This window comes from Kitasatospora sp. NPDC032121, from assembly GCF_055580145.1.
Genome location: NZ_JBVILX010000002.1, coordinates 761,681 through 815,842 on the forward strand (window position 1 = coordinate 761,681; position 54,162 = coordinate 815,842).

The following is a 54,162-nucleotide window of genomic DNA, read 5'->3' on the forward strand; positions in this document are numbered from 1 at the left end:
CCGATGCTGCTGGTGCTCGCCGTCCTGCCGCTGGCCGAGCGCTTCGCCCCGGCGCCGGTTCCGGCCCCCGCCCCCGCCGTCGGGTGACGGCGGGGGCGGTCGACGGGACGTGGGGTCAGCTGATCACGGTCTCCAGTTCGGGCAGTCCTCCTGCCCAGAGGCCGTCCTTGTTGAAGCCCGGGGCGTCCGAGCCGTACTCGGCGTAGACGTACGGGGCCCAGTTCAGCGTGTACGACCCGGTCCAGGTCGGTGTGGAGGTGATCCGCGCGGTGACCGTGACGGTGCGGGTGGCGCCCGGCGGGATCGGCGTCGTGAGGTGGAAGGCGGCGCCGTTGTTGAAGCCGCCGTACGAGCAGTCGACGCTCTCGCCGCCGCAGCCGGTGGTGGTGACCACGTCGGCCCGCTGGTTGGTCGGCCAGGTCGGCTGGACGTACAGGTAGGCGAAGGAGATGGCGTTGGGCTCGGTGTTGGTGAGCGACAGGGTCAAGGTCAGCTGATCGCCCGGCGCCGCCGTCTTCTTGTCGACGGAGAACGCGGTGCCGCCGATCTGGGGGATGGCGGAGGCCGGCTGGGCGGCGAAGATCACGCCAAGTCCCAGTATCGCAGCGAGAATTACCGCAAGGCGTTGCACGCCGAATGGCTTCATGGCGGAGAGGATAGGGATCTGTGAAGGTCTTGTCTGCAACGCCTTCACATCGCCCTCGACTGCCGCCGACACGCCCCGGCCCCCGCCGTCGGGTGACGGCGGGGGCGGTCGACGGGACGTGGGGTCAGCTGATCACGGTCTGGAGCTCGGGCACCCCGTAGGTCCAGCTCTGGTCCTTGGCCGTGGTGGTGCCGCCGACCTGGCCGAACTCGTAGTAGACGTACGGCGCCCAGTTCAGCGTGTACGGCGCGGTGCCCCACGCCGGGGTGTCGGTGATCTTGACGGTGAGCGTGACGCTCTTCGTCGCCCCGGGCGCGATCGGCGCGTTGAAGTGGAAGTTGGCGCTGTTCCCGTTGGTCACGCAGTCGGAGGTGTCGCCGGTGCAACCGGTGACGGTGAACGCTCCGGCCTGGGTGTTGGCCGGCCAGGTCGGCTGGACGGACTCGTAGGCGAAGTAGATGGGGCTGTTCTCACTGTTGGTGAGCGACAGCGTCAGGGTCAGCTGGTCTCCCGCCTTGGCCGCCGACTTGTCGACCGCGAAGGTGGTGCCGCCGACCGCGGCGGAGGCCGGCTGGGCGGCAAAGAAGACGCCAAATCCCAGTATTGCAGCGAGAATTACCCCAAGGCGTTGCACGCTGAATGGCTTCATGGCGGAGAGGATATGGAGTCTCAAAGCTTTTGTCTGTACCGCCTCAACACCCGCCTCCACAGCCGCCCCACAACGTCCGTGGTTTCATCGCGCACCCGCCCCGCTCGGCCGCCCCCCGGGCACCGGCCCGGCGTGCCCTGGCAGCGGTCCGGCCACCGCCACCCGCTACGGTGGAGGCCATGCCCGAAGCCGAGCGTGACACCCCCTGCGGCCTGCACCTCTTCTGGGACGAGGCCGTCACCGCCTACGACTTCGGCCCCGGCCACCCGATGGACCCGACCCGGCTGGCCCTCACCATGCGCCTGGTCGAGGACCTCGGGCTGAGCAGCGGGCCCGGGGTGACCGTCCGGGCCGCACCGCCCGCCGGCGAGTCCACCCTCCGGCTGGTGCACACCCGGGAGTACGTCGAGGCGGTCCGCAACGCCGCCGCCCACCCCGAACGCTCCGACCCGCTGCACGGACTCGGCACCGACGACAACTGGTCCTTCCCGGCGATCCACTCGGCCTCCGCGCTGATCGCCGGCCAGTCCGTGGCCGCCGCCGAGGCGGTCTGGCGCGGCGAGACCCCGCACGCCGTCAACTTCACCGGCGGGCTGCACCACGCGATGCCCGGCAAGGCCTCCGGCTTCTGCGTCTACAACGACCCGGCGCTGGCCATCGCCCGGCTGCTGGAACTCGGCGCCGAGCGGGTCGCCTACGTGGACGTGGACGTGCACCACGGCGACGGCGTCCAGGCGGCCTTCTGGAACGACCCCCGGGTGCTCACCGTCTCGCTGCACGAACACCCCGCCACGCTCTTCCCGCAGACCGGCTGGTCGATCGAGACCGGCGGCGAGGACGCCCCGGGCTCCGCCGCCAACCTCCCGCTGCCCGCCGGCACCGGCGACGCCGGCTGGCTGCGCGCCTTCCACGCCGTGGTGCCCGAACTGCTCGACGCCTTCCGGCCGCAGGTCCTGGTCACCCAGCACGGCGCCGACACCCACCTGGAGGACCCGCTCGCCCACCTCGCCGTCACCGTGGACGCCCAGCGGCTGATCGCCGAGACGCTGCACGACCTCGCCCACCAGTACGCCGGCGGCCGCTGGGTGGCCACCGGCGGGGGCGGCTACGCGGTGGTGGACGTCGTCCCGCGCACCTGGACCCACCTGGTCGCCACCGCCGCCGCCCGGCCCGTCGACCCGGCCACCGAGACCCCGGAGTCCTGGCGCGCCGAGGTCTACCGCCGCACCCGCCGCCCGGCCCCGCTGCGGATGACCGACGGCGCCCGCCCGGTCTGGCGCGACTTCGACTCGGGTTACGATCCGGCCGACCGGCTCGATCAGGCCATCCTCGCCACCCGGCGAGCGGTGTTCCCGCTGCACGGACTGCTGGCCTGAATCCGCCTTCCCGGCCGCGCCCGGACCGCGTCCCGGCGGGGCCGTGCGTACGCCGAGCGGTGCCATCCGCCGGTCGGCTACGTACTGCAACAGTCCTATCTCTCACCGTACGAGGACTGCACTTCCCCTCTTCCCACTGGTACCACCCATAACTACTCTGGGGATACACGTGTGCCGGTGGAGTCACCGGAGGGGAAGCCGGTGCCTTGCACACGGGTAAGGGTCGGGTGATGGTCATGAGTTCCGTCGAGCGCCCCCTTCAGGAAGTCGTCTTCCTGACCGTGGCGGAGGTCGCCGCGGTCATGCGGGTGTCCAAGATGACGGTGTATCGGCTGGTGCACAGCGGAGAGCTGCCGGCCATCCGGGTCGGACGGTCCTTCCGGGTGCCCCAGCAGGCGGTGCACGAGTACCTCAAGGAGTCCTACGTGCGGCTCGAGAGCGCGTAGCGCGGGCGCGCGGGCGCGGGGTCCACACCGGTGGGCCCCGCACCCGTTCGCCGGGGATTTCCCCCGAGTTCTCCGGTTGCCGGGGGCGCGATTTACAGCCCCGGGCAACCGGAAGGTAGGCTAGGCCCTCACGTCAGTCGTATGGACTCCGTCTCTCACGGGCGAGAGTCTCAGTGAGCGAGGGTTGTTCCGTGGGCTCTGTCATCAAGAAGCGTCGCAAGCGTATGGCCAAGAAGAAGCACCGCAAGCTTCTGAAGAGGACTCGCGTTCAGCGTCGCAACAAGAAGTAAGCGCCCCCGGCCGCGCCTGGCGCGCCCAGCGCTTCCACCGCCCGCCCAGCCCGTCACGGCCTGGGCGGGCGGTGTCGTTTCACGGCCCGGTGGGGCGGCGCGGTACGGTGCACGCAGGCCGCCGGGGCCGGGAAATGGGGGCATCACCGTGGGCGTGGTCGTGCTCGTCACCGGCGTGGCACGCCATCTCGGTGCCCGCTTCGCCGCCGAGGTCCGCCGCCGTCCTGGCGTCGACCTGGTGGTCGGCGTGGACGTGCAGCCGCCCCGGCTGCCGCCCGGGGAGCCGGTCGGCCCGGCCGCCCCGTACCGCTTCCACCAGCTCGACCTGCGCCGTCCGGCGCTCTCCCGGGTGCTGGCCGAGCACCGGGTGGACACCGTGGTGCACCTCAGCGTCAGCGCCACCGGCCTGGGCTCCACCAACCGCTCCGCGGTGAAGGAGTCCAACGTGATCGGCACCATGCAGCTGCTCGGCGCCTGCCAGAAGGCCCCCGGGGTGCGCCGGCTGGTGGTGAAGTCCACCACCGGGGTCTACGGCTCCGCGCCCCGCGACCCGGCGGTGTTCAGCGAGCGGATGCAGCCCAAGGACCCGCCCGGCGGCGGCTTCGCCAAGGACGCGTCGGAGGTCGAGGGCTATGTGCGCGGCTTCGCCCGCCGCCGCCCGGACGTCGCGGTGACGGTGCTGCGCTTCGCCAACATCGTCGGCCCCGACGCGGACACCCCGCTCAGCGAGTACTTCGCCCTGCCCGTGCTGCCGACCGTCCTCGGCTACGACCCGCGGCTGCAGTTCGTCCACGAGGACGACGCCGTCGCGGTGCTCTGCCGGGCCGCCGACGACCCCGCGCCGGGCACCGTCAACACCGGGACCTTCAACGTGGCGGGGGAGGGCGTCCTGCTGCTCTCCCAGTGCGCCCGCCGGCTCGGCCGGCCCACTCTGCCGCTGCTGCTGCCCGCGGTCAGCTGGATGGCCGTGCTCGCCCGGCAGAGCCGGCTGGTGGACGTCTCGCCCGAGCAGCTGCGGCTGCTCACCCACGGCCGGGTGGTGGACACCGCGCGGCTGCGCGACACCTTCGGCTACCGTCCGGCGTTCAGCACGCCGGAGGCCTTCGCCGACTTCGCCGCCGCCCGCGGCCCGGGCCTGCTGCCGCCCGAGCGGCTGGCCGCCGTCGCCGACCGGCTGACCGCCCTGCTCGGCCCGGAGCGTGCCACTGGGCCCGCCACCGGACCGGACGCCCTGCCGAACCGCCCCCGCCGACCGAGGAGCTGAACCCGCGATGAGTGCCGCAGCCGAGAACGCGCCGGGCGAGGCCAGGGTCATCCCGATCGAGTCCGCCCCCAGCTGGACCTCACCCGAGGGGCCGAATCCGGCCGACCGGCTCGCCGAGGCCGTCGGCGGGGCGCTGTCCGGGCCGCTCGGCCAGGCCGCCACCCGGCTGTTCGGCAAGGGCTGGGAGGGCCGCGCCGCCGAGGGGCTGGCCTTCCTGCGCCGCCGGGTGACCGGCGACTACGAGGTGGACGAGTTCGGCTTCGACCGGGAGCTCACCGAGGAGGTGCTCCTCTCGCTGCTGCGTCCGCTGGCCGAGAAGTACTTCCGGATCGACGTCCAGGGCGTGGAGAACATCCCGGCCGAGGGCGGTGCGCTGGTCGTCGCCAACCACTCCGGGACGATCCCGCTGGACGCCCTGATGACCCAGGTGGTCATCCACGACCACCACCCCGCCCGGCGGCACCTGCGGATGCTCGCCGCCGATCTGGTCTTCGTACTGCCCGGCATCAACGAGCTGGCCCGCAAGGCCGGCCACACGCTGGCCTGCAACGAGGACGCCCAGGCCCTGCTGGAGCGCGGCGAGGTGGTCGGGGTCTGGCCGGAGGGCTTCAAGGGGATCGGCAAGCCGTTCTCCGAGCGCTACAAGCTCCAGAGGTTCGGCCGCGGCGGTTTCGTCGCCTCCGCGCTGCGGGCGCGGGTGCCGATCGTGCCCTGCTCGATCGTCGGCGCCGAGGAGACCTACCCGATGATCGGCAACGTGAAGACGCTGGCCCGGCTGCTGGGCCTGCCGTACGTGCCGATCACCCCGACCTTCCCCTGGCTGGGCCCGCTCGGGATGCTGCCGCTGCCGACCAAGTGGACGATCCGCTTCGGCGAGCCGATCGCCACCGACGCCTACCCGGCGGAGGCGGCGGACGACCCGATGCTGGTCTTCGACCTGGCCGACAAGGTGCGCGAGACCATCCAGCACAGCCTCTACCAGCTGCTGGTGCAGCGGCGCTCGGTGTTCTTCTGACAGACCCCCGCCGAGCGGCGTCGCCCGGACCGGCCCCGGACCGGCCCCGGACACGGCGAGGGCCCGGCGGATATCGCACTCCGCCGGGCCCCCACCGCCCTGCTGTCAGCCGCCCAGGATCCGCAGACCGGGCAGCAGGTCGGGGAGCAGCGGCGGCACCTCGACGCCCTGCGGCTGGGCCGCGTTCGGGGCGCTGGGCGCGGCCTGCTGCGGCGCCTGCGGCGGGGCCGCGTCGGCGCTCGGTGAGGGCCTGGTGCCGGTGAGGCCGTTGGTGAGGCCGCCGACCAGGCCGTTGACGGCGTCCGGGGCGCTGCTGGGCAGGGTGTCCGGCAGGACGCCGCCCTTGCCGCCGTTGCCGGAGGCGCCGGAGCCGGGGTAGGCCGGGGGGTGCTCGGTGGCGCCGGGGCGGTTGCCGGCGGAGCCGGAGCCCGGGGCCTGGTCGGCGCCGGCCGCGGTGCCGGAGCCGGCCGCCGGGGAGCCGGCCGGGGAACCGCCGGTCGAGTGGGCCGAGCCGTCGCCCGCTCCGGTGCCGGTCGCGCCGCCGCCCTGGGCGGGGGGCAGGACCAGGCGCAGGGGCGCGACGTCCTCGCTTATGTCGTCGAAGAGCCGGTTCACCAGGTCGGCCTGCCGGGTGAGCTGGACGGGCAGCTTGCCCTGCAGCTCGCTCCACCGGCCGTCCTCGTCGTGGGCGAAGCCGGCCAGGGCCCGCATCGGGTCGAGGGAGCCGTTGCTGCGGTAGACCGAGCGCAGCAGCTCGCGGCCCTTGAGGGCGTCGGCGTGCATGTCGTCCAGGGCGCGGCGGACCTGTTCGACGGTGGCCGGGCTGAGGGCGCCGGCCGGGCCGGTGCGGCCGACCAGCGTCTTGGCCTCGCCGAGCCGGGTGGCCGCGTTGTCGAGCAGCAGTTCGCCGCGTTCGGAGTCGGAGCCCGCGAGGTCGAGCCGGAGCCCTTCCAGTCCGCGTTTGAGGCCGTACAGCGTGTCCCCGGGGAGGGCGTTGGAGCTGGCCGCGGCGGCGCCGGCCAGGCTGCCGACGGCGAGCCCGGCGACCAGCCCGCCGATCGCGAACCGTCGGCTCCAGCGGCCGCGCGGCGCCGTCCGGATCGCCCGGTGGCGGCGCTGGCGGGGCACCCCGGTGCCCGTCCCGCCGGCGAAGGCCTGCTCGAACGCGGCCATCAGCTGGGCGCGTTGGACCGTGCGGACCTCCCGGTCCAGCACCGGCCCGGGCAGCGCCCCCAGCGCATCGGTCAGACCGACCAGTTCGGCCATCGCGACCGGACCGGCGCCGGTGACAGCGGCGCTGTCCGATTCGGTGTTGGCCGCAGCGCGTTGCTCCGCCTGGTGGGCCTCCAGCGCCTCGGCGAAGGCCTTCGCCCGCCGGTGCTCAAGCACGTTTGCCGTCACGGGCCACACCTCCCTTCGTCGTTGTCGACACCCCGGCCTGCCGGACGGTTGCCCCGGCTGGCCAAAGCCACTCCATCGGGTGATAGGCCGCAATTCGACTTGACCGTACGCCTGGTGGGGGCTTGCACGCTGGAAAACGAGCGGTGCGGGCGGTCGGTTACGCACGGCTGATCATCGGATCGACCGTTCACCCTGACGTGTCGGCCGGGCGCGAACGATGACGGCCCGGTAGGGCGTATGGCGCCGGTGCCGTCCGGGGCGCGGCTCATCGCGCGTCGGGCGGGAGCAACCGGGCCAGGGTGCGGACGGCGCGGTACTGGAGGGTCTTGATGGCGCCCTCGTTCTTGCCCATGATCCGGGCCGTCTCGGCCACCGAGAGCCCCTGCAGGAAGCGCAGGGTGACGCACTCCTGCTGCTGCGGGTTGAGCCGGCGCACCGCGTCCAGCAGGGCGGCGTTGGAGAGCGACTCCAGCACCGACTCCTCCGGGCTGCGCTCGCACTCGTTGGAGTCGAGCATCTCGCCGGTGGTGACCTCCAGCCGGAAGCGGCTGGACTTGAAGTGGTCGGCGACCAGGTTGCGGGCGATGGTGACCAGCCAGGCGCCGAAGTCCCGGCCCTGCCAGGTGAAGGTGCCGATCCGGCGCAGGGCGCGCAGGAAGGTCTCGCTGGTGAGGTCCTCGGCGGTGGCCCGGCTGCCGACCCGGTAGTAGATGTACCGGTAGACGGTGTCCGCGTAGTGGTCGTAGAGCCGGCCGAAGGCCTCGCTCTCACCGGCCTGGGCCCGCTCGACCAGCTCCATGATCGGGTTGTGCTCGGTCTCGTAGCCGGGGCTGGGCGCGGTCCGGGTGCGCCCCCGGCCGGTGCCCGCGCTGCCGGTGCGGCCGCGTGAGCCGGTGCCGGCCGAGCCGGCGGCGGTGGTGCGCAGCGCCGGGCCGGATGTCGCGGGCTGGCCGAACGATCCTCCGGCGAGCACCGGTTGGGGCGAGGTGGGGAGCTGGGTGCGGAGCAGGGTGCGCAACAGGTCCAGGCCGGTGGAGATCTGCCGCTCGACGGCCGGCCGGCCGCGCAGGCCGGTGCGGGGGCGCAGGGGCGCGGACGACGGGCGGGAGGGTGCAGGCGCGTCGTTCCGGACGGGTGGGTACACGGGACTCCCAGAGGCAGAACTGTGGACGGATCACCTCCGCCTGCGCGGAGAGCACCCCCGCGGCGTCCGTTCGAGCGGGACGCGTGGTGGCGTGCATCCAGGAGAGAATAACGCTTTGTGCAATGACAGCTACGCCGTGTGGTCGAAGTGGTCGTTTGGGATCCATTTGTTGTGCATATTCGGCTGATAGTGACCGGAGCTGTCATCGTTCATCCGGCTCAACGTGATCGAACGGGCGCTCAGGGTGACCAATTTGGCGGCCTGGGGGGCGGTTTCCCAGCCTTGGGGCTCGGCAATCCCCGACTTTCCCGGACTGGCGAACGATCAGAACCGGTCACCCGGCGACAGATTCGCGCAGGCGGCCCGGACTGCCGTGTGGTGCGGGGGAGTTCGCCCGTAAGAGGGGCCAGGTCAGAGGCCCTGTTGACGTCCGCTCACTCGTCAGGGCGAGCCCGCCCGGACAGGCCCCGGGCGGCGTTCGGGCGGCCTCCCGGGCGGTCTCAGCCGCGCCGTCGCCGTCGGTTCAGCGCCACCCCGGCCGCCGTCGCGCCGGCCAGCACCCCGAGCGCGGCCGCCGCCGGCAGCCCCACCCGGGCCGCCTTGCGCCCGGTCCGGAAGTCCCGCACCCGCCACCCCTGGGCGCGGGCGTGGCGCCGCAGCGCGCCGTCCGGGTTCACCACGTACGGGTGGCCGACCAGCGAGAGCATCGGGATGTCGTTGGCCGAGTCGCTGTAGGCGGCGCAGCGGTCGAGGTCGAGGCGCTCGCGCCGGGCCAGCGCGCGGACGGCGGCGGCCTTGGCCGGACCGTGCAGCAGGTCGCCGACCAGCCGGCCGGTGTAGTGCCCGTCCGTGGCCTCGGCGACGGTGCCCAGCGCGCCGGTCATGCCGAGCCGCCGGGCGATGATCCGGGCCACCTCCAGCGGGGCGGCGGTGACCAGCCAGACCCGCTGGCCGGCGTCCAGGTGCATCTGGACCAGGGCGCGGGTGCCAGGCCAAATCTTGTCCGCCACGACGTCCTCGAAGATCTCCTCGCAGATCGCCTCCAGGTCGGCGGTGGGCTTGCCGGCCACGATGCCGAGGGCGGACTGCTTGGCGTCCGAGATGTGCTCCGGGTCCTCGGCGCCGTGCAGCCGGAACCAGGCCTGCTGCCAGGCGAAGCGGGCGATGTCGCGGCGGGTGAGGAAGCCGCGGCGGTAGAGGCCGACGCCGAGGTAGAAGATCGCGGCGCCGCGCAGGATGGTGTTGTCGCAGTCGAAGAAGGCGGCGGCGCGGGGGTCGTCCTGGTCCGGCGTGTGGTTCCCGGCCGGGGCCTTGGGGGCCTTGCCGGACTTGCCCGCGGCCGGCGCTTCCGGCCCGGCGCCGTCCGTTCCGGCGCCGTCCGTTCCGGCATCGCCCCCCGGCCCCGGGGCGGGTGCCGGCCCGGGCTCGGCCCGCAGCGCGGCCTCGGCCGCCTCGGCCGCGGCTTCGCCGGCCAGGGCGCTCCGCTCGCTGCTGGAACGCCTTGCCTGGGTGAGCCTTCTGAGCACGGCCATGTCATCGAGGATAGCCAGCCGGCCGCCTGGCGGCCGTGACGGAGCCGTGCCCGCGAGGTGAACAGCTCCACCGGCTGCCGGCCCCCGGAGCGGGTGGGGGCGATGGCGGAGAATGGGACGGTGAGCCCACTGCTGCGACGTAAGAGCCCCCGGCCCGCGGACCGGACCGTGACCCTGGTCGGCAAGCCCGGCTGCCACCTGTGCGACGAGGCGCGCGAGGTGATCCTCCGGGTGACGGGGGAGCTGGGCGTGTCCTTCGAGGAGCGGGACATCACCCAGGACGAGGAGCTGTTCCGCCGCTACTGGGAGCAGATTCCGGTCACCCTGATCGACGGCCGCCAGCACGACTTCTGGCGCGTCGACGAGCGCCGGCTGCGCACCGCGCTGGGCGCCTGAGCGGGCTTCTGACCCGGCGTTCGTCCGTACACCGACCCCGCCGAACGGCGGGGTCGGTTCGCCGAATCGTTGCCGAAGACACGCCGTTCCGGCCTGGGGCGGGGCGGGTCGGTCGGCTTACGATCGAACGCGTTTGCGCCCGTGGGGGGCTGAGCACACGAGGAGTGCGCCATGCTTCCCGGCCCTGTCCCAGGCACGCCCGGAGTCCCGTCCGGGAGCCCCCGGGGCTTCGCCGTGGTGGACGTGGAGGCGACCGGCCGCAGCCCGTGGCGGCACCGGGTGGTCGAGGTCGCGGTGGTGCTGCTCGACGAGCGGCTGCGCCCCGAGGGGGAGTTCGCCACCCTGCTGGATCCGCTGGGCCCGGTCGGCCCGACCCATGTGCACCGGATACGGCAGTGCGACGTCGAGGGCGCCCCGCGCTTCCGCGAGATCGCCCCGCGGCTGCTGGAGCTGCTGGCCGGCCGGGTGCTGGTCGGCCACCACGTCAGCTGTGACCACGCCTTCCTCGATCGCGAGTTCGCCCGGATCGGGGTGCCGCTGCCGCCCGTCCCGCTGCTGTGCACGATGCGGCTGGCCCGCGCCCACCTGCCCCAGGCCCGCGGCCACGGCCTGGCGGCCTGCGCGGAGGCGGCCGGCCTCGGCTGGTACCCGGCGCACACCGCGCTGGGCGACGCCCGGGTGACCGCCGAGCTGCTGCTGCACTGCCTGGACGCGCCGTCCTGCCCGCCGGACGACTGGACCGGCCCGCTGCGCGAGGCCGCCCGGGTGCCCTGGCCCCGGCTGGGACGGGCCCGCTCCCGCCCGTCCGCGGCCGCCGTCCCGCTGCTGCGCCGGGAGGCTCCGTACGGCCCCTGGCTGCCGGATTCCGAGGCCCCGGAGGTGCTGCTGACCCACTCCGGTGCTATGGGTTCGATGGCGTGATGCGCATCACTGTGCGGGGACAAAACGGACACCATCTTTGTGCACACGTTCACAAACGCATAGCCTGGCTGCCAAAGCCCAGCTTCACCCACAGGAGCACCGTGGCAATCGGCCGATCACCACAGAGCAGTTCGCAGACGCCCGACCAGGGCGCCGCGCGCCGACCCTCGCGTGCCCGGGGCATCCCGGAGGCGACGGTCGCCCGCCTGCCCCTCTATCTGCGGGCCCTCACCGCGCTCTCCGAGCGCTCGGTGCCGACCGTCTCCTCCGAGGAGCTGGCCGCCGCGGCCGGCGTGAACTCGGCCAAGCTGCGCAAGGACTTCTCCTACCTCGGCTCCTACGGCACCCGCGGCGTCGGCTACGACGTCGAGTACCTCGTCTACCAGATCTCCCGCGAGCTCGGCCTGACCCAGGACTGGCCGGTCGTCATCGTCGGCATCGGGAACCTCGGCCACGCGCTCGCCAACTACGGCGGGTTCGCCTCCCGCGGTTTCCGGGTGGCCGCCCTGTTGGACGCCGATCCCCACGTGGTCGGTTCCACCGCGGCCGGACTTCCGGTGCGGCACATGGACGAGCTGGAGTCGATCGTCGAGAGCCAGCACGTCTCCATCGGCGTGATCACCACCCCGCCCGGCGCCGCCCAGCAGGTGTGCGACCGGCTGGTGGAGGCCGGCGTCACCAGCATCCTGAACTTCGCCCCGACCGTGCTGACCGTCCCGGACGGCGTGGACGTGCGCAAGGTGGACCTCTCCATCGAGCTCCAGATCCTCGCCTTCCACGAGCAGCGCAAGGCCGGCGAGGAGCCGGACGACCGCGCCGAGTCGGTGCTGGACCGCGCCCCCGGTCCGGTCCGGGCGGCCGCCGCCAAGCTGCGCCGCGCGGCCGGCGGCAGCGGCAAGGCCCGGGGCGCCGTCGAGTCGACGGCCAAGGACCAGGCCGAGCAGGCCAAGGGAAAGGCCGCCAAGGGCGGCGACGGGGATCTCTCCGCGGTGATGCCCGCATGAACACCGAGAGCTGTGGGGGGCGGGCATGAGCCTTCTCGTCGTAGGGCTGAGCCATCGCACCGCCCCGGTCGGGGTGCTGGAGCGCGCCGCGCTGACGGGTGACGTACCGACCCGGCTGCTGCACGACGCGGCCGCCACCGCGACGGTGGGCGAGGCCGCGCTGCTGAACACCTGCAACCGGATCGAGCTGTACGCGGACGTGGACAAGTTCCACGCCGGCGTCGCCGAGCTGTCGCTGCTGCTGGCCCACCACAGCGGGGTGGACCTGGAGGAGCTGACCTCCCACCTGTACGTCCACTACGAGGACCGCGCCGTCCACCACCTGTTCTCGGTGGCCTGCGGTCTGGACTCGATGGTGGTCGGCGAGGGCCAGATCCTCGGCCAGCTGCGCGACGCGCTGGCCAAGGCCCAGGACGAGCACACCGCCGGGCGCGGCCTGAACGAGCTGTTCCAGCAGGCGCTGCGGGTCGGCAAGCGGGCGCACAGCGAGACCGGTATCGACAAGGCCGGCCAGTCGCTGGTCACCTTCGGCCTGGAGCAGGTCGCGGCGGGCGCGGGCGAGATCGCCGGCAAGCGCGCGCTGGTGGTCGGCGCCGGCTCGATGAGCTCGCTGGCCGCCGCCACCCTGGTCCGCTCCGGCGTGACCGACCTGCTGATCGCCAACCGGACCCCGGCCCGCGCCGAGCGGCTGGTCGAGATCCTCGGCCCGGACGTGGCCCGGGTCCTGGACCTCGCCAAGGTGCCGGAGGCGCTCGCCGACGTGGACCTGGTGATCTCCTGCACCGGCGCGGCCGGTGTGGTGATCAGGGCCGAGGACGTGGCCGCCGCGGTCGCCTCCCGCCGCTCGCCCGAGCCGCTCGCCCTGCTCGACCTGGCCATGCCGCGCGACGTCGACCACACCGTGCACGAGCTGCCCGGCGCCCTGCTGGTCGACCTGGAGAGCCTCTCCCACGCGCACGCCGCCAGCCCCGGCGCCGGCGACGTCGACCAGGTCACCCGGATCGTCTCCGACGAGGTGACCGCCTTCGGCGCCGCCCAGCGGGCCGCCCGGATCGCGCCGACCGTGGTCGCGCTGCGCTCGATGGCCTCCGACGTGGTCGCCGCCGAGCTGGGCCGGCTGGACTCCCGGCTGCCCGACCTGGACGAGCGCTCGCGCGCCGAGATCACCCAGACCGTCCGCCGCGTCGTCGACAAGCTGCTGCACGCCCCGACCGTCCGGGTGAAGCAGCTGGCCGCCGAGCCCGGCGGCGCCTCCTACGCGGAGGCGCTGCGGGAACTGTTCGACCTCGACCCGGCGGCCGTGCACGCCGTGTCGGGCACGCCCGTCGGCGGCGCGCCCCAGCCCTCGGCCGGGGGCACCAGATGAACCGTCAGCCATCCCACGAGTACCACCGGGACGATCACCTCATGAATGGTCAACCGATCACGGAGCAGCCCTCGGCCACCGCGGCCCTGCGGCTCGGCACCCGGCGCAGCGCCCTCGCCATGGCGCAGTCGGGCATGGTGGCCCGCGAGGTGACCAGGGTCACCGGGCGCCCCGTCGAGCTGGTCGAGATCACCACCTACGGCGACACCTCCCGGGAGTCGCTGGCGCAGATCGGCGGCACCGGGGTGTTCGTCTCCGCGCTGCGCGACGCGCTGCTGGAGGGCCGGATCGACTTCGCCGTGCACTCGCTCAAGGACCTGCCCACCGCCGCCCCCGAGGGCCTGGCGCTGGCCGCCGTCCCCGAGCGGGAGGACGTCCGGGACGCCCTGGTCGCGGTCGAGGGCCTGGCCCTGGACGAGCTGGTGGAGAAGCTGGCCGGCGCCGGCCGTCCGGCCCGGATCGGCACCGGCTCGCCCCGCCGGATGGCGCAGCTGAACGCCTGGGCCGCCGCCCGCGGCGTCCAGCTGGAGACCGTCGCGATCCGCGGCAACGTGGACACCCGGATCGGCTTCGTGGCCAACGGCGAGCTGGACGCGGTGGTGCTGGCCACGGCCGGCCTGAACCGGCTCGGCCGCAGCGCCGAGATATCCCAGCACCTCGACACCGAGGTGATGATCCCGGCTCCCGGCCAGGGCGCGCTCGCGATCGAGTGCACCGCCGCCGACACCGCGCTGACCGCCGCGCTCGCGGCGCTGGACCACGCCCCCACCCGGGTCGCCGTGGCCGCCGAGCGCGCCCTGCTGGCCACCCTGGAGGCCGGCTGCTCGGCACCGGTGGCCGCGCTGGCCACCTGGGGCCGGGAGAACGAACTGCGGCTGGACGGCGTGGTCGGCGACCCCGACGGAACCGCCCTGCTGAAGATGTCCGCCAACGGTCCGATCGTCCTCGACGAGAACGCCGAGCAGCAGGCGGCGGCCCTCGGCCGCGCGCTGGCTGACCGGCTGCTCGCCGCGGGCGCGGCCGCCCTGATGGGGGAGCGAGCCCGATGAGCGAGCGAAGCGAGCGAATCATGAAGAGCTGCGCGTTTCGCGAAGAGACCGCCGAGCGCAGCGAGGTGGGCGCATGAGCCCCACCGCCGCCACCGACGCCCTGTTCCCGGCGGGACAGCCCGCCACCGGACGGTGCACCTTCCTGGGCGCGGGCCCCGGGGACCCGGGCCTGCTGACCCTGCGCGCGGTCGAGGTGCTGTCCACCGCCGACGTGCTGGTCGCGGACCCGCTGACCGCCGCCGCCGTGCGCAGCCACTGTCCGGCCGGCGTGCTGGTGCACGCCCCGGTCGCCGAGGGCGCCGACTTCGACCTGGCCAAGCTGGTCGCCGAGGCCGTCCGCTCCGGCAAGCACGTGGTCCGCACCGTCGACGGCGACCCCGGCCTGGACGGCTGCGCCGCCGAGGAGATGCTCAGCTGCGCGGGCGACGGGATCCCGTTCGAGGTGATCCCGGGCGTCGCCCAGTCGGTCGGCGTCCCGGCGTACGCGGGCGTCCCGCTGCGGGCCGGCTCCGGCACCGACGTGCGCTTCGTGGACGGCGCCGCGCTGCTGGCCGGCGGCCCGGTGGACCTGGGGGTGCCGGAGACCACCCTGGTGGTCCGCACCACCCTCGGCCAGCTGCCCGCCACCGCCGCGGCCCTGGTCGCGGGCGGCCGCAAGCCGGAGTCGGCGCTGAGCGCCACGCTCTCCGGCACCACCACCCGCCAGCGGACCTTCACCTCCACGCTGTCCGGCATCGCGGCCGACCTGAAGGCCGCCCGGGTGCTGCCCTCGCCGGTCTCCGCCCCGGTCGACCCGGCCACCTCGGTGATAGCCGTGGTGGGCGAGCAGGTCGCCCACCGGGCCTCGCACTCGTGGTTCGAGACCAAGCCGCTGTTCGGCTGGAACGTCCTCGTGCCGCGCACCAAGGAGCAGGCCACCGGCCTGTCGGAGCAGCTGCGCTCGTACGGCGCGGTGCCGCAGGAGGTGCCGACCATCGCGGTCGAGCCGCCGCGCACCCCGCAGCAGATGGAGCGGGCCATCAAGGGCCTGGTCACCGGCCGCTACGAGTGGATCGCCTTCACCTCGGTGAACGCGGTGCGGGCCGTCCGGGAGAAGTTCGAGGAGTACGGCCTGGACGCCCGCGCGTTCGCCGGGATCAAGGTCGCGGCGGTCGGCGAGACCACCGCGCAGGCGCTGGTGGACTTCGGCGTGAAGCCGGACCTGGTGCCCTCCGGCGAGCAGTCCGCGGCCGGCCTGCTGGAGGACTGGCCGCCGTACGACCCGGTCTTCGACCCGATCGACCGGGTGCTGCTGCCGCGCGCCGACATCGCCACCGAGACCCTGGTGGCCGGCCTGGTCGAGCTGGGCTGGGAGGTCGACGACGTGACGGCGTACCGGACGGTGCGCGCCTCGCCGCCGCCGGCCGAGACCCGCGAGGCGATCAAGGGCGGCGGCTTCGACGCGGTGCTGTTCACCTCGTCCTCGACCGTCCGGAACCTGGTCGGCATCGCGGGCAAGCCGCACAACGTCACCGTCATCGCCTGCATCGGCCCGGCCACCGCCAAGACCGCCGAGGAGCACGGCCTGCGGGTCGACGTGATGGCCCCGGCGCCGTCGGCGGCCGCGCTGGCCCAGGCGCTGGCAGACTTCGGGGCCAAGCGGCGCGACACCGCGACGGCCGCCGGTGAGCCGGTCTACCGGCCCAGCGAGCGCCGTCCCGGTTCCCGCCGCAAGGCCCGCTGACATCCCTCACGGCCGGGGGCGGCCGACCGTCGCCCCCGGTACTGCACAACCGTTCGGAGAGAGAAGCCGTGTCCGCTGAATTCCCGTACGTACGCCCGCGCCGGCTGCGACAGAGCCCGGCGATGCGCCGCCTGGTGGCCGAGACCCGGCTGCACCCGGCGGAGCTGATCCTGCCGCTCTTCGTCCGCGAGGGCGTCAGCGAGCCCGTCCCGGTGACCTCGATGCCGGGCGTGGTCCAGCACACCCGCGACACCCTGCGCAAGGCCGCGGTGGAGGCGGCCGAGGCGGGCCTGGGCGGCCTCATGCTGTTCGGCGTCCCCGAGGTGCAGGACGCGATCGGCAGCGAGGGCACCAACCCGGACGGCATCCTCCAGCAGGCGATCCGGGACGTGGTCTCCGAGGTCGGCGACTCCCTGGTGATCATGTCGGACCTCTGCCTGGACGAGTACACCGACCACGGCCACTGCGGCGTGCTGGCCGCCGACGGCAGCGTCGACAACGACGCCACCCTGGAGCGCTACGCCGAGATGGCCCGGGTGCAGGCCGACGCCGGCGTCCACCTGGTCGGCCCGTCCGGCATGATGGACGGCCAGATCGGCGTGATCCGGCGGGCGCTGGACGAGGCCGGGCACCAGGACGTGGGCATCCTCGCCTACACCGCCAAGTACGCCTCGGCCTTCTTCGGCCCGTTCCGCGAGGCCGTCGGCTCCTCGCTCAAGGGTGACCGCAAGGCCTACCAGCAGGACCCGGCCAACGCCCGCGAGTCGCTGCGCGAGCTGGCGCAGGACATCGCCGAGGGCGCGGACATGGTGATGGTCAAGCCGGCCATGTCCTACCTGGACATCGTGCGCCAGATCGCCGACGCCTCCCCGGTGCCGGTCTCCGCGTACCAGGTGTCCGGCGAGTACGCGATGGTCGAGGCGGCCGCCGCGAACGGCTGGATCGACCGGGATCGGATGATCATGGAGACGCTCACCTCGATCCGCCGCGCGGGCGCCGAGCAGATCCTCACCTACTGGGCCCTCGAAGCCGCCGCGATGCTGAAGTAGCGGACCCCGTACGACGGAAGGCCGGGCCGCCCCCCGTGGGGGAGCGGCCCGGCCTTCCGGGTCTCCGGCCGGATGCCGGCGTCGCCTAGATGCCGACGTCTCCGGCGTGCGCGAAGCCGACGCCGCCGCCGACCAGGTCGGTCGCGGTGGCGGCGCCGCCACCGAAGCCCCCGGCGGCGGTGTCCCCGGCGTGGGCGAGGCCGAAGGCCTCTCCGGCCAGGAACGGCTGGTCGGCGGAGGCGACGAACTCGCCGCCGCCGGCGACGCCGACGTGGGCGAAGGCCGGGGTGGCGGCACCCGCGAGCGCCAGAGCGGCGGCGGCGGTCAGGGCGGCCTTGGCCAGCTTGCTCTTCATGGAACTGCCCTCTCTCTCGGAGCGCCCCCGCGGGCGCTCTGACACGTGATCACATCCGGCGTCCCGGTCCGGCGCCCCGTGCGCCGGACCGGACCGCGCTCACCCGGCCGGCCGCGCTGCCGCGCGGCCGGCCGGACACCTCGTCCGCACAGCCCGGAGGGCCCGGGGAGGTGTTTCTCCCCGGGCCCTCCGACCGTGCTGCGCCCCTTGATCAGCCGATCAGGTGCGAGACACCGCCGTCGCCCGAGGACTGGGTGTTCTGGCCGACGTTGCAGATCTGCTTCGGCTGGTTGTTCAGGATCGGGACCTCGATCGGCACCGCGACGCCGACGAGGGCGGCGACGGCCACGTTGTGGATCTCCGGCAGGCAGATGTTCGGGTTGTCCAGAACGTGGTTGTTCGGGCTGCCGTTGCCCAGGGTGCCGGTGTGGTTGGTGCCGCCGTTGCCCTGGACGGAGGTGGCGGAGCCGTCCGAGTCGACGATGGCGGAGGCCGAACCGGCGGACATCGCGAGGGCCGCGGCGGCCAGGCCGACGGCGGCGAGGGACTTCTTGATCATTTCTGGTCTTCCTCTCGGGGTGAATCGGGGAGCGATTCGTAGGTGGATCGGAGGGTGGTGCAGGGAGAACGGAGCGGCGACCGATCAGCCGATCAGGTGGGACACGCCGCCGTCGCCCTGGCTCTGGGTGCCCTGGCCGACGGTGCAGTACTGCCTGCCGCCGTTGTTGGCGATCGGGACCTCGACCGGAACGGCCACGCCGAGCACGCCGACGGCGATGTTGTGGATCTCCGGCAGGCAGATGTTCGGGTTGTCCAGGAAGTGGAAGTTCGGGCTGTTGTTCCCGACCGTGCCCGTGAAGTTGGTGCCGCCGTTGCCCTCGATCGAGGCGGCCGCGCCGTCCGCGTCACCGATGGCGGAGGCGGGCGCGGCGGCACCGGCCAGCGCGGCGACGGCCAGGCCGGCAGCGGCGAAGGACTTCTGGATCATGGCGAGATCCCTCTCTGAAATGCTCTTTGGATTCCGTGCGTACAACGCTGAGAACGCTCAGACCCGGTCTGCAGTCACTGACGTCCAGATCAAAGAACGACGGCACGGAAGGTTACGGGGATTCTTGAAAAGAGTCGCGGAGGCGCGGCGGCGACGGGAATCCGATCGGATTATTACGCCGAATCGGTTAACCGCCGCAATCCGCGCTCCCGGTCACTCGTTGAGCAGATCGCTTTCCGGCTGCGGCCTCCGCAGCCCTTCCAGTGATCTCCAGTACGGACAGCAGAACGGTGAAAAGCATGAAGTTCTCCAAGCGGGCCGGCGCGATGCTGCTGGCGGTCGGTGCCGGTGTGCTCGCCTCCCAGGGAGCGGCTTGCGCCGCCGCCCCCGCCGGTCTCGACCAGGTCGGCGCGCTGGAGGACGCGCTGGCCACCCAGCAGGTCCCGGCGGACGTCCCGCTCGCCCCACTGGGCAGCCGCCTCACGGCCGGCATCCCGACCTCGCTGCTGATGCCGCCGGTGCCCGGGCCGACCACCAGCGCCGGCGGCGCGCTGCTTCCGGAGCAGATCGTCCCCCAGCTGAGCACCGGCAAGGTCGGCCCGAGCGCCAACGCCGAGCTGCCGCTCCCGCTGGTCGACCAGGGCGCCGACCTCGGCAAGGTGCTGCTGGACGCCCCGGCCGCGCCGCTGCACGCCAAGACCCCCGGGCTCACCCTCGGTCAGCCGCTCGCCCTCGCCCAGGACGGCACCGGCCAGCTCGCCGACGGCCGGCTGAAGCTGGACGAGATCGACCCCCGCCTGATCTCCGGCGCGGTGCAGGTGGTCCCCGGGGCCAAGGCCAGCCTCGGCGGCGAGGACAGCCGGCTCTCCCTCACCGACACGGCGGGCGCCCTGGCCGGGACCGCCGCCGTGATGACCGGAGGCGTGGTGGAGCAGACCGGCCTGACCGACCTCGCCGAGTCCTGACCGGCCCGCGGGCGTACGAGAGCCCGGCACCCCGACCGTGCGGCGGGACGCCGGGCTCTCGTACGCCCGGAGGGGGCTCAGCCCGGGAGGAGGCCGGTCAGCCCGCCGACCAGCGGGAGGTCCTTGACGCCGCCGCCGGCGCTCAGCGGGCCGGTCAGCGTCCCGGTGCCGATCTCGGGCAGGCCCTGGTCCGGCTGGAGGGCCGCGCCGTTGTTGAGGAAGTCGGCCGCGGAGTTCGCCCACGGGTCCAGCCGCAGGCTCTTGATCGGCGCGATGCCGTAGCCGAGGCCGGTGGTCGTCCCGTTCAGGGCCTGGCCGACGTCGGTCTTGGTCAGCGTGGCCTGGCCGGGGGCCGCCTGGTCGGGCGCGGTGGCGGCCTGCGCCGTGCCGGCGCCGAGCAGCACCGCGGCTCCCGCGGCGGCGGCCAGGGCGGCCGCGCTCTTCTTCGAAACCATCGTGATCACCCTTCGGTGGATCGGGGAGCCCGGACGGCTGTCCGGGGACGCCGAGCTGCCCCCCGGCCGGTCGGTCGGGGGGCAGGACGGCCGGAACGCGTACCGGTCGGGGATCAGCAGTCGTCCGCGGGCGGCGGCAGCTCCACGTTGGCGCAGGCGTTGCCGAAGGCCGGGTTCAGCAGGCCGACGATGTCGATGGTGTTGCCGCACACGTTGATCGGGACGTCGAGCGGCACCTGGATCTGGTTGCCGGAGATGACACCGGGGGAGCCGACGGCGACGCCCTCGGCGGTCGAGTTGGCGGCGGCGGAGCCGGCCACGCCGAGCACCAGGCCGACAGCGGCGGCGGAGAGGACGGCGGCCTTCTTCATGTTCTGCATGGGGGTTGATCTCCTCGATCACACACGGGGGGAGCGTGCCGCGCCCCGGCGCTGCGGGGCGCGGCACGGGCTCGGGTGAATCGGCGGTCGCCGGTGCGGCGACCGCGGGCTCAGCCGATGTTGGCGCACTCGTTGCCGAACGCCGGGTTCAGCAGGGCGATGATGTCGATGGTGTTGCCGCACAGGTTGATCGGCAGGTGGATCGGCACCTGGATCTGGTTGCCCGAGAGCACGCCCGGGGAGCCGGCGGCGACGCCCTCGGCGCCCGCGCTGGCGAACGCGCCACCGGCGGCACCGACCACCAGGCCACTGGCGGCCAGGGACAGGGCGGCGGCCTTCTTGATGTTGCGCATGTATTCCTCCGATTTCGGCCCGACGGAAGGGGAATGTCGGGAGCCGGGCGAGCACGAATACTCACCCGAAGGCTTCAGGGATTGCCGTGATTGTCACTCGGTCGGCGCACGTCGGCGTGTTTCGCCCATGGCTCGGGCGCGGCCGCGGCTGCGCGGTCGCATTGCCTCTCGAAACGATTCCCGCACGGCCGGGAAAGGTTCGGAGAAAGGCGCGACCAGGTGGAATTCCGGTCGGGCGTTCCGGCACGGGTTGCCGGACGCCGGGTTTGGGAGGCCCGCCGCGTGGGGGCCGGTGGAGACCGGGTTCCGTCAGGGAGAACGAGGCGCCGCCCGAGGGGAAACGGTCCGATCCGTCCATCACCCGAATGCCGCTGCCGGCGACGCGATTGCTCCGGATGGGTGACAGTGCGGGGCCCGTCGCAACCGGTCCCGTGGGGTCTCGTTCTAGATGTCGCACTCCCCGTGCATATCTGTCGAACAGTCAGGAGGCTCGTATGAGCATCAAGAAGACCGCCGCCGTCGGCGCGGCCGTGGTGGGCATCGTGGCCACCGGCGCCGGTACCGCGATGGCCAGCTCCGGCGCCCAGGGTGTCGCCGCCGGTTCCCCCGGTGTCGCTTCCGGCAACCAGATCCAGGTCCCGGTGCACCTCCCGATCAACCTGTGCGGCAACACCATCGACATCGTCGGCCTGCTGAACCCGGCGTTCGGCAACAAGTGCGCGAACGTGGGCTGATCCCGCACACCCGGTTCGGCCGGTGCGAGCCGCCGTTCCGCGCTTCCCTCCTGGGGCGCGGGGCGGCGGCTCTTCGCTTGCCCGGAATCCGGCGCTCCGTCAGTTCCCGGCGATGTCACGAGTCTTGTTGTGTTACTTGTCAGTTCCTAGAATGCGAGACCTGCTCACCTTTCCTGCTCCTCTCTTGCTCCGCACCGCTCGGCTCCCGCCAGGGCGGTCCCCCACCCCCGCAAGGAGTCGCGTGTGACCAGGTCCCCACTGTCGGCGGCACGGCGAACGCGCACGGGCGCGTCCCGGTGCGCCGCGCTGCTCGCCACCGGAGCCATCCTCGCCACCCTCGGCCTGGCCGGCGCCCCCGCCGCCCTCGCCGACCCCGCCCCGGCCGCACCCGCGGCCACCCGTCCGGCCGCGATCGTCGCCCTCGGAGACAGCGCCATCTCCGGAGAAGGCGCCGGCACCGACACCAACGACGGCTACTTCCCGGAGACGGACAGCCCCACCAACTACTGTCACCGGCACCCCAAGTCGGAGATCTTCGTCACCGACATCCCGGGGGTCACCCCGATCGACCTCGCCTGCTCCGGCGCCCAGACCGGCGACCTGGTCAGCGACCCGGAGCTGGCGAAGATCACCGGCCCCGGCAGCGGCGACTTCGGCGAGCCCAAGCAGGACGTCAAGCTGGCCGACACGGCGGCGAAGTACGACGTCAAGATGGTCGTCGTCACCATCGGCGCCAACGACGACTTCGACTTCAGCGGCATCATGATGCACTGCCTGGCGCAGTACTTCCCGATCCCCAAGGACCAGGGCTGCCGGGACACCATCGGCAGTGACGAGATCCGCCGTCGCGCCAAGGGCGTCCAGCCCAAGGTGGTCGCGGCGCTCCAGAACATCCGTCAGACCATGCGCAGGGCCGGCTACGCCGACTCCTCGTACCAGCTGGTCTACCAGTCGTACTTCAACCCGATCACCCCGGACATCCGGCGCAACGACTACGTCGGCAAGGTCGCCGACGGCTGCCCGGCCTTCCCCGAGGACCTCGCCTGGGGCCACAACTGGGTGGTGCCGACCCTCAGCGACGCGCTGCGCGGCGCGGCCGAGCAGGTGCCCGGCGTCCGCTACCTGGACCAGCGGCGGGTCGCCTTCGGGCACGAGGTCTGCGCGGAGTGGACGAGCTCCCCGTACGAGTACACCAACGGGGACGTCATCAACCTCTCCGAGTGGGTGCGCAACGGCTGCGACTCGCAGATCGGCATCCCCGGGCTGTGCACGAACATGGTCCGCCAGTCGTACCACCTGCGGGTGGCCGGCTACCGCGGTGAGGGCGTCTGCCTCGGCCAGTTCTACTCCCGGCCCGAGCTGGCGCAGGCGTACTGCACGCTCAACCAGCAGAACACCACCTCGATCCAGCCGCTCAGTCCGGGACGGCCGTTCGGCGACGTTCCCGAGGACGGCTCCTGGTACCAGCTGACCAACGCGGCCACCGGCAACGCGCTCGACCTCACCGGCGGCGGCAGCTACGGCGACTCCACCAACGGGCGGGCCGCGATCAGCTACCCGGCCACCGGCGGGCTCAACCAGTCCTTCGTCCTGGAGGCCAAGGCCGGCGGCAGCTACGAGGTCGACTTCAGCGGCAACCGCGACATGTGCCTGGACGCCAACGCCGCCTCCACCGCCCCCGGCACCCGGATCCAGCAGTGGGGCTGCAACGGCGGCGGCAACCAGCGCTGGGTGTTCAAGCCGGCCGGCGACGGCCGCTACAAGATCGCCGACTCCCAGGACCAGAGCAAGGTCCTGGCCGTCGGCAGCACCCTCGACGCCAAGGGCAACCCCTACGTCGAGCTCGCCACCGACACCGGCGCCGCCGGCCAGCTCTGGCAGCTCACCAAGCTCGGCATCGTCTACGTCCACGGCTGATCCACCCGGGATCCTTCGGGCCGCCGCCGTCCCCGCCCGGGGCGGCGGCGGCCTCGTTCCCGCCCGGGTCCGGGGCGCCAGGGGGTTCCCGGTTCGGAGGCGTGCCGTAGGCTCACGGGAAAATCGTTGCGCCGGAGCCGCGCGGACCACGAGCGGGGCGGGGAGTACCCAGACCAGATGAGCACGGCATCGAGCACCGAGTCGTCCAGCACCCAGCCCGACGTGCCCGAGACGGCGTCCGATACGGCGCGCGCGGAGGCCTCCGAGGAACACGCCGTCCGGACGCCCGGGCGGTTCGGGGCGCTGGTGGACCGCTTCGCGCCCGCGCTGGGCGCGTACGCGGTGGTCAAGGCCATCGGCCTGACCGTCTTCATGCTGCTGCTCTCGCACACCGGCGACTACCTGAAGAAGCAGCCGGGCCGCGGCGGCGGCGCCAACGCCTGGGACGTGCTGGGCACCTGGGACGGCGTCTGGTACCAGCGGATCGCCGAGAACGGGTACGACCCGCAGCTGATCCCGCTGCACGGCTTCCCGTTGGCCACCTACTACGAGAACTCCGCCGCCTTCTTCCCGCTCTACCCCTGGCTGATGCGGCTGGTCGGAGCCGTCACCGGGCTCGGCCCGTACGGCTCCGGGATCGTGGTCTCGGTGCTCGCCTCGCTGGTGGCCGCGGCCGGGATCTTCGCGGTCGCCGAGCGGCTCGGCGGCCGCCGGGCGGGCGTGATCGCCGCGGTCCTCTGGGGCCTGTTCCCGGGCTCCGGCGTGGAGTGGGCGGTCTACTCGGACTCGCTGTTCGTGGCGCTGTCCGCCTGGGCCTGCTACTGCGTGATGACCCGCCGCTGGCTCGCGGCCGGCCTGCTGGCACTGGTGGCGGGCCTCAACCGGCCGACCGCCGCCGCGCTGATCGCCGCCGTCTCGATCGCCGCGCTGGTCGCGCTGGTCCGCCGCACCGACGGGGTGGCCCGCCCGCTGACCGCGATGCTGATCACCCCCTGGGGCCTGATCGGCTACATCGCCTGGGTCGGCTGGCGGATGGGCGACTGGGGCGGCTACTTCAAGCTCCAGCAGGGCGCCTGGAACCGCTACTTCGACGGCGGCGCCTCCACCCTGCGCACGATCATGGACGTGATCACCGGCCACTGGACCTTCTGGCAGTCCAACCCCGTCCCGGACCTGATCGCGATCGCCCTGCTGATGGCCCTGCCCGGACTGCTGGTGCTGCTCTGGCGCACCCGGCCGCCGCTGGTGCTGTGGGTCTACACCGCGCTCACCATCGCCACCGCGCTGAGCAGCAACCAGATCTTCGGCAACATCTCGCGCTACCTGCTGCCCGCCTTCCCGCTCTGCATCGGCCTGGCGGTGGCGCTGCGCCGGGTGCGGACCTCCTCGCTGGCCGGGCTGCTCGCGATGCCGGTCCTCGCGGCGGGCTGGTACGCCGGGTATGCGCTGTTCGAGTTGGGCATCCCGTAGACCCGGCGTTGGTTGGCAACGGGATCATCCGGCAGCAGACGGGCCGTTGCTAACCTCGGACGCATGACGACGACCCCGCCGCCCGTGCGCCAGATCCGCGACATCTCCGGGCTGATGGACCACGCGAGCCACGTGCTGGCCACCCGGATGGCGGCCGCCTTCACCGAGCTCGGGATCACCCCGCGCGCCTACTGCGTGCTGTTCCACGCGCGGGAGGCCGAGCGCACCCAGATCCAGCTGGCCGAGCTGGCGGACCTGGACAAGACGACCATGGTGGTCACCGTCGACGAGCTGGAGAAGGCGGGCCTGGCCGAGCGCCGCCCGTCCGCGACCGACCGGCGGGCCCGGATCGTGTCCGTCACCGAGGCGGGCGAGCGGGCCGTGGCGCGGGGCACCGCGATCGCCGACCGGGTGCACCGCGAGCTGCTGGAGTCGCTGCCGGCGTCCGAGCGCGAGGTGTTCGTCTCGGCCCTGGCCCACCTGGTGGACGGCCACCTCGCGGAGCCGGTCGAGGTCGAGCGCACCGTCCGCCGCGCCCGCCGCGCCCGGGGGTAGGCCCCCGGGCGGGTCCTTCCGGGCGTCAGAACTGGCGAGCGGTCAACTCGCCCGGCCCCGACCCGTGTTCGAGCGGCGGACCGGGACGGTGCGTCACGGCCAGACCAGGCAGTAGAGCTGGTGCCCGGCCTCGTGGAGGCGGTTGGCGAAGTCCTGCCACTCGTGCAGCATGCTGTAGATCACGAAGGCGTCCCGCGGCCCGCGCCGGTCCGGCACGGTGGACCAGATGAAGGCGGCGGCGCCGAGTTCGGTCTCGTCGGCCTTGCGCAGCGGTTCGACGACGTTGTGGGGGAGCTGGACGACGGCGTAGTCGGGGTGCAGCACGACCAGCTCCAGCGGCGGCACCTGGTGCAGCGGGACGCCCTGGATACCGGTGAGCACCATGGCGCTCATCGTCTCCGGCTTGATCTTGGTGGAGAGGTGGCCGGTGGGGGAGCCGCTGGTCTCCATCAGGTCGCCGAGCCGCCCCAGCGCGCCGAGTTCGCCGGCGTCCAGGCCGAGCCCGCCCGGGCCGAGGGCGGTGGGAACCCTGGCGGCGGTCGCGCGGTCCGGGGCTCCGAAGTACTTGTAGGTCACCCCCACGCGTCCCTCGCTCCGCCTCTCACCCCCGCGCCGACCGCGCCCCGTACCCGCTCCCGTACCCCCGCGTGCGGCCTCGGCGGGCCGTCGGGAGCCCCCCGCGGCCTCGTCGTAGCCGTCCTGCGCCTCGGACACTCGGACCATCCTCACCGGAATTCGCCGGAATCGACAGACCCCCGCACATCCGGCGCCCACCGGACGTGCTCCTTACCCGTCATGCGCCGCCGTACCCATTCGCGGTACGCGGCAGTCCTCTCCACACCCCTGCACACAAACCGGAGCCCCTGCGCACTCTGTGTACACAGTCTGACTGGTCCCCGGTCCGGTGCAGTCAGCGGCCCCTGCTGTACGGACAACCGTACAGACAACGGTGCCCGGATCATCGTTCCAGATGATCGGGTCGGACATGCAGAGCGTGAGGACACGATTTGAGACCATGTCTTTTGTGAGCTACCCCTACGAAGCCCCCCAGTCCCAGTCGCTGTTCGACCGCGCCTCCGTCGTGACGCCCGGCGGCGTCAACTCCCCGGTGCGCGCCTTCCGCGCGGTCGGCGGCACGCCGCGCTTCATGGTGTCCGGCACCGGCCCCTACCTCACCGACGCCGACGGCCGCGAGTACGTCGACCTGGTGTGCTCGTGGGGTCCGATGATCCTCGGCCACGCGCACCCCGCGGTGATCGACGCCGTCCAGCGGGCCGTCTCCAAGGGCACCTCCTTCGGCACCCCGGGCCAGGGCGAGGTCGAGCTGGCCGAGGAGATCGTCGCCCGGGTCGCCCCGGTCGAGCAGGTCCGGCTGGTCTCCTCCGGCACCGAGGCCACCATGTCCGCGATCCGACTGGCCCGCGGCTTCACCGGCCGGGCGAAGGTGGTCAAGTTCGCCGGCTGCTACCACGGCCACGTGGACGCGCTGCTGGCCGCCGCCGGTTCCGGCGTCGCCACCTTCGGCCTGCCGGACACCCCGGGCGTCACCGGCGCCCAGGCCGGCGACACCATCGTGCTGCCCTACAACGACCTCGCCGCCGTCGAGCGGGCCTTCGCCGCCCACCCGGGCGAGATCGCCTGCGTGATCACCGAGGCCTCGCCCGGCAACATGGGCGTCGTCCCGCCGCTGCCCGGCTTCAACGGCGGCCTGGCCCGGCTCTGCCGGGAGAACGGCGCGCTGTTCATCTCCGACGAGGTGATGACCGGCTTCCGCGTCTCCAGGGCCGGCTGGTACGGCCTGGAGGCGGCGAACGAGGGCTGGGCGCCGGACCTGCTGACCTTCGGCAAGGTCATGGGCGGCGGCTTCCCGGCCGCGGCCTTCGGCGGCCGCGCCGACGTGATGGCCCACCTGGCCCCGGCCGGCCCGGTCTACCAGGCGGGCACCCTGTCCGGGAACCCGATCGCCACCGCGGCCGGCCTGGCCCAGCTGCGCGGCTGCACCGACGAGGTGTACGCGACGGTGGACAAGGTCGCCGCCGAGGTCTCCGGCCTGGTCGCCGACGCGCTCACCAAGGAGGGCGTGGCGCACCGGCTGCAGACCGCCGGGAACATGTTCTCGGTGTTCTTCACCGAGGCCGCCGTCACCGACTACGACGAGGCGAAGACCCAGGAGGCGTACCGTTTCACCGCCTTCTTCCACGCCATGCTGGCCGAGGGCGTCTACCTGCCGCCGTCCGCCTTCGAGTCCTGGTTCGTCTCGGCGTCCCACGACGAGCGGGCGATCGAGCGGATCGCCGCCGCCCTGCCGGCCGCCGCGCGCGCCGCTGCCGCCGCCACGGCCTGACCGCCGCGGCCCGTACCCGATTTCCAGGAGTAGTCGAGAAGTGAGCGCCAAAGAGATCACCGTCGTCCACGTGATGCGGCACGGCGAGGTGCACAACCCGGAGGGCGTCCTGTACGGGCGCCTGCCGGACTACCACCTGTCCGAGCTGGGCCGGAAGATGGCCGAGCGGGTCGCCGAGGACCTGGCCGACCGGGACGTCACCCACGTGGTGGCCTCCCCGCTGGAGCGGGCCCAGGAGACCGCCGCGCCGATCGCCGAGGCGCACGGCCTGGCCGTCGCGGTGGACGAGCGGCTGATCGAGGCGGAGAACGTCTTCGAGGGCAAGACCTTCGGGGTCGGTGACGGTTCGCTGCGGAACCCGGGCTACTGGAAGTACCTCACCAACCCGTTCAAGCCCTCCTGGGGCGAGCCGTACCTCGACCAGGTGGTGCGGATGATGGGTGCGCTCGGCGCCGCCCGGGACGCCGCCCGCGGGCACGAGGCGGTCTGCGTCAGCCACCAGCTGCCGATCTGGATCCTGCGCTCCTTCGTCGAGCGCCGCCGGCTGTGGCACGACCCGCGCAACCGGCAGTGCTCGCTGGCCTCGCTGACCAGCTTCACCTTCGAGGGCGACAAGATCGTCTCGGTCGGCTACCGCGAGCCGGCCCGCGACCTGCTGCCCGCGCACCTGGTGGGCAAGGGCCGCAAGGGCGACAAGCCGGTGGGCAAGAGCTTCGGCGCCTAGCCTCCGTAAGCGGCGTGTAAGTATGACTTCGGGTCACCTGGCAAACGCCGGGTGACCCGATTTCGTCGCAGGTCAGATGGGGTGCGACGCGCAAGGCAGGACCCCGGCGAACCCGCCCGGAACTCCATGCGAAACTTTTCACATGTCTGCCATGACGCGCCCCCGTCCCCGTGTCGCCGCAGCAGCCGCCGCCACCGTCGCCGCCGCTGCGCTCGCCCTCACCGGCTGTGCCTCCTCGGGCTCGTCGGGCAGCGGCGAGGGCCAGGTCGGCTTCGTCACGGTCAAGGGCACCAACCTGTCGAAGGCGGAGGCGGGCAAGCGCGGGGACGCGCCGGACATCACCGGGGAGACCCTGGAGGGCACCGCGGCCAAGCTCTCCGACTACCGGGGCAAGGTCGTCGTGCTGAACGTCTGGGGCTCCTGGTGCGGCCCGTGTCGGGCCGAGGCCAAGAGCCTCCAGGCCGTCTCGGAGAAGTACAAGGACCAGGGCGTCCAGTTCCTCGGCATCAACACCCGGGACGCCGAGAAGCAGAACGCCCTCCGCTTCGAGCAGGAGCAGGGCGTCACCTACCCGAGCCTGTTCGACCCGGCCGGCACCCAGCTGCTCAAGTTCCCCAAGGGCAGCCTCAACCCCCAGTCCATCCCGACCACCCTGGTCGTCGACCGGGACGGCAAGCTGGCCGCCCGCGCCGTCGGCGGCACCACCGAGGACGCGCTGGAGTCGATCCTCCAGCCGGTGGTCGCGGAGCAGAAGCAGTGAGCCTGTCGCCGCTGCACCTCGCCGACGCCACCTCGACCGTCCAGAGCGGCGCGCTGCTGGCCGCCGCCCCGGTCGCGCTGGTGGCGGGGCTGGCGTCGTTCTTCTCGCCGTGCGTGCTGCCGCTGGTCCCGGGCTACCTGTCGTACGTGACCGGCTTCTCCGCCGCCGACCTCGCGGACGCCCGCGGCTCGCGGCGCGGCCGGATGCTGCTCGGCGTCGTGCTGTTCATCCTCGGCTTCACCGCGGTGTTCGTCTCCACCGGCGCCCTGTTCGGCTACTTCGGCCAGGAACTCCAGGACTACAAGCGGATCATCAGCATTGTGCTGGGCTCGCTCACCGTGGTGATGGGCCTGGCGTTCATGGGCCTGGTGCCCGGGCTGAGCATGCGCGAGGTCCGCTCGCACCGCCGTCCGGCCGTCGGCCTGCTGGGCGCCCCGATGCTCGGGGTGGTCTTCGGCGTCGGCTGGACCCCGTGCATGGGCCCGACCCTGACCGCCGTCCAGAACCTGGCCCTCAACCAGGCCGACGCCCAGCGTGGCGCGCTACTGACCACCTTCTACTGCCTGGGCCTCGGCGTACCGTTCATCCTGGCCGCCGTGGCGTTCCGCCGGGCGCTGGGCGCCTTCGGCTGGGTCAAGCGGCACTACCCGCTCGTCATGAGGATCGGCGGCGGCATGCTCGTCGCGGTCGGTCTGCTGCTCGTCACCGGGATCTGGGACTCGATGATGAGCCAGCTGCAGTCCTGGACCGCCGACTTCCAGATCGGAATCTGACCGTGAGCAACACCACGACCGAGACCGAGCAGCCCCCGGCGCCGGACGACAGCGCCGCCGAGCGGCTCAGCACCGCACCGGTCGAGTCCGAGGGCCCGACCGGCATAGGGGCGTTCGGCTGGGCGCGCTGGATGTGGCGCCAGCTGACCTCGATGCGGGTCGCCCTGATCCTGCTCTTCCTGCTGTCGCTGGCCGCCATCCCCGGCTCGCTGATCCCGCAGAACGGGCAGAACCAGTTCAAGGTGCAGACCTGGAAGGCGCAGCACACCACGGTCGCGCCGATCTACGAGAAGCTCCAGCTGTTCGACGTCTACAGCTCGGTCTGGTTCTCCGCGATCTACATCCTGCTGTTCGTCTCGCTGGCCGGCTGCATCGTCCCGCGCACCTGGCAGTTCGTCGGCGTGCTGCGCGCCCAGCCGCCGGCCGCCCCGCACAACCTGACCCGGATGCCGGTGCACGCGGCCTGGCGCACCTCGGCGGACGCCGAGAAGGTGAACGCCGCCGCGCACCGGCTGCTGCGCAAGCGCGGCTTCCGCGCCCACCTGTCCGGCGGCGCGGTGTCCGCCGAGAAGGGGTACCTGCGCGAGGTCGGCAACCTGCTGTTCCACCTGTCGCTGTTCGCGCTGCTCGGCGGCTTCGCCTGGTCCAGCCTGGCCGCCGGTACCGGCGGCAAGCTGATGATCGAGGGCGAGGGCTACTCGAACACCATCACCCAGCTCGACGACTTCACCGGCACCCGCTTCTACGGCAGCCAGGACCTCGACCCCTTCTACCTGAAGCTGAACGGCTTCACCTCGCGCTTCCAGGAGAAGGGCGACCAGATCGGCGCCGCCCGGCAGTTCACCGCGAACGTCGAGTACTACGAGGGCAGCGACGAGTCGAAGCTGAAGAAGTCGACCATCGAGGTCAACCACCCGCTGGAGGTCGGCGGCAGCAAGGTCTACCTGATCGGCCACGGCTACGCCCCGTTCGTCACCGTCAAGAACGGCAAGGGCGAGGTCGTCTACCAGGGCGCCGTCCCGTTCCTGCCGCAGGACGGCAACCTGACCTCCACCGGCGTCGTGAAGGTCTCCGACTACGGCGCGGGCCCCGACGGCAACAAGACCCAGATGGGCTTCTCCGGCTTCTTCCTGCCGACCGCCCCGCTGAGCTTCGAGGGCACCGGCCCGGTCTCGCTGTTCCCCGGCGACGCCGCCCCCGAGCTGGTGCTGAACGCCTTCGCGGGCGACCTCGGCACCGACTCCGGCCTGCCGCAGAACGTCTACCAGCTCAACACCCGCAAGCTCACCCAGCTGATCCAGGACGGCCAGCCGGCCAAGGCCAGGCTCAAGCCCGGCCAGGCCTGGACCCTGCCGGACGGCTACGGCTCGGTGACCTTCGAGGGCTACAAGCAGTGGGCCAGCTTCAACATCACGCACCGCCCGGGCAACGAGATCGCCCTGGCCGGCGGAGTGCTCGCGATCCTCGGCCTGATCGGCTCGCTGTTCATCCAGCGCCGCCGGATCTGGGTGCGGGCGGTCGCCCTGCCCGGCGGCGGCACCCAGGTGGAGCTGGCCGGCCTGGCCCGCAGCGAGTCGGCGAAGATCGCCGAGGAGCTGGCGGAGCTCGCGGTCGACCTCCAGGACGACGCCCCGGCCTCCGAGGACGAGGACGAGGACGAGGACGACGCCACCGAAACGGACGTACCCGAGGAGCCCGGGGACCCCACCGCCCCGAAGGCGTCCCCGGCCCCCGCAGCCCCTGCCGACCAGAACTCCAAGGAGTAGACGGTGCACCTCGCCTCGGCGGTCGACCCACAGTTGGCCGACCTTTCCAACAAGCTGATCTATTCGGCGATGGTGGTCTACACCCTCGCCATGTTCGCCCACATGATCGAGTGGACCTTCGGCAGCAGGGGCGGCGTCGCCGTCCGCTCGAAGGAGCAGGCGGGCAGCCTCGCCGAGACCGTCGCCGCGGCCGGGCAGCAGGCCGCGGACAAGGCCGCGAAGAAGGTCACGGTCACCGTGGCGGGAGCCGGCGGCGGCACCACCACGCTCACCCGCACCGCGGTCGCGGGCGAGGGCGCGACGGTGGTCACCAGCGGGCGCGGTGCCGACGAGGTGGACGGCCCGGGCGCGGCCGGCACCAACGAGAAGGCCGACCTGGCCGGCCGGATCGCCATCTCGCTCACCGTGCTCGCGGCCCTGCTGCACGTGGGCGGGATCGTCACCCGCGGCCTGTCGGTCTCCCGCTGGCCGTGGGGCAACATGTACGAGTTCTCGTGCGCGTTCGCCTTCGCCATGACGGCGGCGTACCTGGTGCTGCTGGCCGCGAAGAAGAACGTCCGCTGGCTCGGCCTGCCGGTCGTCCTCGCGGGGCTGCTGACCCTCGGCATCGCCACCACGGTGCTGTACACGGACTCCGAGCAGCTCGTCCCGGCACTGCACTCGCCGTGGCTGGCGATCCACGTCTCCACCGCGATCTTCTGCGGCGGCGCCTTCTACGCGGCGTTCATCGCGACGCTGCTGTACCTCGGCAAGGACTCCTTCGACAAGCGCATGGCGGCCGGCCTCACCACCGGTCCGCTGGGCACCTCGGCCTCGATCTGGCGCCGGCTGCCCGCCGCGTCCACCTTCGACAAGCTGTCCTACCGGATCAACGCCCTGGTCTTCCCGCTGTGGACCTTCACCATCATCGCGGGCGCGATCTGGGCCGAGGCGGCCTGGGGCAAGTACTGGGAGTGGGACCCGAAGGAGACCTGGTCGTTCATCACCTGGGTCGCCTACGCCTGCTACCTGCACGCCCGTGCGACGGCCGGCTGGAAGGGCCGCAAGGCCGCCTACCTGGCGCTGGCGGCGTTCGCCTGCTGGCTCTTCAACTACTACGGCGTGAACATCTTCGTCACCGGAAAGCACTCCTACGCGGGGATCTGACCGGGGCACACGATCACCCACCGGCCCGGCTCTCCCACAGGTAGCCGGGCCGAGGTGCGACAGGGGTAGTGCGTGCCGGCCGCCGGCCGGCGCGAGAGGGAATTGAGGAGGAAATCGCGCAATGGAGTGCGACGAGGTCATGCTGACCGTCCGAATCACCGCCGCCGAGCGCATGCTGCTCCGCAGGCTCGCCCAGGGGCACCGGAGCGACGTGTCCGAGGTGGTGTCCGACGCGCTGCTGGACATCATCCCCACGCTCAGCGCGCCGGGGGACGCCTACCGGCTGCTGGGGGCGCTGGTGGTGCCCGCGCCGTGCGCCCTGACGGTCTGGCTGCCGGCCCCACTGGCCGACCTGCTGGTGCCCGGCGCGGCCCGGATCGCCCAGATCACCGACGTCCGGATCGAGTCCGCCAGTGCCGCCCTGGGCGCGGCGCTGCGGCTCTGGCTGGCCCAGGACCCGGTCCGGCTGGCGACCAACCTCAGCGTGATGCACGCGGGCCGGCCGGCCGCCCTGATGGCCGCCTGACGGGGGTCAGCTCGCGAGCGGCAGCCGGGTGCCGTCGAGGTCCGGAGCGGCGGGGCGGCCCTCGCAGGCGTCCCGCCGGGCCGGCGCCGTCGGGCTCTCGACCGGCCCGTCCAACGGCGCGGTGAGCAGCACGCACTCGGCCGCCGTCCGGCCGTCCTGGACCAGCAGGACCCGTACCGGCAGCCGTCCGCCCGCCCCGGTCGCCCCGGAGGCCGGCTCGGGGACCGCCCGGACGAAGCAGGGCCGGTCCAGTTCGATGTAGTGCTCGAAGGAGGTCACCAGCTCGACCGGCACCACCGGCTCGGGGTGGCGCAGCCGCTGGGCGGCCTGCCGGGCGGCCTCCAGCACCAGCATCCCGGGCACGTGGTCCAGCTCCTGGTCGAACAGCACCGGGTGGGTGGCGTCGGCCCGCAGCAGCCAGGTGTCCGGGGCGAGGGTCGGGCTGAGCACCACGTCCGCGGGCTGCGCGCGGCCGACCAGCTGGGGTGCGGCCGGCGCCGGCGGCCGCGGCGGGGCGGCGCGCCGCTCGGGGCCGCGCAGCCGGGCGTAGGAGGCGGGGGAGAGCACCCGCAGCCGACCGCTGCCGTGGCCGACCGGCCGGCCGTCCCGGGTGACGTCGACGCACACCCGCAGCGAGGCCAGTTCGCCGTGCCGGATCCGGACGTCCTCGCAGCCGACGGCCAGCATCAGCGAGGCGGGGCCCGCGCCGACGGCCAGGCCCGGCAGCCCGGGCCCGTCGAGCGCGTAGGAGAGGTCCTCCAGCGCGAAGTGGTGGCCGCGCGGCACCCCGAACCCGGCGTGGCCGATCAGCAGCCCCGCCTGGCGGATCGTTTCGGCGAGCAGCACCGGGTCGTGGTAGCGGTCCCCGGGCAGCCGGTAGAAGCCGTGCAGCCGGGGCCACTGGGCACCGAGCAGGAAGTCGTACGGGCCGGTGGCCTGCCAGCCGGTGAGGAAGACCTCGGACACCGAGGCGCGGTGCACCAGGTGCCGGGAGACGGTCCGGTCGTGGAAGTCGTAGCCGGTCGCGGGGCCGTCGTGGAAGAGGTCGAAGCCGCCGCCGCTGCCCGGGCCGGGGTGGGCGCACGGGCCGAGCGGGTCCGGCTCTACGATCGATGGCATGACGGGCCCCCGCTTCAGGGTGTCGGTCGGAGCGGCCGCTACGGCCGTCCGAGCAAAACATACATACCACCCGGTTTGTGTTCGGCGACTGGGGGTGCCCGGGCCGCACTCGCCGGCCTGATCACGCTACCCGCCCCGTGGACTGGGGGAATGCCCGTTCGGAGGGTCTCGGGCCATCGGTGGGGGCCCGTACCCGCTGGACGGCGGGGACGGCGAGCGCGCTGCAGGCGCTAGATTAGATACCAACCATGCGGTTTCGGAAGATGCCGTCCGCATGCGAGCGCCGCTCCCGAAGGGGCCGCGCCGACAGCTGCCGGGTGGGGCGGGGATCGCGCCCGGTCGAGTCCGGAGGGGGCCAGTGGTCAAGCAGGAACGGGCTGGGCGGACCCGGCAGGCCGTACTGCTCGCCGCCGCCGAGACCTTCGCGCGGGTGGGCTTCGAGGCCGCCAGCCTGGTCGACATCAGCCGCCGGGCCGGGGTGAGCAAGGGCGCCCTGTACTTCCACTTCGTCTCCAAGCAGGCGCTCGCCGACGGGGTACGACGCGCCTCCGGGCGGGAGGTCGGCTCGGCCGCGCTGCGCGCGCTGCGGGCCGACGGCCCGGCGCTCCAGGGCCTGATCGACTTCTCGCACGAGCTGGCCCGGCTGCTGCGCGAGGACGTGGTGGTGCGGGCCGGCGTCCGGCTGGGCCGCTCGGGCGCGAGCCGGGGCGGCGTCCGGGAGGGGGTGGACGGGGCCGCTCCGATGGCCCCCGAGGTCGCCTGGCGCGGCCTCGCCGCCGTCGTCCACCGGCTGCTGGACCGCGCCGCGGACGCCGGGGAGCTGTGCCCCGGGGTGGACCGGCGGACCGCCGCGGAACTGCTCACCGCGGTGGCGGCGGGCCAGGTGCTGCTCGCGGGCGAGGAGGCCGGCCGGCCCGGGTCGGAGGACGTGAGCCGGCTCTGGACGGCCGCGCTGCCGGCCCTGGTGCCGTCGGAACGGCGGGCGGGCTACCGGCTCTGATCGCCGACCCGGGCCGGCGATCAGAGCCGGTAGCCCGGCGACGCTCAGCCGCGCTCGGCGACGCTCAGCCGGGCGAGCGCGTGCGGCTGGACCAGGCCGGGCAGCAGCAGCGTCCAGAGGTCGGCCAGCCGCTGGATCAGGTCCTGCCGGTCGGTCAGCACCTGGGAGCTCAGCTGGATGCCGGTGACGGCCCCGGTGATCACCCCGGAGGCCGCGGTCAGGTCGATCCCCGGGTGGAGCTCGCCGGCCTCCTGGGCGCGCGCCAGCAGCTCGCGGACCGTGTCCATCCAGCCCTGGTAGGCCGCGAGCTGCGGCTGGGTGAAGCTGCCGTGCTCGATGGTCAGCCGGATGCTGCCGCGCACCAGCGGGTCGGTCTGGAGCGCGCGGGCGAAGGCGTACGCGAGGTCGATCAGGTTCTGCATCGGGCTGTCCGAGGCCGGTGACCAGCCGGAGATGAAGATGCCCTGGCCCTCGATGACGGCGAGCGCCAGCTCCTCCTTGGAGCGGAAGTGGAAGTACAGCGCGCCCTTGGTGACGCCGGCGCGGTCCAGGATCTCGGACATGGTGGCGGCGGCGTAGCCCCGCTCGTCGAACACCTCGGCCGCTGCGAGGAGTACCGCCTGGCGGGTCGCCAGCGCGCGGGCCTGCCTGGCCATCGCAGCCTCCCTGGAAAGTTCTGATCTCGGCAGCGGCCGATCCTACGGGGGCGGACCTGGTGGCGGACGCATACCGTCCAGTACGCATCCTACCGAGCCCGCCGCGGGCCCTTCCGGCCCCGGCCGACCACGCGGTGGCGCCGCCGGCCCGGCCCGGGCGAACGCCGACGGCCGGCCACCCGGGTGGGGTGACCGGCCGTCGGCTCGGGCCGTGGACCGTCAGGCGGCCTGCTGCCAGCTGAACGGCGAGTAGTACGCCGGGCGGCGCTCCAGGCGCTGCCAGCTGGCGATCGGCTCGACCGGTGCGGCGGCTGCGGCCTGCTGCGCGACGGCTGCGCGCGCGGCGAGGACGGCGGTCAGGGCGGCGAGTTCCTCGTCGGTGAGACTGCCGCGGACGATGCGGACGAGGGGTTCGGCGGAAGCGGTCATGTCCTGGTTTCTCCCCCGGTTGCTGTGGTCTGAGGTGGGTGCCGGTACGGAAGGCTGCGGTGCGCGCGTGCGGTGGAGCCGCTCCGCTACATCGGCGGGTTGCCGTGCTTGCGGCTGGGCAGGTCGGCGTGCTTGGTGCGGAGCATGGCCAGGGCGGAGGCGATCACCTGGCGGGTCTCGGCGGGGTCGATGACGTCGTCCACGAGGCCGCGCTCGGCCGCGTAGTACGGGTGCATCAGCTCGTTCTTGTATTCCTTGATCTTCTGGGCGCGCATGGCGTCCGGGTCCTCGGCGGCGTTGATCTCGCGGCGGAAGATGACGTTGGCGGCGCCCTCGGCACCCATCACGGCGATCTCGTTGGTCGGCCAGGCGTAGGACAGGTCGGCGCCGATGGAGCGGGAGTCCATCACGATGTAGGCGCCGCCGTAGGCCTTGCGCAGGATGAGCGAGATGCGCGGCACGGTGGCGTTGCAGTACGCGTAGAGCAGCTTGGCGCCGTGGCGGATGATGCCGCCGTGCTCCTGGTCGACGCCGGGCAGGAAGCCGGGGACGTCGAGGAGGGTGACCAGCGGGATGTTGAAGGCGTCGCACATCTGCACGAAGCGGGCGGCCTTCTCGCTGGCGTTGATGTCCAGGACGCCGGCCAGCGACTGCGGCTGGTTGGCGATGATGCCGACGACGTGGCCGTCGACGCGGGCGAGCACGCACAGGACGTTGGTGGCCCAGCGCTCGTGGACCTCCAGGTACTCGCCGTGGTCGACGATCTCCTCGATGACCTTGCGCATGTCGTACGGGCGGTTGCCGTCGGCGGGCACCAGGTCCAGCAGGCTGTCGTTGCGGCGCTCGACCGGGTCGTCGCTGACGACGGAGGGCGGCATCTCGCGGTTGTTCTGCGGGAGCAGCGACAGGAGGTAGCGGACCTCCTCGATGCAGGACTGCTCGTCGTCGTAGACGAAGTGGGAGACGCCGGAGACGCCGGCGTGGACGTCCGCGCCGCCGAGGCCGTTCTGGGTGATCTTCTCGCCGGTCACCGCCTGGACGACGTCGGGGCCGGTGATGAACATCTGCGAGGTCTCGCGGACCATGAAGACGAAGTCGGTCAGCGCGGGGGAGTACGCGGCGCCGCCGGCGCACGGGCCGAGCATCACCGAGATCTGCGGGATGACGCCGGAGGCCTTGGTGTTGCGCTGGAAGATGCCGCCGTAACCGGCCAGGGCGGTGACGCCCTCCTGGATGCGGGCGCCGGCGCCGTCGTTCAGCGAGACCAGCGGGGCGCCGGCCGCGATGGCCATGTCCATGATCTTGTGGATCTTCTGCGCGTGGGCCTCGCCCAGCGCGCCGCCGAAGATCCGGAAGTCGTGCGCGTAGGTGAACACGGTGCGCCCGTGCACGGTGCCCCAGCCGACGATCACGCCGTCGGTGTGCGGCTTCTTGGCCTCCAGGCCGAAGCCCTGGGCGCGGTGCCGGCGCAGCGGCTCGACCTCCTGGAAGGAGCCCTCGTCCAGCAGCAGCTCGATGCGCTCGCGGGCGGTCAGCTTGCCCTTGGCGTGCTGGGCCTCGGTGGCCTTGTCGCTGGGGCCGCGGCGGACCTTCTCGCGCAGCTCGTGCAGCTCGGCGACCCGTCCGCGGGCGTCGGCCGGAATCTCGGGAACCTCGCCGTCGACCGGCGCCTCATGCACAACCGTCATCTCGAACCACTCCAAGGGTGAGGGAACTGTCCGACAGCCAACGTCTGCTGTGCCCCCGGCTGCGAATCACTTTCTTCACTTATGACTGTACGAGGGGCCGTGCGCTGGTTTCGGCGTCGATTCCGTACAAGGTCGGGTTCGTTTAGCTGTCAGGCCTGCACAGAAGCGGTCGGTGTGGTCACTGAGCGCTCGGTGTTCGCTTGGATACCGGGGGTTGTCGAACAGATGATGGTCCGATGATCTGAGCATGAATAAAAGCGCAGGTCAGGGCCGTCTCCCGGTACTGTAAGTCGGTCCTCTTGTGGCGCGCTCAAGGTCCGCTCAAGCCCGGCTGTCGGGGGCCCGCCGCCGGGGTGAGGGGGGCGCGAGTCGTAGGGAAGCGCCAAAAACACCGCAGCCCACCCCGTGTGCTGGGGGTGGGCTGTCCGGGCGAGCGTGCGGACCTGCCGTGATCAGCTCTTCCTGCCGTCCTCGGGTTCGTCGCGGTCGCGCAGATCGCGTTCGCGGCGACGGAGATCGGCCTCCCACTGCTTGAGCATGTCCTCGTGGTCTTTGTCGTTCTTCTTCAACGAGGCGAGGAACTCGGGGTCGTCGTCGGGGGCCAGCGGGCGTCCGCCGGGGCGGTCGTCGGCCGGGTACCCGGTGCGGGCCCCGGCGGACGCGGCCCGCAGGAAGCCGCGCTGCTTGCCGGCGATCAGCCAGGCGATCGGGCCCAGCGGCGGGAAGAGCAGCACGATCAGCACCCAGACCACCTTGGGCAGGTGCTTCACCTCGTCCTCGGGGGTGGTCAGACAGTCCACGAACGCCCAGACCCAGAGCGCGAGCGGAAGGATGATGGTCAGAAGAATCCTCGGCACGGCTGGGATCTCCCCCCGGGCGACGACGGCGGCGGGCGCCTACCAGGGGCCCTTGACCGAGCCAGGTTATCGGGTGGCGGATACTGACAGGCATGGCATACGACGATCTCCGCTCGTTTCTCCGCGCCCTCGACCGCGAGGGTGACCTCAAGCGCATCAAGGCCGAGGTGGACCCGCACCTGGAGATCGGCGAGATCGTCGACCGGGTGCAGAAGGCCAAGGGCCCGGCGCTGCTCTTCGAGAACGTCAAGGGCTCGTCGATGCCGCTGGCGATGAACGTCTTCGGCACCGAGCGGCGGCTGGCCAAGGCGCTCGGCCTCAAGGGCCCGGACGACATCTCCGAGAAGATCGCCGGCCTGCTCAAGCCCGAGCTGCCGCAGGGCTTCACGGGCTTCCGGGACGCCTTCGGCAAGCTCGCCTCGATGGCGCACGTCCCGCCCCGGCACGTGAAGTCCGGCGACGCCCCCGTGCAGGAGGTCGTGCTCACCGGCGACGACGTCAACCTGGACGAGCTGCCCGCCCTCTTCACCTGGCCGCTGGACGGCGGCTCCTTCTTCAACCTGGGTCTGACCCACACCAAGGACCCGGACAGCGGCATCCGCAACCTGGGCCTCTACCGGCTCCAGCGGCACGACCGCCGCACCATCGGCATGCACTGGCAGATCCACAAGGACAGCCGCAACCACTACGCCGTCGCGGCCAGGCGCGGCGAGCGCCTCCCGGTCGCGATCGCCTTCGGCTGCCCGCCCGCCGTCACCTACGCGGCCACCGCGCCGCTGCCCGGGGACATCGACGAGTACCTCTTCGCCGGCTTCATCGCCGGGGAGCGGGTCCGGATGGTCGACTGCAAGACCGTGCCGCTCCAGGTCCCGGCCGACGCCGAGGTGGTCCTGGAGGGCTGGCTGGAGCCCGGCGAGATGCTGCCCGAGGGCCCGTTCGGCGACCACACCGGCTTCTACACCCCGCAGGAGCCGTTCCCGGCGCTGAAGATCGACTGCGTGACGATGCGCCGCCGGCCGATCCTCCAGTCCATCGTGGTCGGCCGCCCGCCGACGGAGGACGGCCCGCTGGGCAAGTTCACCGAGCGCTTCTTCCTGCCGCTGCTGAAGATCATCATCCCGGACATCGTCGACTACGACCTGCCCGAGGCCGGCGGCTTCCACAACTGCGTGATCGTCTCGATCGACAAGAAGTACCCCAAGCACGCCCAGAAGACGATGCACGCGATCTGGGGCGCGCACATGATGTCGCTGACCAAGCTGATCATCGTGGTGGACTCCGACTGCGACGTGCACGACTACCAGGAAGTCGCCTGGCGGGCCTTCGGCAACGTCGACTACAGCCGCGACCTCACCGTCGTCGAGGGCCCGGTCGACCACCTCGACCACGCCTCGTACCAGCAGTTCTGGGGCGGCAAGGCCGGCATCGACGCGACCCGCAAGCTGCCCGAGGAGGGCTACACCCGGGACGGCGGCTGGCCCGAGATGGTGTCCTCGGACCCGGCCACGGCCGCCCTGGTGTCGCGCCGCTGGAAGGAGTACGGACTGTGAGCACGGCCGCCGTCGAGACCCCCGGGCGCACGAAGGCCTTCCTGCGCCTGGTGATGATCGAGCACTCGGTCTTCGCCCTGCCGTTCGCCTACATCGCCGCGCTGACCGCGATGTTCCTCGCGGACAGGCGGGTGCACTGGGGCGAACTGTTCATCGTCACGGTCTGCATGGTCGGGCTGCGCACCTTCGCGATGGCCGCGAACCGGATCATCGACCGCGAGATCGACGCCCGGAACGCTCGGACCGCCACGCGTGAACTCGTCACCGGCGCGGTCTCGTTGAGGACCGCGTACGTCGGATCGGCCGTCGCGCTGGTGGTCTTCCTCGGCGCGGCCGCGATGCTCAACCCGCTCTGCCTGGCGCTCGCGCCGGTGGCCGTGGTGCCGATGGTCGTCTACCCGTACGGCAAGCGGTTCACCGACTTCCCGCAGGCGATCCTCGGCCTGGCCCAGGCGATGGGCCCGGTCGGCGCCTGGCTCGCGGTGACGGGCAGCTGGTCCTGGGACGCGGTGGTGCTGGGCGTGGCCGTCGGCATCTGGATCGGCGGGTTCGACCTGGTCTACGCCTGCCAGGACGTCGAGTCCGACCGCGAGCACGGAGTGCGCTCGGTGCCGGCGCGGTTCGGAGTGCCGGCGGCGATCCGGGGCGCGCGCGTGTGCCACGTCCTGACGACGCTCCTGCTGGGCTGGTTCGCGGTCCTGACGGACGCCGGGGTGGCGTTCTGGATCGGCCTGGCGGTCGTCGCGGGCGCGTTCGTCTACGAGCACACCATCGTGAAGCCGAACGACCTCTCGAAGCTCAACCGGGCGTTCTTCCAGACGAACGGCTTCGTGGGGATCTCGCTCTTCTTCTTCGCCCTGGTGGACCTGCTCGTCCGCGGGCTCGGGATCTGATCCCGGAAGCCGGTCGAACGAGCGGCCGGGGCGGCCGGCGGACGACCGTGCAGCCCCGGCCGCTCGGTCGTCCGGGGCGGCGCGCGTCCCGTCCGGGGCGGCCTCAGCCGTGCAGGAAGCCCTCCAGCGACACCGCGAGGGCCACCGGGGCCTCGTACATCGGGTAGTGCCCGCTGCCGGCGAGCTCCTCCAACTCGGCGTTGGGGTAGTGGCCGAGGAAGGTGCCGCGCATCACCTCGGCGGTGAGGGCGAGGTCGTGCTCGCCGACGATCACCTTCACCGGCACCGGGTTGCCGTCGATCCGGGGCCGCAGGTCGGCCGTCGTCCAGTCGCGGACGTAGCCGCCGAAGGCCTCGGGGGTGGACAGCCGCAGGGACTGGTCGACCATGCGGTCGAGCCAGACCCGGCCGGCCCGCCGGCCGGTCACCAGGTCCAGGATCGCGAAGCGCTTCTCCCGGTCCTCGGCGGCGCCGTGGAACAGCGCCTCGCCGGCCTCGTCCAGCTGGTACGGCCCGGCGGGCACCGGGGCCAGGCCGACGAGCTTGCGCACCCGCAGCGGCGCCTCGGCGAGCACCTGCTGGGCCGCCTTGCCGCCCATCGAGTGGCCGACCAGTGAGAAGCGGTCCCACCCGAGCTGGTCGGCCAGGGCGAGCGCATCGGCGGCGATCTCGGCGAGCGTGTACGCGCCGGGGACGTCCTTGCGCCGCCCGTAGCCGCGGTAGTCGAGGAAGGCGTAGCCGAACGCGTCGCCGTCGAGGTAGTCGAGGAACGGGCCCCAGCCCGCGCTGGTGCCGAACCAGTCGTGCAGGACCAGGACGTGGTGGTCGCCGGTGCCGACCAGGTGGTGAGGGATCGTCATGCCAACGGTCGTTCCCCGCGATCCGCCCGCCCGAACGGACGGTTCGCGGGGAGAGGGCGGCCCGCTACGCCTCGGTGACGAGGGCCTCGTACTGGGCCGCCGAGAGCAGGTCCTTCAGCTCGTCGGCCTTGGTCACGGTGAGCTCGATGATCCAGCCGTCGCCGTACGGGTCGCCGTTGAGCACCTCGGGTTCGTCGCTCAGGTCCGTGTTGATCGCGGCGACCGTCCCGGACAGCGGCGCGTAGAGCTCGCTCACCGACTTGACGGACTCCACCGTGCCGAAGGCCCGACCGGCTTCGAGCTTGTCGCCCACTGCGGGGAGTTCGACGAAGACGAGGTCGCCGAGCTGCTTCTGGGCGTAGTCGGTGATGCCGACGCGGACCCGGTCCTTCCCCACCGTCTCCACCCACTCGTGGTCGTTGGTGTACTTGAGGTTCGTCGGGATGGTGCTCATGGCGGCCTCCGGGGAGTCGGCATCGGAGCTGACGGGTCGACAGATCCGAGGAGGAGCCTGCTACAGCCGCCGCCCCTGCGCCGCCAAGCTCACCCGATCGGGTGAAATCAGGCGTCGCGCCGGGCGAAGGCCGGGGCGTGCTCGGGGAGCGGACCGAGGGCGATCGGGCGGGACGGCGCCCGCCGGAAGCAGGGGCGAAGCGGGCCGGCGGCACGGTGACCCCGGAAGGGGGCGCGACGACGGGTCGGCCGGCGCCCGTCAGCCCATCAGGAGCAGCCGGTCGCCGACCCGCAGGCGGCCAGGGGCGGCGACCTCGGCGAGGGCGTCGAGCAGGCCGTCGTGGGCGTGCACGACGGCCTTGAGGATCTCCGGCGCGTGCGGCAGCCCGGGCTGCGGGGCGCCGGTCATCGCGCAGCGCTCGCTGGACGCGACGAAGGAGAGCCGGGCGCTGTCGGGGGCCTCGCCGGACGCCTGGCGGCCGAGCCAGGCGTCCTCGACGAACGGCGGGGTGCCGGGCGGGGTGCGCAGCACGATGTTGGGGCGGAACCGGCGCTCGTCGACCACGGCGAACGGGACGGCTTCGCGGACCCAGTCCAGGGTGGCGGTGCTGAGCACGCTGACCGGCAGCCGGTCGAAGTGGGAGACGGCGTCCTCGCGGGCGAGTTCGACGTCCTCGCGCTGGAGGTAGGCGCGCAGGAAGGCGTTCGGCCGGTCGACCGGGCGGCCGAGCGGGTCGAACAGTTCGGGTCCGTCGATCCGGTGGCCGAGCCGGGCGGAGAGGCGGAGCAGTCCGTCCATCCGGCGGAAGCGGCGGGTGTTCTTGCCCGAGCCGAGCTTGCCGGCCGCGTCGCGGACGGCGTAGAGGCGGTCGCCGGCCAGGCCGCGCTCGTCCACCTCGACGGAGTCGAGCCGCTCGCCGCCGGCGGATTTCACGGGGTAGCGCCAGAGTCGCTCGATCACTCCGATGATCTCAGCCATGGCCGGAAAGCGTACTGGCGTTGACGGGGGATGGTCTAGACCAAGTACCGCAAGGGTTACCGCCCGGTCAGCCCAGCCGGGCCACCGCCCGCACCGGCGCGCCGTCCGCCGCGACCAGCCGCAGCGGGAACAGCGAGACCTCCACCGGCAGACCGGCCTCCTGGGCGGCCAACAGCGGCCGCAGGTCGGTCAGGTTCTCGGCGATCACCCCGCCGCCGGACGCCCCCAGCAGCACCCGGTGCGCGGCGAGCGAGGGCTCGTCGGCGGTGCCGTGGTCGTGCTCGTCGGTGAGGTCGGCGAGCAGGGCGGCCACCGCGGGATCGCCCGGGCCCGGGTCGGGGGTCGGGTCGACGCTGAGCGCGTCCACCCCGACCGTCCGCACCCCGGCGGCGACGATCGCCTCGGCGGCGGCCGGAGTCAGGCTCGGGTGGGCGAGGTAGGCGTCGGTGCCCCAGTGCCGGGCCCAGCCGGTGGCCAGCAGCAGGACGGTGCCCTCGGCGGCCCGCTCCAGTGCGGGCGCCAGCAGCTCGGGGGTGACGGCCGTCCGGGGCTCCAGCCCGCGCAGGTCGGCGACCACGGCCGGGCCGGTGAACCGCTCCAGCGGCAGCCCGTCCAGGGTCGGCCAGGTGACGTCCACGTGGTACGGCGCGTCCACGTGCGTCCCGGACTGCGAGCCGAGGTGCAGGGCCAGCACGTTCACCCCGGCGGTGGCCGTGGTGAGCGCGGGCTCCAGCAGGACGGCCGGATCGCCGGGGTAGACCGGCATCGCGGTGGTCACCTGATGGGTGAGGTCGACGAGGGTCGCTGCCATGCGCCCATCCTCCCAGCCCCCGCCCACCCCGTGGACCCCCGGTACCCGGCGCCACCCGGCCCGCCGCGAGGGCCCTGGTGGGCGGAGCGGACGGAGCCGGATAGAAATGCCCCATGGGAACTGCGAAACGTCAGCCGTGGGTGGTCGGGGTCTCGGGGGCGTCGGGAACGCCGTACGCGGCCTCGGTGATCCGCGCGCTGCTGGCCGCCGGCGAGGCGGTGGACCTGATCGTCAGCCGCGCCGCCCGGCTCACCATCCTGGACGAGACCGGCATCTCCTTCCGGGACGCCCACTGGCGCGCCGACCTCGCCGCCTGGCTCGGGAGCGACCGGGGGCTGGACGACGTCCGCTACTGGCCCGCCGGGGACTTCGCGGCCGGCCCGTCCAGCGGCTCGTACCCGGCCAAGGGCATGCTCGTGGTGCCCGCGACCACCGGCGCGGTGGCCGGGATCGCGCTCGGCCTGAGCAAGGACCTGCTGCAGCGCGTCGCCAGCGTCACCCTCAAGGAGCGCCGTCCGCTCGTCGTCTGCGTGCGCGAGACACCACTCAACGGGGTGACGTTGAAGCACTTGGTGGAGCTCGACGCACAGGGGGCGGTCGTGCTGCCCGCCGCACCCGGTTTCTACGCCGGCGGCTCCACCGTGCGCGAACTCGTGGATTTCGTGGCCGGACGGGTGCTGGACGCCGTCGACGTGCCGCATTCCCTGTACCTGCGCTGGGAAGGGGAGTTGGGGGCGGCCGCCCGCAAGACGGCCGACGGCGAGGGCACTGCGGCTGAGGGGGAGTAAGGAGACCGAGGGCGGGAGAGTATGTTCTCTGCGATATCCGGGTCTTTCGGCGCGAGGCGCCTTTGAATCCGGATAATGATCTGTGGGTCTGGAGAGGTTCGGAAGGACGCGGACGGTATATGGACACGGTGGACAGACAGCTCATCCAGGCGCTCCGGGAGAACGGCCGCGCGTCCTACGCCGAGTTGGGCCGCCTGGTCGGGCTCTCCGGCCCGAGCGTCACGGACCGGATCAACCGCCTGGAGCAGGCCGGGGTCATCACCGGCTACCGGGCGACGGTCAACCCGGCCTCGCTCGGCTTCGGTGTCACGGCCCTGATCGGCCTTCAACTCACCGACGCGGCGGACCACGAGGACGTCGCGTTCCGGCTGAAGGACCTCAACGAGGTCGAGGACTGCTGGTTCATCGCCGGCGACGACTCCTACATGCTCAAGGTCAGGGTGGCCGACGTGGCCGGCCTGGAATCGGTGGTCAAGCGGATCTCGGGCACGAAGGGCGTGGCCAGGACCCGCACCACCGTCGTACTCTCCACGAAGTGGGAGAACCGGGTGAGTGAACTTCCTCCTGTAGGAGAGTGACGCATGGCACTGGTCGGACTGGAGGAGCTGCGCGCGGCTCGGCAGCGGATCGCGGGGGTCGCCGTGCGCACCCCGCTGGTTCCCGCCCCCTGGGCGGCCGAGGGGGAGCGGCGGCTCTGGCTGAAGCCCGAGAACCTCCAGCCGACCGGGGCCTTCAAGACCCGCGGCGCCTACAACCGGCTCGCCGCGCTCACCGAGGACGAGCGTGCCCGGGGCGTGGTCGCCCAGTCCAGCGGCAACCACGCGCAGGCGGTGGCGTACGCGGCCAGGACGCTCGGCATCAAGGCCGTGATCGTGATGCCGGACGCCTCGCCCGCGGTGAAGGTCGAGGCCACCCGCTCGTTCGGCGCCGAGGTGATCCTGGTCGCGCCGCAGGAGCGGGACACCCTGCCCGCCGAGCTGGCCGAGCGGCACGGCTACGTCTGGGTCCCCCCGTACGACGACCCGTTCATCATCGCGGGGCAGGGCACGGTCGGCCTGGAGATCGCCGAGGACGCCCCCGCCGAGCTGGACACCGTCCTGGTGCCGGTCAGCGGCGGCGGCCTGATCGGCGGCACGGCGGCCGCGCTCAAGCTCACCCGCCCCGGCATCCGGGTGATCGGCGTGGAGCCCGAACTGGCCGCCGACGCCCGGGCCAGCCTGCGGGCCGGCCGCCTGGTCGAGTGGCCGGTCGCCGACACCTACCGGACCATCGCGGACGGGCTGCGCACCCCGTCGCTCGGCGTGCTGCCGTTCGAGCACGTCACCGCCTACGTGGACGACATCGTCACCGTCACCGAGGACGAGATCCGGGCCACCGTGGCCGTGCTGGCCCGCCGCGGCCGGCTGGTCGCCGAGCCCTCCGGGGCGGTCGCCCCGGCCGCCTACTTCCACCGCGCCGCCGAGACCGGGGGCCAGGTGGTGGCGGCCGTGGTCAGCGGCGGCAACGTCGACCCGACACTGCTCGCCGAGCTGCTCCGGGCATAGGCGTAACCTCGTTCCGGCAAGGAAACGAATGTCGGAGGAGGCGGGGCACCGCATGGACGCAGGGCTCAAGCGCGAGCTGGAGGCGAAGGTCTACGCGGGTGAGCGGCTGACCCGCGAGGACGGGATCGCGCTCTACGAGAGCGACGACCTGGCCTGGCTGGGCGGGCTGGCCCACCACGTGCGGACGAGGAAGAACGGCGACGTCGTCCACTTCAACGTCAACCGCCACCTCAACATGACCAACGTGTGCAACGCGTCCTGCGCGTACTGCTCGTTCCAGCGCAAGCCGGGCGAGAAGGACGCGTACACGATGCGCATCGAGGAGGCCGTCCGCCTCGCCAAGGCGATGGAGAGCGAGTCCCTCACCGAGCTGCACATCGTGAACGGCCTGCACCCGACCCTGCCGTGGCGCTACTACCCGCGCTCGCTGCGGGAGCTGAAGGCGGCACTGCCGAACGTCTCGCTGAAGGCCTTCACCGCCACCGAGATCCACTGGTTCGAGAAGATCAGCGGCCTGTCCGCCGACGAGATCATGGACGAGCTGATCGACGCCGGCCTGGAGTCGCTGACCGGCGGCGGCGCGGAGATCTTCGACTGGGAGGTCCGCCAGCACATCGTCGACCACGACACCCACTGGGAGGACTGGTCGCGGATCCACCGCCTCGCGCACAGCAAGGGCCTCAAGACGCCCGCCACCATGCTGTACGGCCACATCGAGGAGCCCCGCCACCGGGTGGACCACGTGCTGCGGCTGCGCGAGCTCCAGGACGAGACCGGCGGCTTCCAGGTCTTCATCCCGCTGCGCTACCAGCACGACTTCCACGACTCCAAGGACGGCGTCGTGCGCAACAGGCTGATGGCCCGTACCGAGATGGCCACCGGCGCCGAGGCGCTGAAGACCTTCGCGGTCTCCCGGCTGCTCTTCGACAACGTCCCGCACGTCAAGGTCTTCTGGGTGATGCACGGCGTCACCACCGCCCAGCTGGCGCTCAGCCACGGCGCGGACGACATGGACGGCTCGGTGGTCGAGTACAAGATCACCCACGACGCGGACAACTTCGGCACCCCGAACAAGCTCGGCCGTGACGACCTGCTCGGGCTGATCCGCGACGCCGGCTTCCGCCCGGTGGAGCGCAACACCCGCTACGAGGTCATCCGTGAGTACGACGGCCCGGACCCGATGCGCCGTGAGTCCCCGCAGGCGATGCGCCTCTGACCCGTCCACCCGCGCGGATCCACCCGCCGCCCCGGCCGATCGAAGGCCGGGGCGGCGGTTGTCTTCACGGCCTCCGCACGGGGCCCGGGTTTACCAACGGGTGCGGCGTTTGGCAGGATCGAAGGCATGTCCGGTTCTGATCGTGCCACCGCGTACCCGCCGCACCAGCCGTCGCAGGAGCCGGTCGACCTGATGCCACACCAGCAGGACGAGGGCTTCCAGCCGTACCGGCAGCCGGTCCGGCAAGAGGACCACGGCCAGTACCAGCCGTACGGCCAGGCGTCCGACGGGTACTACGAGACGTACGACCAGTCGTACCCGCAGTACCAGCCGTACCAGGCCGAGCCCGTCACCGAGCCGCTCTCCGAGTCCGTCTACTACGAGGCGGAGCCCGCTGCCGCGCCCGTCCACCAGGAGCCCGTCGCCTACGAGCCGCTCGCCTACGAGCCCGTCCACCACGAGCCCGTCGGCTACGAGCCGCTCGCCTACGAGCCCGAGCCCGTCGCGCCCGCGCCGGGTGCCCGGGCGGCCGCCCGGGGACGGCGGCGCAAGGCCAAGCAGAAACGTCACGGCAAGGCCATGATGGCCGGCACCGCGCTGCTGGTCGCCGCCACCGCCGGCTGGTACGCCGTCGGCCAGGACGACGCCAAGCCCGGCATCGCCGCCGCCGACGGCCCAGGACCGGAGGGCGTCAGCAAGCCCGACCAGCCCGCCCCGGCCCCCGCGGCCGCCCAGGCCGCCTCCAACCGGCAGGCCGCCGCCCCGGCCGCGGACCGCAGCCAGACCCGCGCGGACGGCTCGGTCGCCGCGATACCCGGCCTCGGCGCGACCTTCACCGCGAAGATCCCCGCCGAGACCACCCAGGTCGTGGTCGCCTCCGGCCAGGACAAGAACACCGACAAGAACACCGTCACCCTCTGGACCCGCACCCCCGAGGGCCGCTGGCTGGCCGGCGAGACCTGGCAGGGCCACAACGGCAAGAACGGCTGGACCACCGACCACAACGAGGGCGACCTGCGCAGCCCGATCGGAGTCTTCGGCCTCACCGACGCGGGCGGCCGCAAGGCGGACCCGGGCAGCAGGCTCCCGTACGACAAGGACCCGAGCTTCGTGGTCTCCGGCACGGGCTTCTTCGGAGACCAGCTGGAGGGCTCCTTCGACTACGTGGTCGCGATCAACTACAACCGCGTCGCCGGCAAGTCCCCGCTCGACCCGCGCCGCCCGATGGGCCCCAAGAAGGGCGGCGGCATCTGGCTCCACGTGGACCACGACGGCCCGACCCACGGCTGCGTGTCGATCCCCGAGGACAAGATGGCCCAGTTGATCCGCACCCTGGACCCGGCGGCCCACCCGGTCATCGTGATGGGCGACGCACCCACTCTGGCCGCCTGACCTCGGCGTACGCGGAACCCGGGCGCCGCAAGGGCCCTTGTCGACCTCCTACAGATCGAGAGGGCGGATCCTGTCACCGGTCATGCCATGCTGACCAGCGGGTAACCCGGTTCCATGGCAGTATGAGCGGTTCGCGCATTGTGGCACTCGGCCACTACCAGCCCCCCAAGGTCCTCACCAACGACGACCTGGCGGCGCTGGTCGACACGGACGACGAGTGGATCCGCACCCGCGTGGGCATCCGCACCCGGCACGTCGCCGAGGACGAGACCCTGGTCGACCTCGCCACCGAGGCCGCCCAGAAGGCGCTCGCCAACAGCGGCCGGACGGCGGCCGAGATCGACCTCGTCGTGGTCGCCACCTGCACCGCGATCGAGCGCAGCCCCAACACCGCCGCGGCCGTCGCCGCCCGGCTGGGCGTGCGCTCGCCCGCCGCGTACGACATCAACACGGTCTGCTCCGGCTTCTCGTACGCCCTGGCCACCGCCGACCACGCGATCCGGGCCGGCGCGGCCCGCCGCGCCGTGGTGATCGGCGCCGAACGGATGTCCGACACCCTCGACTGGACCGACCGCTCCACCTGCGTGATCTTCGGCGACGGCGCGGGCGCCGCGGTGGTCGAGGCCCAGGAGGACGGTGCCGAGCCCGGCATCGGACCGGTGATCTGGGGCTCGGAGCCGGAGCGGGGCGACGCCGTGGTGATCACCGGCTGGGACCCGGTGATCAGCCAGCAGGGCCAGTCGGTCTTCCGCTGGGCCACCACCCAGCTCGCCCCGCTGGCCCGCCAGGCCTGCGAGCGGGCCGGGATCGACCCGTCCGAGCTGAAGGGCTTCGTCCCGCACCAGGCCAACCTGCGGATCATCGACGCGATCGCCGGCAAGCTGGGCCTCGGCGAGGACGCGGTGGTGGCCCGGGACGTGGTCCACTCCGGCAACACCTCGGCCGCCTCGATCCCGCTCGCCTTCTCCAAGCTGGTCGAGCGCGGCGAGCTCTCGCCCGGCGACCCGGTCCTGCTCTTCGGCTTCGGCGGCGGCCTGGCCTACGCCGGCCAGGTGGTGCGCTGCCCCTGACGCCACGGCCCCGGGCGGCCCCGTGAGGCCGCCCGGATGCGCCGGCGGCGCCGTCCGGACCCGAACACGCCGTGGGCGGGCACCCTGTCGCGGGTGCCCGCCCACCGGCATGTCTGGCGCGCGTGCGGTACGTCGGCGGACCTCCCCCGAGGACACGGCCGTCGTCCGCCGTACCCCGGACAGGAGGCCGGGGCTGCGCGCGGAGTGGATGGTGGATCGGAGGAGGGTCCTACTTGGGCGCCTTCTTGCCGGTGACGCCCAGGTACACCAGGGGAGCGAGGTTGGGCTTGAGATCCTTGACCTTGACGCCCCAGGAGGTGAAGGCCTTCTGGTGCTCGGCCGCCGAGGCGAGCAGCGAGACCAGGGCCCCGGCCACGGCGTTCGGGTCGAGCGACTTGTCGGCCTGGCCCTTCGCCTGGAGTTCCCTGACGGCCTCGGCGAGCGGCTTGGCGACCGCGTTGAGGACCGTCATGCGGATCTTGAAGAACCGCTTGTCCCCTTCGGCGGCACCGAGCGTGACCACTCGGAGAATGGCGTCGTTCTTGCGCCAGAAGGCGAGGAATCCGTCGACCAGTTCTTCCGAAGTGGTCGGTCCGGACTTCCCTGCCCAGGACTTTCCGGCCACCAGCTCTTTGAGCTGGTCGGCGTCCTTGGCCATTTCCTCGGCGATTTCGAGGACAGCGCCCTCGACATCCGGGAAGTACTGGTAGAAGGTCGCGGGGGAGGTACCCGCCATACGGGCGACGTCGATGACCTTGACGTCCCGATAGGGCGACGTGCTGAGCATCTCGCGGAGGCAATCGAGCAGCTTCTGCCGCGTCTCCTGTCCGCGTCGCCCGGCGACGCGACCGTCGACGGTGCGAACTTGTCCTGTCATGCCGTCAGCTTACCGTGGCAAGATCTTGGCGCGATTCGGTGATGCGACTATTACTCCGCACGGGGGGTCGGTTATAGCGTCATGAACCGCTTCGGACGGATATTCACCGGGCCTCGAAGCCCCTGTTGAAGCCCCCCCGTGTGCTTTTGACCTCACAGCGTGACGGCGAGTCCGCTGAGGGGTGGTCGGGTGACAGAGCGTGACGATGGCCGAGGATCGCGGTGTCGTCCGGAAGTGGACGGTCCGCGGCTCCGCGCGCAAGCCGCCCCGGAGCGGGCGTCAGGATCCGGCCGTTCCGTCCTCGCTGGTCAGGGGCCTGTCCGGGGCGCCGTCCGGGCCCGAACGGCGCGTTCCGGCGGATGGGGGAGGTTGGATATGCGTGGGGCGGCATTGGAGAATCGGGTCCGGCACCACGCGGCGGGTGCGGACAACGGGGAGGTGGCAGCGGAGTGGACCAGCTGACGGCGCACGATCCGAGGCGGATCGGGCCCTTCGAGGTGCTGGGGCGGCTCGGCGCGGGTGGGATGGGGCTGGTCTACCTGGCGCGTTCCGCGTCGGGGCGGCGGGTCGCCATCAAGACCGTGCGGGGTGAGCTGGCCGAGGACGAGCTGTTCCGGGTCCGCTTCGCCCGTGAGATCGAGGCGGCCAAGACGGTCGGCGGCTTCTACACCGCGGCCGTGGTGGACGCCGACGCGGACGCCCGGGTGCCCTGGCTGGCCACCGCGTACATCCCGGCCCCCTCGCTGGAGGACCTGGTCGAGGAGTGCGGCCCGCTGCCGGTGGAGGCCACCCGCTGGCTGGTCGCCGGCATCGCGGAGGCCCTCCAGTCCATCCACGCGGCCGGGCTGATCCACCGCGACCTCAAGCCCTCCAACGTCCTGGTGGTCGAGGACGGCCCGAAGGTGATCGACTTCGGCATCGCCGCCGGCGTGTCCAGCACCCGGCTCACCATGACCAACGTCGCGGTCGGCACGCCCGCCTACATGTCCCCCGAGCAGGCCAGGGACAGCCGGACCGTCCGGGGCGCCAGCGACGTCTTCTCGCTGGGCTCGCTGATGGTCTTCTGCGCCACCGGGCACCCGCCCTACCGGGGCACCAACCCGGTCGAGACGGTGTTCCAGCTGCTGCGCGAGGAACCGGACCTGACCGGCATGCCGCCCGAGCTGATGGACCTGGTCCGCGCGTGCATGCAGCAGGCCCCCGAGCGCCGGCCCACGCCGGCGCAGATCCAGACCGAGCTGGCCCCGCACCTCTTCTCCCGGGACGACGCCTCCGGCGAGGCCGGGGACTGGCTGCCGGTCGACGCGCTGGAGCTGATCGAGCGCAAGCGGGGCCGCCGCCCGGCCGCCCCGCCGCCGCGCCCGCCGGCCGCGCCGCCCCAGCCGCCCCCGCACCCGCAGGTGCCGCCCCCGCACCTCCCGCCGCAGCACCCGGCACCGGCCGACCCGCGCACCAACCCGGGCGGGCGGCACGCGCAGCCGCCGGCCGGGCCGGTGCACAGCCTGCCGCGGCCGGGCCAGGCCTCCGAGGCCGAGATCCCGACCGCGAAGGTCGCCTACCCGAACCGGCACCGGGCGCCGACCGGCGGCTCCGTCGAGGTGCAGCTGTCCGGCGCCTCGGTGCGGATAGGTCCGGGGCCCCGGGCCGAGTACGAGCAGCCGGGCCCGAACACCGCCCCGGCCACGACGGACTGGGTCCGCCGGGCCCCCACCCCGCCGCCCCCGCCGGTCGCCCGCTGGCGTCCCTGGCGGTTCCGGATGTCCAACGACGTCTGGGGCACCCCGGTGGTCGCCGACGGCACGCTCTTCGTCTCCAGCTTCGAGGTGCACGCGCTGGACGTCGCCTCCGGCGAGCGCCGCTACAAGACGCGGGACGTCGCCTGGGCGCTCGCGGTGGACGCCGGCCGGGTGCACGCCGCGGACGGCCCGCACCTGTACACGGTGGACGCCGCGGACGGCACCGAGCGCTGGCGCACCTCGCTGGACGGCTGGGTGTACTCGCTCTCCGCCGCCGAGGGCGTGCTCTGCTGCGGGATCAGGGGCGGCGGCGTCCAGCTCCGCTCGGCCGCCAACGGCGCCGAGCTGTGGCGCGCCGACGACGCCCAGCAGGACTACGAGAACCCCCAGTCCGGACCGGTCCTGGTGGGCGGCGCCGCCTACTACTACGGCGGCGGGCGGCTGCGCTGCGTCGACCCGCGGGGCGCGGGCCTGCGCTGGTCCTTCCAGGTCGGCGAGGACGTGCCCTCGCACCCGGTCGAGCGCGGCGGCGTGCTGTATGTGTCGGCCGGCACCCGGGTGTACGCGCTGGACGCGGCCAGCGGGGCCGAGCGCTGGCGCTTCGAGGCCCCGGTGGTGCTGTTCACCCCGCCCGCCCTGGACGCCGACGCGGTCTACGTGGCCGACTACCTGGGCACGGTCTACGCGCTGGACGCGGCCACCGGCCTGGACCGCTGGCGCGGGGTCACCGGCCGCCGCCAGGGCGCCGACCCGGTGGTGGTCT

At 72.7% G+C, this 54,162-nt stretch carries 57 protein-coding genes (2 of these 57 only partly in view); 35 read left to right on the plus strand and 22 right to left on the minus strand.

Features of this window, described 5'->3' with window-relative positions; all coding sequences use genetic code 11:
* Positions 1 to 87, plus strand: the 3' end of a protein-coding gene (locus ACZ5OX_RS09260; RefSeq protein ID WP_465629377.1) for an MFS transporter. Its footprint begins 1,134 nt before the window's first position; the window shows 87 of its 1,221 coding nt (coding positions 1,135–1,221); its start codon lies off the left edge, out of view; its stop codon occupies positions 85 to 87.
* 28 nt (positions 88 to 115) lie between these two features.
* Here ACZ5OX_RS09260 and ACZ5OX_RS09265 read toward each other — a convergent pair whose 3' ends face one another.
* Positions 116 to 586, minus strand: coding sequence for a hypothetical protein (locus ACZ5OX_RS09265; RefSeq protein ID WP_465629378.1), 471 nt, complete (start codon positions 584 to 586; stop codon positions 116 to 118).
* A gap of 184 nt (positions 587 to 770) precedes the next feature.
* Positions 771 to 1,295 carry a hypothetical protein gene (locus tag ACZ5OX_RS09270; protein ID WP_465629379.1) on the minus strand — a complete coding sequence of 175 codons (525 nt, stop codon included), beginning with the start codon at positions 1,293 to 1,295 and terminating at the stop codon, positions 771 to 773.
* Between the two features lie 179 nt (positions 1,296 to 1,474).
* Here ACZ5OX_RS09270 and ACZ5OX_RS09275 point away from each other — a divergent pair, with 179 nt between their 5' ends.
* The 5 genes from ACZ5OX_RS09275 (at position 1,475) to ACZ5OX_RS09295 (ending at position 5,686) form a co-directional block, all read left to right on the plus strand.
* Complete coding sequence (locus tag ACZ5OX_RS09275) at positions 1,475 to 2,671, plus strand: acetoin utilization protein AcuC (protein WP_449809463.1); 1,197 nt, start codon at positions 1,475 to 1,477, stop codon at positions 2,669 to 2,671.
* A 236-nt stretch (positions 2,672 to 2,907) separates the two neighbouring features.
* Entirely contained in the window at positions 2,908 to 3,117 is a 210-nt protein-coding gene (locus tag ACZ5OX_RS09280) for a helix-turn-helix domain-containing protein (RefSeq protein ID WP_045699258.1), read from the plus strand.
* Positions 3,118 to 3,308: 191 nt separating this feature from the next.
* A complete protein-coding gene (locus tag ACZ5OX_RS09285) occupies positions 3,309 to 3,407 on the plus strand; it encodes a 30S ribosomal protein bS22 (RefSeq protein WP_003948845.1) in 99 nt (32 codons plus the stop codon).
* Positions 3,408 to 3,555: 148 nt separating this feature from the next.
* On the plus strand, positions 3,556 to 4,671 hold the full coding sequence (locus tag ACZ5OX_RS09290) for an NAD-dependent epimerase/dehydratase family protein (RefSeq protein ID WP_465629380.1): 1,116 nt from the start codon (positions 3,556 to 3,558) through the stop codon (positions 4,669 to 4,671).
* Positions 4,672 to 4,678: 7 nt separating this feature from the next.
* Positions 4,679 to 5,686: a lysophospholipid acyltransferase family protein gene (locus ACZ5OX_RS09295; RefSeq protein ID WP_465629381.1), complete on the plus strand. Its 1,008-nt coding sequence runs from the start codon at positions 4,679 to 4,681 to the stop codon at positions 5,684 to 5,686.
* Between the two features lie 105 nt (positions 5,687 to 5,791).
* On the opposite strand, the gene ACZ5OX_RS09300 is transcribed toward ACZ5OX_RS09295, so the two are convergent.
* The 3 genes from ACZ5OX_RS09300 to ACZ5OX_RS09310 all read right to left on the minus strand — a co-directional run bounded on the left by ACZ5OX_RS09300 (position 5,792) and on the right by ACZ5OX_RS09310 (position 9,763).
* The gene (locus tag ACZ5OX_RS09300; RefSeq protein WP_465629382.1) at positions 5,792 to 7,087 is read right to left on the minus strand and encodes a DUF5667 domain-containing protein; all 1,296 of its coding nucleotides are present in this window, start codon (positions 7,085 to 7,087) and stop codon (positions 5,792 to 5,794) included.
* Between the two features lie 265 nt (positions 7,088 to 7,352).
* Positions 7,353 to 8,126 (minus strand): ECF subfamily RNA polymerase sigma factor, BldN family, encoded by a 774-nt coding sequence (locus tag ACZ5OX_RS09305; protein ID WP_465629614.1) that lies wholly within the window; start codon positions 8,124 to 8,126, stop codon positions 7,353 to 7,355.
* Positions 8,127 to 8,731: 605 nt separating this feature from the next.
* A complete protein-coding gene (locus ACZ5OX_RS09310) occupies positions 8,732 to 9,763 on the minus strand; it encodes an HAD family hydrolase (protein WP_465629383.1) in 1,032 nt (343 codons plus the stop codon).
* A gap of 102 nt (positions 9,764 to 9,865) precedes the next feature.
* Here ACZ5OX_RS09310 and ACZ5OX_RS09315 point away from each other — a divergent pair, with 102 nt between their 5' ends.
* The 7 genes from ACZ5OX_RS09315 (at position 9,866) to hemB (ending at position 17,271) form a co-directional block, all read left to right on the plus strand.
* Positions 9,866 to 10,159 (plus strand): glutaredoxin family protein, encoded by a 294-nt coding sequence (locus tag ACZ5OX_RS09315; RefSeq protein WP_465629615.1) that lies wholly within the window; start codon positions 9,866 to 9,868, stop codon positions 10,157 to 10,159.
* 171 nt (positions 10,160 to 10,330) lie between these two features.
* Complete coding sequence (locus ACZ5OX_RS09320; RefSeq protein WP_392867706.1) at positions 10,331 to 11,080, plus strand: 3'-5' exonuclease; 750 nt, start codon at positions 10,331 to 10,333, stop codon at positions 11,078 to 11,080.
* A 107-nt stretch (positions 11,081 to 11,187) separates the two neighbouring features.
* The gene (locus ACZ5OX_RS09325; RefSeq protein ID WP_465629617.1) at positions 11,188 to 12,084 is read left to right on the plus strand and encodes a redox-sensing transcriptional repressor Rex; all 897 of its coding nucleotides are present in this window, start codon (positions 11,188 to 11,190) and stop codon (positions 12,082 to 12,084) included.
* A gap of 25 nt (positions 12,085 to 12,109) precedes the next feature.
* Complete coding sequence (locus ACZ5OX_RS09330; RefSeq protein WP_392867703.1) at positions 12,110 to 13,450, plus strand: glutamyl-tRNA reductase; 1,341 nt, start codon at positions 12,110 to 12,112, stop codon at positions 13,448 to 13,450.
* A gap of 41 nt (positions 13,451 to 13,491) precedes the next feature.
* A complete protein-coding gene (hemC, locus tag ACZ5OX_RS09335) occupies positions 13,492 to 14,499 on the plus strand; it encodes a hydroxymethylbilane synthase (RefSeq protein ID WP_465629384.1) in 1,008 nt (335 codons plus the stop codon).
* 73 nt (positions 14,500 to 14,572) lie between these two features.
* A complete protein-coding gene (locus ACZ5OX_RS09340; RefSeq protein WP_392867697.1) occupies positions 14,573 to 16,222 on the plus strand; it encodes a bifunctional uroporphyrinogen-III C-methyltransferase/uroporphyrinogen-III synthase in 1,650 nt (549 codons plus the stop codon).
* Between the two features lie 68 nt (positions 16,223 to 16,290).
* Positions 16,291 to 17,271 carry a porphobilinogen synthase gene (gene hemB, locus ACZ5OX_RS09345; RefSeq protein WP_465629385.1) on the plus strand — a complete coding sequence of 327 codons (981 nt, stop codon included), beginning with the start codon at positions 16,291 to 16,293 and terminating at the stop codon, positions 17,269 to 17,271.
* An 85-nt stretch (positions 17,272 to 17,356) separates the two neighbouring features.
* On the opposite strand, the gene ACZ5OX_RS09350 is transcribed toward hemB, so the two are convergent.
* The 3 genes from ACZ5OX_RS09350 to ACZ5OX_RS09360 form a co-directional block, all read right to left on the minus strand.
* Positions 17,357 to 17,626 (minus strand): hypothetical protein, encoded by a 270-nt coding sequence (locus ACZ5OX_RS09350; protein WP_449791029.1) that lies wholly within the window; start codon positions 17,624 to 17,626, stop codon positions 17,357 to 17,359.
* Between the two features lie 211 nt (positions 17,627 to 17,837).
* A complete protein-coding gene (locus ACZ5OX_RS09355; RefSeq protein WP_465629386.1) occupies positions 17,838 to 18,185 on the minus strand; it encodes a rodlet layer protein in 348 nt (115 codons plus the stop codon).
* 84 nt (positions 18,186 to 18,269) lie between these two features.
* Positions 18,270 to 18,614, minus strand: a complete 345-nt coding sequence (locus ACZ5OX_RS09360; RefSeq protein ID WP_359902775.1) for a rodlet layer protein — start codon at positions 18,612 to 18,614, stop codon at positions 18,270 to 18,272.
* Positions 18,615 to 18,913: 299 nt separating this feature from the next.
* On the opposite strand from ACZ5OX_RS09360, the gene ACZ5OX_RS09365 reads away from it, so the two are divergent.
* Positions 18,914 to 19,579, plus strand: coding sequence for a hypothetical protein (locus tag ACZ5OX_RS09365; protein ID WP_465629387.1), 666 nt, complete (start codon positions 18,914 to 18,916; stop codon positions 19,577 to 19,579).
* 77 nt (positions 19,580 to 19,656) lie between these two features.
* Here the strand turns inward: ACZ5OX_RS09365 and ACZ5OX_RS09370 are convergent, their stop codons facing one another.
* The 3 genes from ACZ5OX_RS09370 to ACZ5OX_RS09380 form a co-directional block, all read right to left on the minus strand.
* The gene (locus tag ACZ5OX_RS09370) at positions 19,657 to 20,034 is read right to left on the minus strand and encodes an ADP-ribosylation factor GTPase-activating family protein (protein WP_449809466.1); all 378 of its coding nucleotides are present in this window, start codon (positions 20,032 to 20,034) and stop codon (positions 19,657 to 19,659) included.
* A gap of 113 nt (positions 20,035 to 20,147) precedes the next feature.
* A complete protein-coding gene (locus tag ACZ5OX_RS09375) occupies positions 20,148 to 20,414 on the minus strand; it encodes a chaplin (RefSeq protein ID WP_465629388.1) in 267 nt (88 codons plus the stop codon).
* 110 nt (positions 20,415 to 20,524) lie between these two features.
* Entirely contained in the window at positions 20,525 to 20,767 is a 243-nt protein-coding gene (locus tag ACZ5OX_RS09380; RefSeq protein WP_449791035.1) for a chaplin, read from the minus strand.
* Between the two features lie 494 nt (positions 20,768 to 21,261).
* On the opposite strand from ACZ5OX_RS09380, the gene ACZ5OX_RS09385 reads away from it, so the two are divergent.
* The 4 genes from ACZ5OX_RS09385 (at position 21,262) to ACZ5OX_RS09400 (ending at position 25,443) form a co-directional block, all read left to right on the plus strand.
* Complete coding sequence (locus ACZ5OX_RS09385) at positions 21,262 to 21,501, plus strand: chaplin (protein WP_465629389.1); 240 nt, start codon at positions 21,262 to 21,264, stop codon at positions 21,499 to 21,501.
* 243 nt (positions 21,502 to 21,744) lie between these two features.
* A complete protein-coding gene (locus ACZ5OX_RS09390; RefSeq protein WP_465629390.1) occupies positions 21,745 to 23,418 on the plus strand; it encodes an RICIN domain-containing protein in 1,674 nt (557 codons plus the stop codon).
* A 177-nt stretch (positions 23,419 to 23,595) separates the two neighbouring features.
* Entirely contained in the window at positions 23,596 to 24,888 is a 1,293-nt protein-coding gene (locus ACZ5OX_RS09395; RefSeq protein WP_465629391.1) for a glycosyltransferase family 39 protein, read from the plus strand.
* A gap of 63 nt (positions 24,889 to 24,951) precedes the next feature.
* Positions 24,952 to 25,443, plus strand: coding sequence for a MarR family winged helix-turn-helix transcriptional regulator (locus tag ACZ5OX_RS09400; protein ID WP_465629392.1), 492 nt, complete (start codon positions 24,952 to 24,954; stop codon positions 25,441 to 25,443).
* Positions 25,444 to 25,536: 93 nt separating this feature from the next.
* Here ACZ5OX_RS09400 and ACZ5OX_RS09405 read toward each other — a convergent pair whose 3' ends face one another.
* Positions 25,537 to 26,019 (minus strand): hypothetical protein, encoded by a 483-nt coding sequence (locus ACZ5OX_RS09405; protein WP_374119985.1) that lies wholly within the window; start codon positions 26,017 to 26,019, stop codon positions 25,537 to 25,539.
* 439 nt (positions 26,020 to 26,458) lie between these two features.
* Here ACZ5OX_RS09405 and hemL point away from each other — a divergent pair, with 439 nt between their 5' ends.
* The 7 genes from hemL to ACZ5OX_RS09440 all read left to right on the plus strand — a co-directional run bounded on the left by hemL (position 26,459) and on the right by ACZ5OX_RS09440 (position 33,482).
* Positions 26,459 to 27,787 (plus strand): glutamate-1-semialdehyde 2,1-aminomutase, encoded by a 1,329-nt coding sequence (gene hemL / locus ACZ5OX_RS09410; RefSeq protein ID WP_465629393.1) that lies wholly within the window; start codon positions 26,459 to 26,461, stop codon positions 27,785 to 27,787.
* Positions 27,788 to 27,860: 73 nt separating this feature from the next.
* Entirely contained in the window at positions 27,861 to 28,511 is a 651-nt protein-coding gene (locus ACZ5OX_RS09415; RefSeq protein WP_392868755.1) for a histidine phosphatase family protein, read from the plus strand.
* A gap of 142 nt (positions 28,512 to 28,653) precedes the next feature.
* Positions 28,654 to 29,271, plus strand: a complete 618-nt coding sequence (locus tag ACZ5OX_RS09420; RefSeq protein ID WP_465629394.1) for a TlpA family protein disulfide reductase — start codon at positions 28,654 to 28,656, stop codon at positions 29,269 to 29,271.
* Positions 29,272 to 29,273: 2 nt separating this feature from the next.
* Complete coding sequence (locus ACZ5OX_RS09425) at positions 29,274 to 30,044, plus strand: cytochrome c biogenesis CcdA family protein (protein WP_465629618.1); 771 nt, start codon at positions 29,274 to 29,276, stop codon at positions 30,042 to 30,044.
* A 2-nt stretch (positions 30,045 to 30,046) separates the two neighbouring features.
* Positions 30,047 to 31,810, plus strand: a complete 1,764-nt coding sequence (gene resB / locus ACZ5OX_RS09430) for a cytochrome c biogenesis protein ResB (protein WP_465629395.1) — start codon at positions 30,047 to 30,049, stop codon at positions 31,808 to 31,810.
* A gap of 3 nt (positions 31,811 to 31,813) precedes the next feature.
* Positions 31,814 to 32,956: a c-type cytochrome biogenesis protein CcsB gene (gene ccsB / locus ACZ5OX_RS09435; RefSeq protein ID WP_465629396.1), complete on the plus strand. Its 1,143-nt coding sequence runs from the start codon at positions 31,814 to 31,816 to the stop codon at positions 32,954 to 32,956.
* A 121-nt stretch (positions 32,957 to 33,077) separates the two neighbouring features.
* Positions 33,078 to 33,482 carry a hypothetical protein gene (locus ACZ5OX_RS09440; RefSeq protein WP_465629397.1) on the plus strand — a complete coding sequence of 135 codons (405 nt, stop codon included), beginning with the start codon at positions 33,078 to 33,080 and terminating at the stop codon, positions 33,480 to 33,482.
* 6 nt (positions 33,483 to 33,488) lie between these two features.
* On the opposite strand, the gene ACZ5OX_RS09445 is transcribed toward ACZ5OX_RS09440, so the two are convergent.
* Positions 33,489 to 34,601: a ScbA/BarX family gamma-butyrolactone biosynthesis protein gene (locus tag ACZ5OX_RS09445; protein ID WP_465629398.1), complete on the minus strand. Its 1,113-nt coding sequence runs from the start codon at positions 34,599 to 34,601 to the stop codon at positions 33,489 to 33,491.
* 358 nt (positions 34,602 to 34,959) lie between these two features.
* On the opposite strand from ACZ5OX_RS09445, the gene ACZ5OX_RS09450 reads away from it, so the two are divergent.
* Positions 34,960 to 35,601: a ScbR family autoregulator-binding transcription factor gene (locus tag ACZ5OX_RS09450; RefSeq protein ID WP_465629399.1), complete on the plus strand. Its 642-nt coding sequence runs from the start codon at positions 34,960 to 34,962 to the stop codon at positions 35,599 to 35,601.
* 44 nt (positions 35,602 to 35,645) lie between these two features.
* Here the strand turns inward: ACZ5OX_RS09450 and ACZ5OX_RS09455 are convergent, their stop codons facing one another.
* The 4 genes from ACZ5OX_RS09455 to ACZ5OX_RS09470 form a co-directional block, all read right to left on the minus strand.
* A complete protein-coding gene (locus ACZ5OX_RS09455; protein WP_465629400.1) occupies positions 35,646 to 36,257 on the minus strand; it encodes a ScbR family autoregulator-binding transcription factor in 612 nt (203 codons plus the stop codon).
* A 219-nt stretch (positions 36,258 to 36,476) separates the two neighbouring features.
* Positions 36,477 to 36,686 (minus strand): acyl-CoA carboxylase epsilon subunit, encoded by a 210-nt coding sequence (locus ACZ5OX_RS09460; protein WP_392867631.1) that lies wholly within the window; start codon positions 36,684 to 36,686, stop codon positions 36,477 to 36,479.
* Positions 36,687 to 36,772: 86 nt separating this feature from the next.
* A complete protein-coding gene (locus ACZ5OX_RS09465) occupies positions 36,773 to 38,374 on the minus strand; it encodes an acyl-CoA carboxylase subunit beta (protein WP_449788110.1) in 1,602 nt (533 codons plus the stop codon).
* A gap of 452 nt (positions 38,375 to 38,826) precedes the next feature.
* A complete protein-coding gene (locus ACZ5OX_RS09470; RefSeq protein ID WP_465629401.1) occupies positions 38,827 to 39,231 on the minus strand; it encodes a PLD nuclease N-terminal domain-containing protein in 405 nt (134 codons plus the stop codon).
* A gap of 92 nt (positions 39,232 to 39,323) precedes the next feature.
* Between ACZ5OX_RS09470 and ACZ5OX_RS09475 the strand changes: the two genes are divergently transcribed.
* Both ACZ5OX_RS09475 and mqnP read left to right on the plus strand, forming a co-directional pair.
* Entirely contained in the window at positions 39,324 to 40,781 is a 1,458-nt protein-coding gene (locus ACZ5OX_RS09475) for a menaquinone biosynthesis decarboxylase (RefSeq protein ID WP_392867623.1), read from the plus strand.
* A complete protein-coding gene (gene mqnP, locus ACZ5OX_RS09480; protein ID WP_465629402.1) occupies positions 40,778 to 41,674 on the plus strand; it encodes a menaquinone biosynthesis prenyltransferase MqnP in 897 nt (298 codons plus the stop codon). The genes ACZ5OX_RS09475 and mqnP overlap by 4 nt, the downstream gene beginning before the upstream one ends.
* A 103-nt stretch (positions 41,675 to 41,777) precedes the next feature.
* Here mqnP and ACZ5OX_RS09485 read toward each other — a convergent pair whose 3' ends face one another.
* From ACZ5OX_RS09485 to ACZ5OX_RS09500, 4 genes are all read right to left on the minus strand, one after another.
* Positions 41,778 to 42,533 carry an alpha/beta fold hydrolase gene (locus ACZ5OX_RS09485; RefSeq protein WP_465629403.1) on the minus strand — a complete coding sequence of 252 codons (756 nt, stop codon included), beginning with the start codon at positions 42,531 to 42,533 and terminating at the stop codon, positions 41,778 to 41,780.
* A gap of 64 nt (positions 42,534 to 42,597) precedes the next feature.
* Positions 42,598 to 42,987, minus strand: coding sequence for a glycine cleavage system protein GcvH (gcvH, locus tag ACZ5OX_RS09490; RefSeq protein WP_465629404.1), 390 nt, complete (start codon positions 42,985 to 42,987; stop codon positions 42,598 to 42,600).
* A 258-nt stretch (positions 42,988 to 43,245) separates the two neighbouring features.
* Positions 43,246 to 43,965 (minus strand): MOSC domain-containing protein, encoded by a 720-nt coding sequence (locus tag ACZ5OX_RS09495; RefSeq protein ID WP_465629405.1) that lies wholly within the window; start codon positions 43,963 to 43,965, stop codon positions 43,246 to 43,248.
* Between the two features lie 67 nt (positions 43,966 to 44,032).
* A complete protein-coding gene (locus ACZ5OX_RS09500) occupies positions 44,033 to 44,776 on the minus strand; it encodes a cyclase family protein (protein WP_449788115.1) in 744 nt (247 codons plus the stop codon).
* A gap of 113 nt (positions 44,777 to 44,889) precedes the next feature.
* On the opposite strand from ACZ5OX_RS09500, the gene ACZ5OX_RS09505 reads away from it, so the two are divergent.
* The 6 genes from ACZ5OX_RS09505 (at position 44,890) to ACZ5OX_RS09530 (ending at position 50,786) form a co-directional block, all read left to right on the plus strand.
* Positions 44,890 to 45,564, plus strand: a complete 675-nt coding sequence (locus tag ACZ5OX_RS09505; protein ID WP_449788116.1) for a UbiX family flavin prenyltransferase — start codon at positions 44,890 to 44,892, stop codon at positions 45,562 to 45,564.
* Between the two features lie 119 nt (positions 45,565 to 45,683).
* Positions 45,684 to 46,142, plus strand: coding sequence for an Lrp/AsnC family transcriptional regulator (locus ACZ5OX_RS09510; RefSeq protein WP_030055719.1), 459 nt, complete (start codon positions 45,684 to 45,686; stop codon positions 46,140 to 46,142).
* A gap of 3 nt (positions 46,143 to 46,145) precedes the next feature.
* Positions 46,146 to 47,108, plus strand: coding sequence for a threonine ammonia-lyase (locus ACZ5OX_RS09515; RefSeq protein WP_465629406.1), 963 nt, complete (start codon positions 46,146 to 46,148; stop codon positions 47,106 to 47,108).
* A 52-nt stretch (positions 47,109 to 47,160) separates the two neighbouring features.
* Positions 47,161 to 48,324: an aminofutalosine synthase MqnE gene (mqnE, locus tag ACZ5OX_RS09520; RefSeq protein ID WP_392867592.1), complete on the plus strand. Its 1,164-nt coding sequence runs from the start codon at positions 47,161 to 47,163 to the stop codon at positions 48,322 to 48,324.
* A 126-nt stretch (positions 48,325 to 48,450) separates the two neighbouring features.
* On the plus strand, positions 48,451 to 49,716 hold the full coding sequence (locus ACZ5OX_RS09525) for a L,D-transpeptidase family protein (RefSeq protein WP_465629407.1): 1,266 nt from the start codon (positions 48,451 to 48,453) through the stop codon (positions 49,714 to 49,716).
* A gap of 122 nt (positions 49,717 to 49,838) precedes the next feature.
* The gene (locus ACZ5OX_RS09530) at positions 49,839 to 50,786 is read left to right on the plus strand and encodes a beta-ketoacyl-ACP synthase III (RefSeq protein WP_465629408.1); all 948 of its coding nucleotides are present in this window, start codon (positions 49,839 to 49,841) and stop codon (positions 50,784 to 50,786) included.
* Positions 50,787 to 51,015: 229 nt separating this feature from the next.
* Here the strand turns inward: ACZ5OX_RS09530 and ACZ5OX_RS09535 are convergent, their stop codons facing one another.
* Entirely contained in the window at positions 51,016 to 51,663 is a 648-nt protein-coding gene (locus ACZ5OX_RS09535) for a TetR family transcriptional regulator (protein ID WP_049651546.1), read from the minus strand.
* Between the two features lie 449 nt (positions 51,664 to 52,112).
* Here ACZ5OX_RS09535 and ACZ5OX_RS09540 point away from each other — a divergent pair, with 449 nt between their 5' ends.
* On the plus strand, positions 52,113 to 54,162 hold the 5' portion of the coding sequence (locus ACZ5OX_RS09540; RefSeq protein ID WP_465629409.1) for an outer membrane protein assembly factor BamB family protein. 323 nt of this gene lie beyond the right edge of the window; the window shows 2,050 of its 2,373 coding nt (coding positions 1–2,050); it begins with the start codon at positions 52,113 to 52,115; its stop codon lies beyond the right edge, outside the window.

Bases quoted from the DNA above. Each gene is read 5' to 3' on its own strand.
- ACZ5OX_RS09530 (WP_465629408.1), top strand. From the start codon at position 49,839: ATGAGCGGTTCGCGCATTGTGGCACTCGGCCACTACCAGCCCCCCAAG.
- ACZ5OX_RS09495 (WP_465629405.1), bottom strand. From the start codon at position 43,965: ATGGCTGAGATCATCGGAGTGATCGAGCGACTCTGGCGCTACCCCGTG.
- ACZ5OX_RS09275 (WP_449809463.1), top strand. From the start codon at position 1,475: ATGCCCGAAGCCGAGCGTGACACCCCCTGCGGCCTGCACCTCTTCTGG.
- ACZ5OX_RS09315 (WP_465629615.1), top strand. From the start codon at position 9,866: ATGGCGGAGAATGGGACGGTGAGCCCACTGCTGCGACGTAAGAGCCCC.
- ACZ5OX_RS09295 (WP_465629381.1), top strand. From the start codon at position 4,679: ATGAGTGCCGCAGCCGAGAACGCGCCGGGCGAGGCCAGGGTCATCCCG.
- ACZ5OX_RS09350 (WP_449791029.1), bottom strand. From the start codon at position 17,626: ATGAAGAGCAAGCTGGCCAAGGCCGCCCTGACCGCCGCCGCCGCTCTG.
- ACZ5OX_RS09415 (WP_392868755.1), top strand. From the start codon at position 27,861: ATGCGGCACGGCGAGGTGCACAACCCGGAGGGCGTCCTGTACGGGCGC.
- ACZ5OX_RS09460 (WP_392867631.1), bottom strand. From the start codon at position 36,686: ATGACCGCTTCCGCCGAACCCCTCGTCCGCATCGTCCGCGGCAGTCTC.
- ACZ5OX_RS09445 (WP_465629398.1), bottom strand. From the start codon at position 34,601: ATGCCATCGATCGTAGAGCCGGACCCGCTCGGCCCGTGCGCCCACCCC.
- ACZ5OX_RS09310 (WP_465629383.1), bottom strand. From the start codon at position 9,763: ATGGCCGTGCTCAGAAGGCTCACCCAGGCAAGGCGTTCCAGCAGCGAG.
- ACZ5OX_RS09400 (WP_465629392.1), top strand. From the start codon at position 24,952: ATGACGACGACCCCGCCGCCCGTGCGCCAGATCCGCGACATCTCCGGG.
- ACZ5OX_RS09505 (WP_449788116.1), top strand. From the start codon at position 44,890: ATGGGAACTGCGAAACGTCAGCCGTGGGTGGTCGGGGTCTCGGGGGCG.
- ACZ5OX_RS09525 (WP_465629407.1), top strand. From the start codon at position 48,451: ATGTCCGGTTCTGATCGTGCCACCGCGTACCCGCCGCACCAGCCGTCG.
- ACZ5OX_RS09380 (WP_449791035.1), bottom strand. From the start codon at position 20,767: ATGCGCAACATCAAGAAGGCCGCCGCCCTGTCCCTGGCCGCCAGTGGC.
- ACZ5OX_RS09535 (WP_049651546.1), bottom strand. From the start codon at position 51,663: ATGACAGGACAAGTTCGCACCGTCGACGGTCGCGTCGCCGGGCGACGC.
- ACZ5OX_RS09465 (WP_449788110.1), bottom strand. From the start codon at position 38,374: ATGACGGTTGTGCATGAGGCGCCGGTCGACGGCGAGGTTCCCGAGATT.
- ACZ5OX_RS09360 (WP_359902775.1), bottom strand. From the start codon at position 18,614: ATGATCCAGAAGTCCTTCGCCGCTGCCGGCCTGGCCGTCGCCGCGCTG.
- ACZ5OX_RS09370 (WP_449809466.1), bottom strand. From the start codon at position 20,034: ATGGTTTCGAAGAAGAGCGCGGCCGCCCTGGCCGCCGCCGCGGGAGCC.
- ACZ5OX_RS09385 (WP_465629389.1), top strand. From the start codon at position 21,262: ATGAGCATCAAGAAGACCGCCGCCGTCGGCGCGGCCGTGGTGGGCATC.
- hemC (WP_465629384.1), top strand. From the start codon at position 13,492: ATGAATGGTCAACCGATCACGGAGCAGCCCTCGGCCACCGCGGCCCTG.
- ACZ5OX_RS09375 (WP_465629388.1), bottom strand. From the start codon at position 20,414: ATGCAGAACATGAAGAAGGCCGCCGTCCTCTCCGCCGCCGCTGTCGGC.
- ACZ5OX_RS09320 (WP_392867706.1), top strand. From the start codon at position 10,331: ATGCTTCCCGGCCCTGTCCCAGGCACGCCCGGAGTCCCGTCCGGGAGC.
- ACZ5OX_RS09280 (WP_045699258.1), top strand. From the start codon at position 2,908: ATGAGTTCCGTCGAGCGCCCCCTTCAGGAAGTCGTCTTCCTGACCGTG.
- ACZ5OX_RS09330 (WP_392867703.1), top strand. From the start codon at position 12,110: ATGAGCCTTCTCGTCGTAGGGCTGAGCCATCGCACCGCCCCGGTCGGG.
- gcvH (WP_465629404.1), bottom strand. From the start codon at position 42,987: ATGAGCACCATCCCGACGAACCTCAAGTACACCAACGACCACGAGTGG.
- ACZ5OX_RS09500 (WP_449788115.1), bottom strand. From the start codon at position 44,776: ATGGCAGCGACCCTCGTCGACCTCACCCATCAGGTGACCACCGCGATG.
- ACZ5OX_RS09395 (WP_465629391.1), top strand. From the start codon at position 23,596: ATGAGCACGGCATCGAGCACCGAGTCGTCCAGCACCCAGCCCGACGTG.
- ACZ5OX_RS09455 (WP_465629400.1), bottom strand. From the start codon at position 36,257: ATGGCCAGGCAGGCCCGCGCGCTGGCGACCCGCCAGGCGGTACTCCTC.
- ACZ5OX_RS09440 (WP_465629397.1), top strand. From the start codon at position 33,078: ATGGAGTGCGACGAGGTCATGCTGACCGTCCGAATCACCGCCGCCGAG.
- ACZ5OX_RS09475 (WP_392867623.1), top strand. From the start codon at position 39,324: ATGGCATACGACGATCTCCGCTCGTTTCTCCGCGCCCTCGACCGCGAG.
- ACZ5OX_RS09510 (WP_030055719.1), top strand. From the start codon at position 45,684: ATGGACACGGTGGACAGACAGCTCATCCAGGCGCTCCGGGAGAACGGC.
- ACZ5OX_RS09420 (WP_465629394.1), top strand. From the start codon at position 28,654: ATGTCTGCCATGACGCGCCCCCGTCCCCGTGTCGCCGCAGCAGCCGCC.
- ACZ5OX_RS09515 (WP_465629406.1), top strand. From the start codon at position 46,146: ATGGCACTGGTCGGACTGGAGGAGCTGCGCGCGGCTCGGCAGCGGATC.
- mqnE (WP_392867592.1), top strand. From the start codon at position 47,161: ATGGACGCAGGGCTCAAGCGCGAGCTGGAGGCGAAGGTCTACGCGGGT.
- ACZ5OX_RS09485 (WP_465629403.1), bottom strand. From the start codon at position 42,533: ATGACGATCCCTCACCACCTGGTCGGCACCGGCGACCACCACGTCCTG.
- ACZ5OX_RS09355 (WP_465629386.1), bottom strand. From the start codon at position 18,185: ATGATCAAGAAGTCCCTCGCCGCCGTCGGCCTGGCCGCCGCGGCCCTC.
- ACZ5OX_RS09340 (WP_392867697.1), top strand. From the start codon at position 14,573: ATGAGCCCCACCGCCGCCACCGACGCCCTGTTCCCGGCGGGACAGCCC.
- hemL (WP_465629393.1), top strand. From the start codon at position 26,459: ATGTCTTTTGTGAGCTACCCCTACGAAGCCCCCCAGTCCCAGTCGCTG.
- ACZ5OX_RS09270 (WP_465629379.1), bottom strand. From the start codon at position 1,295: ATGAAGCCATTCAGCGTGCAACGCCTTGGGGTAATTCTCGCTGCAATA.
- ACZ5OX_RS09365 (WP_465629387.1), top strand. From the start codon at position 18,914: ATGAAGTTCTCCAAGCGGGCCGGCGCGATGCTGCTGGCGGTCGGTGCC.